The sequence below is a fragment of the Paracidovorax valerianellae genome, assembly GCF_900102625.1.
Lineage (GTDB): Bacteria > Pseudomonadota > Gammaproteobacteria > Burkholderiales > Burkholderiaceae_C > Paracidovorax > Paracidovorax valerianellae.
Map to the genome: position 1 here is coordinate 1 of NZ_FMZC01000012.1, position 55,804 is coordinate 55,804.

At 62.5% G+C, this 55,804-nt stretch carries 54 protein-coding genes and 1 tRNA gene (1 of these 55 cut by a window edge); 38 read left to right on the forward strand and 17 right to left on the reverse strand.

The annotated features are described in order from the left end of the window. The first annotated feature begins 195 nt into the window (after nucleotides 1-195). Complete coding sequence (locus BLT03_RS16975) at nucleotides 196-855, forward strand: hypothetical protein (protein ID WP_092744951.1); 660 nt, start codon at nucleotides 196-198, stop codon at nucleotides 853-855. 110 nt (nucleotides 856-965) lie between these two features. After that, nucleotides 966-1,367, forward strand: coding sequence for a hypothetical protein (locus BLT03_RS16980; protein WP_092744952.1), 402 nt, complete (start codon nucleotides 966-968; stop codon nucleotides 1,365-1,367). A gap of 338 nt (nucleotides 1,368-1,705) precedes the next feature. Here the strand turns inward: BLT03_RS16980 and BLT03_RS16985 are convergent, their stop codons facing one another. Further along, nucleotides 1,706-4,078 (reverse strand): DNA polymerase II, encoded by a 2,373-nt coding sequence (locus tag BLT03_RS16985; RefSeq protein WP_092745083.1) that lies wholly within the window; start codon nucleotides 4,076-4,078, stop codon nucleotides 1,706-1,708. Nucleotides 4,079-5,013: 935 nt separating this feature from the next. Next, complete coding sequence (ygfZ, locus tag BLT03_RS16995) at nucleotides 5,014-5,931, reverse strand: CAF17-like 4Fe-4S cluster assembly/insertion protein YgfZ (RefSeq protein WP_092744954.1); 918 nt, start codon at nucleotides 5,929-5,931, stop codon at nucleotides 5,014-5,016. A 46-nt stretch (nucleotides 5,932-5,977) separates the two neighbouring features. Here ygfZ and mltG point away from each other — a divergent pair, with 46 nt between their 5' ends. The 6 genes from mltG (at nucleotide 5,978) to BLT03_RS17025 (ending at nucleotide 10,620) form a co-directional block, all read left to right on the forward strand. Next, a complete protein-coding gene (gene mltG / locus BLT03_RS17000; RefSeq protein WP_092744955.1) occupies nucleotides 5,978-6,979 on the forward strand; it encodes an endolytic transglycosylase MltG in 1,002 nt (333 codons plus the stop codon). A 29-nt stretch (nucleotides 6,980-7,008) separates the two neighbouring features. Next, nucleotides 7,009-7,692 (forward strand): dTMP kinase, encoded by a 684-nt coding sequence (gene tmk / locus BLT03_RS17005; RefSeq protein WP_092744956.1) that lies wholly within the window; start codon nucleotides 7,009-7,011, stop codon nucleotides 7,690-7,692. Then, a complete protein-coding gene (locus BLT03_RS17010) occupies nucleotides 7,689-8,693 on the forward strand; it encodes a DNA polymerase III delta subunit-related protein (protein WP_092744957.1) in 1,005 nt (334 codons plus the stop codon). The genes tmk and BLT03_RS17010 overlap by 4 nt, the downstream gene beginning before the upstream one ends. 19 nt (nucleotides 8,694-8,712) lie before the next feature. After that, entirely contained in the window at nucleotides 8,713-9,072 is a 360-nt protein-coding gene (locus tag BLT03_RS17015; protein ID WP_092744958.1) for a PilZ domain-containing protein, read from the forward strand. 61 nt (nucleotides 9,073-9,133) lie between these two features. After that, nucleotides 9,134-9,943 (forward strand): TatD family hydrolase, encoded by an 810-nt coding sequence (locus tag BLT03_RS17020; RefSeq protein ID WP_092744959.1) that lies wholly within the window; start codon nucleotides 9,134-9,136, stop codon nucleotides 9,941-9,943. Then, nucleotides 9,940-10,620 carry an ankyrin repeat domain-containing protein gene (locus BLT03_RS17025; protein ID WP_092744960.1) on the forward strand — a complete coding sequence of 227 codons (681 nt, stop codon included), beginning with the start codon at nucleotides 9,940-9,942 and terminating at the stop codon, nucleotides 10,618-10,620. The genes BLT03_RS17020 and BLT03_RS17025 overlap by 4 nt, the downstream gene beginning before the upstream one ends. Nucleotides 10,621-10,674: 54 nt before the next feature. Here the strand turns inward: BLT03_RS17025 and msbA are convergent, their stop codons facing one another. Then, nucleotides 10,675-12,456, reverse strand: a complete 1,782-nt coding sequence (gene msbA / locus BLT03_RS17030) for a lipid A export permease/ATP-binding protein MsbA (RefSeq protein ID WP_092744961.1) — start codon at nucleotides 12,454-12,456, stop codon at nucleotides 10,675-10,677. Between the two features lie 121 nt (nucleotides 12,457-12,577). On the opposite strand from msbA, the gene tolB reads away from it, so the two are divergent. The 6 genes from tolB (at nucleotide 12,578) to BLT03_RS17065 (ending at nucleotide 18,004) form a co-directional block, all read left to right on the forward strand. Next, entirely contained in the window at nucleotides 12,578-13,897 is a 1,320-nt protein-coding gene (gene tolB / locus BLT03_RS17035; RefSeq protein WP_092744962.1) for a Tol-Pal system beta propeller repeat protein TolB, read from the forward strand. Nucleotides 13,898-13,945: 48 nt separating this feature from the next. Next, nucleotides 13,946-14,497, forward strand: coding sequence for a peptidoglycan-associated lipoprotein Pal (pal, locus tag BLT03_RS17040; RefSeq protein ID WP_092744963.1), 552 nt, complete (start codon nucleotides 13,946-13,948; stop codon nucleotides 14,495-14,497). Next, nucleotides 14,497-15,291 (forward strand): tol-pal system protein YbgF, encoded by a 795-nt coding sequence (ybgF, locus tag BLT03_RS17045; protein ID WP_092744964.1) that lies wholly within the window; start codon nucleotides 14,497-14,499, stop codon nucleotides 15,289-15,291. Before pal ends, ybgF begins: the two co-directional genes overlap by 1 nt. A gap of 7 nt (nucleotides 15,292-15,298) precedes the next feature. Next, nucleotides 15,299-16,135 (forward strand): tRNA threonylcarbamoyladenosine dehydratase, encoded by an 837-nt coding sequence (locus BLT03_RS17050; RefSeq protein WP_092744965.1) that lies wholly within the window; start codon nucleotides 15,299-15,301, stop codon nucleotides 16,133-16,135. A 44-nt stretch (nucleotides 16,136-16,179) separates the two neighbouring features. After that, nucleotides 16,180-16,255, forward strand: a tRNA-Lys gene (locus tag BLT03_RS17055). Nucleotides 16,256-17,152: 897 nt separating this feature from the next. After that, nucleotides 17,153-18,004 carry an IPTL-CTERM sorting domain-containing protein gene (locus BLT03_RS17065; RefSeq protein ID WP_217640173.1) on the forward strand — a complete coding sequence of 284 codons (852 nt, stop codon included), beginning with the start codon at nucleotides 17,153-17,155 and terminating at the stop codon, nucleotides 18,002-18,004. A gap of 97 nt (nucleotides 18,005-18,101) precedes the next feature. Here the strand turns inward: BLT03_RS17065 and BLT03_RS17070 are convergent, their stop codons facing one another. The 5 genes from BLT03_RS17070 to BLT03_RS17085 all read right to left on the reverse strand — a co-directional run bounded on the left by BLT03_RS17070 (nucleotide 18,102) and on the right by BLT03_RS17085 (nucleotide 20,893). Then, complete coding sequence (locus BLT03_RS17070) at nucleotides 18,102-19,187, reverse strand: IPTL-CTERM sorting domain-containing protein (protein WP_245711437.1); 1,086 nt, start codon at nucleotides 19,185-19,187, stop codon at nucleotides 18,102-18,104. 594 nt (nucleotides 19,188-19,781) lie between these two features. Next, complete coding sequence (locus BLT03_RS24530) at nucleotides 19,782-19,946, reverse strand: hypothetical protein (protein ID WP_175537785.1); 165 nt, start codon at nucleotides 19,944-19,946, stop codon at nucleotides 19,782-19,784. Nucleotides 19,947-19,958: 12 nt separating this feature from the next. Then, a complete protein-coding gene (locus BLT03_RS17075) occupies nucleotides 19,959-20,135 on the reverse strand; it encodes a DUF3606 domain-containing protein (RefSeq protein WP_092744968.1) in 177 nt (58 codons plus the stop codon). A 121-nt stretch (nucleotides 20,136-20,256) separates the two neighbouring features. Beyond that, nucleotides 20,257-20,538, reverse strand: a complete 282-nt coding sequence (locus tag BLT03_RS17080; RefSeq protein WP_092745085.1) for a hypothetical protein — start codon at nucleotides 20,536-20,538, stop codon at nucleotides 20,257-20,259. Between the two features lie 43 nt (nucleotides 20,539-20,581). After that, entirely contained in the window at nucleotides 20,582-20,893 is a 312-nt protein-coding gene (locus BLT03_RS17085; RefSeq protein WP_092744969.1) for a hypothetical protein, read from the reverse strand. Between the two features lie 153 nt (nucleotides 20,894-21,046). Here BLT03_RS17085 and BLT03_RS17090 point away from each other — a divergent pair, with 153 nt between their 5' ends. Next, complete coding sequence (locus BLT03_RS17090) at nucleotides 21,047-21,406, forward strand: hypothetical protein (protein WP_092744970.1); 360 nt, start codon at nucleotides 21,047-21,049, stop codon at nucleotides 21,404-21,406. A 121-nt stretch (nucleotides 21,407-21,527) separates the two neighbouring features. After that, a complete protein-coding gene (locus BLT03_RS24535; protein WP_175537786.1) occupies nucleotides 21,528-21,683 on the forward strand; it encodes a hypothetical protein in 156 nt (51 codons plus the stop codon). Between the two features lie 106 nt (nucleotides 21,684-21,789). Here the strand turns inward: BLT03_RS24535 and BLT03_RS17095 are convergent, their stop codons facing one another. Continuing rightward, entirely contained in the window at nucleotides 21,790-22,692 is a 903-nt protein-coding gene (locus BLT03_RS17095) for a LysR family transcriptional regulator (RefSeq protein WP_092744971.1), read from the reverse strand. Nucleotides 22,693-22,773: 81 nt separating this feature from the next. Here BLT03_RS17095 and BLT03_RS17100 point away from each other — a divergent pair, with 81 nt between their 5' ends. The 4 genes from BLT03_RS17100 to BLT03_RS17115 all read left to right on the forward strand — a co-directional run bounded on the left by BLT03_RS17100 (nucleotide 22,774) and on the right by BLT03_RS17115 (nucleotide 28,029). Next, nucleotides 22,774-24,135, forward strand: a complete 1,362-nt coding sequence (locus tag BLT03_RS17100) for an acyclic terpene utilization AtuA family protein (RefSeq protein ID WP_092744972.1) — start codon at nucleotides 22,774-22,776, stop codon at nucleotides 24,133-24,135. A 23-nt stretch (nucleotides 24,136-24,158) separates the two neighbouring features. Next, on the forward strand, nucleotides 24,159-24,572 hold the full coding sequence (locus BLT03_RS17105; protein ID WP_092745086.1) for an AtuA-related protein: 414 nt from the start codon (nucleotides 24,159-24,161) through the stop codon (nucleotides 24,570-24,572). A gap of 113 nt (nucleotides 24,573-24,685) precedes the next feature. Continuing rightward, the gene (locus BLT03_RS17110) at nucleotides 24,686-25,711 is read left to right on the forward strand and encodes a Bug family tripartite tricarboxylate transporter substrate binding protein (RefSeq protein WP_092744973.1); all 1,026 of its coding nucleotides are present in this window, start codon (nucleotides 24,686-24,688) and stop codon (nucleotides 25,709-25,711) included. A 134-nt stretch (nucleotides 25,712-25,845) separates the two neighbouring features. Continuing rightward, nucleotides 25,846-28,029, forward strand: a complete 2,184-nt coding sequence (locus tag BLT03_RS17115; protein ID WP_245711438.1) for an alpha/beta hydrolase domain-containing protein — start codon at nucleotides 25,846-25,848, stop codon at nucleotides 28,027-28,029. An 83-nt stretch (nucleotides 28,030-28,112) separates the two neighbouring features. Here BLT03_RS17115 and BLT03_RS17120 read toward each other — a convergent pair whose 3' ends face one another. Then, nucleotides 28,113-29,579, reverse strand: coding sequence for an aminotransferase-like domain-containing protein (locus BLT03_RS17120; RefSeq protein ID WP_092744974.1), 1,467 nt, complete (start codon nucleotides 29,577-29,579; stop codon nucleotides 28,113-28,115). Between the two features lie 175 nt (nucleotides 29,580-29,754). Here BLT03_RS17120 and BLT03_RS17125 point away from each other — a divergent pair, with 175 nt between their 5' ends. From BLT03_RS17125 to typA, 9 genes are all read left to right on the forward strand, one after another. Further along, nucleotides 29,755-30,576, forward strand: coding sequence for a c-type cytochrome (locus BLT03_RS17125; protein ID WP_175537787.1), 822 nt, complete (start codon nucleotides 29,755-29,757; stop codon nucleotides 30,574-30,576). Further along, nucleotides 30,573-31,856, forward strand: coding sequence for a c-type cytochrome (locus BLT03_RS17130; RefSeq protein ID WP_092744975.1), 1,284 nt, complete (start codon nucleotides 30,573-30,575; stop codon nucleotides 31,854-31,856). The genes BLT03_RS17125 and BLT03_RS17130 overlap by 4 nt, the downstream gene beginning before the upstream one ends. 23 nt (nucleotides 31,857-31,879) lie before the next feature. Then, nucleotides 31,880-32,278, forward strand: coding sequence for a thioredoxin family protein (locus BLT03_RS17135; RefSeq protein ID WP_092744976.1), 399 nt, complete (start codon nucleotides 31,880-31,882; stop codon nucleotides 32,276-32,278). A gap of 240 nt (nucleotides 32,279-32,518) precedes the next feature. Then, complete coding sequence (rimP, locus tag BLT03_RS17140) at nucleotides 32,519-33,109, forward strand: ribosome maturation factor RimP (protein ID WP_092744977.1); 591 nt, start codon at nucleotides 32,519-32,521, stop codon at nucleotides 33,107-33,109. Between the two features lie 74 nt (nucleotides 33,110-33,183). Beyond that, entirely contained in the window at nucleotides 33,184-34,668 is a 1,485-nt protein-coding gene (gene nusA / locus BLT03_RS17145; RefSeq protein WP_092744978.1) for a transcription termination factor NusA, read from the forward strand. A 23-nt stretch (nucleotides 34,669-34,691) separates the two neighbouring features. Next, a complete protein-coding gene (gene infB, locus BLT03_RS17150; RefSeq protein ID WP_092744979.1) occupies nucleotides 34,692-37,544 on the forward strand; it encodes a translation initiation factor IF-2 in 2,853 nt (950 codons plus the stop codon). 15 nt (nucleotides 37,545-37,559) lie between these two features. Continuing rightward, a complete protein-coding gene (gene rbfA / locus BLT03_RS17155) occupies nucleotides 37,560-37,931 on the forward strand; it encodes a 30S ribosome-binding factor RbfA (RefSeq protein ID WP_092745089.1) in 372 nt (123 codons plus the stop codon). Between the two features lie 2 nt (nucleotides 37,932-37,933). Further along, nucleotides 37,934-39,019, forward strand: coding sequence for a tRNA pseudouridine(55) synthase TruB (truB, locus tag BLT03_RS17160; protein ID WP_092744980.1), 1,086 nt, complete (start codon nucleotides 37,934-37,936; stop codon nucleotides 39,017-39,019). Further along, nucleotides 39,016-40,836, forward strand: a complete 1,821-nt coding sequence (gene typA / locus BLT03_RS17165; protein ID WP_092744981.1) for a translational GTPase TypA — start codon at nucleotides 39,016-39,018, stop codon at nucleotides 40,834-40,836. The genes truB and typA overlap by 4 nt, the downstream gene beginning before the upstream one ends. A 63-nt stretch (nucleotides 40,837-40,899) precedes the next feature. Here the strand turns inward: typA and BLT03_RS17170 are convergent, their stop codons facing one another. Next, a complete protein-coding gene (locus BLT03_RS17170) occupies nucleotides 40,900-42,654 on the reverse strand; it encodes an ABC transporter ATP-binding protein/permease (protein WP_092744982.1) in 1,755 nt (584 codons plus the stop codon). Between the two features lie 252 nt (nucleotides 42,655-42,906). Here BLT03_RS17170 and BLT03_RS17175 point away from each other — a divergent pair, with 252 nt between their 5' ends. Further along, nucleotides 42,907-44,016: an enoyl-CoA hydratase/isomerase family protein gene (locus tag BLT03_RS17175; protein ID WP_092745090.1), complete on the forward strand. Its 1,110-nt coding sequence runs from the start codon at nucleotides 42,907-42,909 to the stop codon at nucleotides 44,014-44,016. Between the two features lie 48 nt (nucleotides 44,017-44,064). Here the strand turns inward: BLT03_RS17175 and BLT03_RS17180 are convergent, their stop codons facing one another. The 4 genes from BLT03_RS17180 to smpB all read right to left on the reverse strand — a co-directional run bounded on the left by BLT03_RS17180 (nucleotide 44,065) and on the right by smpB (nucleotide 46,399). Continuing rightward, complete coding sequence (locus BLT03_RS17180; RefSeq protein ID WP_092744983.1) at nucleotides 44,065-44,892, reverse strand: anti-sigma factor family protein; 828 nt, start codon at nucleotides 44,890-44,892, stop codon at nucleotides 44,065-44,067. An 11-nt stretch (nucleotides 44,893-44,903) separates the two neighbouring features. After that, the gene (locus BLT03_RS17185; protein ID WP_092744984.1) at nucleotides 44,904-45,422 is read right to left on the reverse strand and encodes a sigma-70 family RNA polymerase sigma factor; all 519 of its coding nucleotides are present in this window, start codon (nucleotides 45,420-45,422) and stop codon (nucleotides 44,904-44,906) included. 23 nt (nucleotides 45,423-45,445) lie between these two features. Continuing rightward, nucleotides 45,446-45,829 carry a COG4315 family predicted lipoprotein gene (locus BLT03_RS17190; RefSeq protein ID WP_092744985.1) on the reverse strand — a complete coding sequence of 128 codons (384 nt, stop codon included), beginning with the start codon at nucleotides 45,827-45,829 and terminating at the stop codon, nucleotides 45,446-45,448. 96 nt (nucleotides 45,830-45,925) lie between these two features. Then, the gene (gene smpB, locus BLT03_RS17195) at nucleotides 45,926-46,399 is read right to left on the reverse strand and encodes an SsrA-binding protein SmpB (protein ID WP_092744986.1); all 474 of its coding nucleotides are present in this window, start codon (nucleotides 46,397-46,399) and stop codon (nucleotides 45,926-45,928) included. A gap of 139 nt (nucleotides 46,400-46,538) precedes the next feature. Here smpB and BLT03_RS17200 point away from each other — a divergent pair, with 139 nt between their 5' ends. Both BLT03_RS17200 and BLT03_RS17205 read left to right on the forward strand, forming a co-directional pair. Next, complete coding sequence (locus BLT03_RS17200) at nucleotides 46,539-46,979, forward strand: type II toxin-antitoxin system RatA family toxin (RefSeq protein WP_092744987.1); 441 nt, start codon at nucleotides 46,539-46,541, stop codon at nucleotides 46,977-46,979. Then, entirely contained in the window at nucleotides 46,972-47,310 is a 339-nt protein-coding gene (locus BLT03_RS17205) for an RnfH family protein (RefSeq protein WP_092744988.1), read from the forward strand. The genes BLT03_RS17200 and BLT03_RS17205 overlap by 8 nt, the downstream gene beginning before the upstream one ends. Nucleotides 47,311-47,371: 61 nt before the next feature. Here the strand turns inward: BLT03_RS17205 and BLT03_RS17210 are convergent, their stop codons facing one another. Beyond that, nucleotides 47,372-47,884, reverse strand: coding sequence for a DUF4124 domain-containing protein (locus BLT03_RS17210; protein WP_092744989.1), 513 nt, complete (start codon nucleotides 47,882-47,884; stop codon nucleotides 47,372-47,374). A 107-nt stretch (nucleotides 47,885-47,991) separates the two neighbouring features. Here BLT03_RS17210 and guaB point away from each other — a divergent pair, with 107 nt between their 5' ends. Next, nucleotides 47,992-49,467, forward strand: coding sequence for an IMP dehydrogenase (guaB, locus tag BLT03_RS17215; RefSeq protein WP_092744990.1), 1,476 nt, complete (start codon nucleotides 47,992-47,994; stop codon nucleotides 49,465-49,467). 74 nt (nucleotides 49,468-49,541) lie between these two features. Continuing rightward, nucleotides 49,542-51,161 (forward strand): glutamine-hydrolyzing GMP synthase, encoded by a 1,620-nt coding sequence (gene guaA / locus BLT03_RS17220; RefSeq protein ID WP_092745091.1) that lies wholly within the window; start codon nucleotides 49,542-49,544, stop codon nucleotides 51,159-51,161. Between the two features lie 244 nt (nucleotides 51,162-51,405). Here guaA and BLT03_RS17225 read toward each other — a convergent pair whose 3' ends face one another. Beyond that, complete coding sequence (locus tag BLT03_RS17225) at nucleotides 51,406-51,888, reverse strand: Hcp family type VI secretion system effector (protein WP_092744991.1); 483 nt, start codon at nucleotides 51,886-51,888, stop codon at nucleotides 51,406-51,408. A 626-nt stretch (nucleotides 51,889-52,514) separates the two neighbouring features. Here BLT03_RS17225 and BLT03_RS17230 point away from each other — a divergent pair. The 4 genes in view from BLT03_RS17230 to tagH are tightly spaced (at most 27 nt apart) and all read left to right on the forward strand, a layout consistent with a single transcriptional unit that may run on beyond the window. After that, entirely contained in the window at nucleotides 52,515-54,473 is a 1,959-nt protein-coding gene (locus BLT03_RS17230; protein ID WP_092744992.1) for a serine/threonine-protein kinase, read from the forward strand. Beyond that, on the forward strand, nucleotides 54,470-55,282 hold the full coding sequence (locus tag BLT03_RS17235) for a PEGA domain-containing protein (RefSeq protein ID WP_092744993.1): 813 nt from the start codon (nucleotides 54,470-54,472) through the stop codon (nucleotides 55,280-55,282). The genes BLT03_RS17230 and BLT03_RS17235 overlap by 4 nt, the downstream gene beginning before the upstream one ends. Nucleotide 55,283: 1 nt before the next feature. Continuing rightward, nucleotides 55,284-55,763 carry a TssQ family T6SS-associated lipoprotein gene (locus BLT03_RS17240; protein ID WP_092744994.1) on the forward strand — a complete coding sequence of 160 codons (480 nt, stop codon included), beginning with the start codon at nucleotides 55,284-55,286 and terminating at the stop codon, nucleotides 55,761-55,763. A gap of 27 nt (nucleotides 55,764-55,790) precedes the next feature. Next, a protein-coding gene (gene tagH / locus BLT03_RS17245; RefSeq protein WP_092744995.1) for a type VI secretion system-associated FHA domain protein TagH crosses the window boundary here: on the forward strand, nucleotides 55,791-55,804 show its 5' portion. Its footprint extends 2,182 nt past the window's final position; 14 of the gene's 2,196 nt are visible here — the first part of the coding sequence; the start codon lies at nucleotides 55,791-55,793; its stop codon lies beyond the right edge, outside the window.

A 55,804-nucleotide genomic window follows, 5' to 3' on the forward strand; every position in this document is an offset into this window, starting at 1 on the left:
TACTGGAACAACCATACCTTGCAAATCCTGCGCCCATCCATCAGCAGAACTACGTGTCAGATCAAGGGCTTGCAGATTGTTCAGGGCGGACTAAGTAGCGCTCGATTGCATGTGCGTTGAGCTTTCCTGGCCGAGCGGTAACAGACTCCGCTAGTAATCCGGAAGTGAATGCTGCCGTAACGAAGTAATAGCGAGATGTCGAACTTTCCTCAGCGGGTGCGCGACAACATCCTCCCTCTCTCGGAAAATGCGACCGTCGCAGAGGCCTTCGATGAATGGGTGTTTGCTGAAGAAACTATCGACCATGAGCAATGCATCGAAGTTTGTCAGCTGTGCGAACAAGAAGACCTGCGCTACCACTTCCTCATTGAGAACGAGCTGAACCGAAATCAACTCTGGGTGGGTTCTCAGTGCATCCTGAGGTTCGAGGTTGGTGTGCTCGAAGAAGGTAAGAGGCTTTCGCCTCAGGATGCGAAGAAGAAGCTCAGCCGTGTTTATCAAAAAATGCGTTTCGATGCTTGTATCAGGGCGTTAGAGCGTTTGGTCGCAAGAGAGAATAATGAAATTTTGACAAACGCATGGATTTACTACCGTAAAAATGGCAATCTAACTCCAAAATATGCGTTCGTGGTGTTGTGGCGATTGCAGCTTCATAAGATTGACCACAGTCCGACATTCTTTAAGGTATCTCTAAAGACCGACCGTCATAAAGCGCATTTGTCGGATATGGAGATATCTCGTGTTCACCTCATCTGGCCAGCGTTGTCCTCTAGTCAGCGTGATATGGCAAAGCGCTTTGGCCACGTTCCTCCTTCAAATTTGGATTGCGTGCTAGATAGATATGAGTCCTATTGAAATTAGCGCGCTGACAGGGGCCGCAAGCGCACTGTTCGCAGCGTTTGCATACTGGGCTAAGACATGCCATGAGCGTAGAAGGCTGACCCGAACAGTTTTGTACTACTTGCTTGAGCTCCATCAATGTTGTAAGCAGGTCCTCGCTTGCGCTTCGGGCCATCGAGAAGGGAGTCGTGCCTGAGTTGCGCAGGGCACTGGCAGAGCGCGGCGTGACGCTGGATGAAAAGTCTGCAGAGGAAGGGTTGAAGTTATTGATGCCTCAGTTTTCGCGGCTTGTCTTTGCTGAAATACAGAGGTCGATTGCTGAAAGTGCTGATGCGTATTCGAAGTCTCTTGGAGAATTGGCTCGGGAAAACCCAGTTCTAGCTTTTCGTCTTCGGGGGCGGGACAAGCTGGCTATTTTTGGCAAGAAGATGGAAGAGTTCGTCCAGGCTGATGACTCTGGTGTTGAGGAACCATCAGAGCAGGACATGTCGGTGTTGAGTCACAGCTTTTTGAAGTTGTCGGAATAAGACCTCCGAAGTGCAATCCTTCAAGCGTCTTGGGGCTGCGACGTGATAACACTTTTCAAAGTGCGTAGGTTGCTACGACCTTCTGGAGCAGTTGGACCCCTTCAAGAGCACACAGAAATCGTTCGGTCGCTCATTGATGATTTCCTTTTGCAGAGCAGTCCCCCTGCCAATAAAGGCCTGTAGCTGCAATTAATCGCCCAGCGCCTGCTCGGGGAGGCTAGGATGTCCAACTGGCAGTCACTGATGTTGTACTGGCCAGAAAGCTAGGTTGTCGGCGATTTGGCAACTGAGTGCCTACCGTCTTCGGAGAGGACCGTTGGCCGCCAAATCACATTGGTTCAGAACAGGCCGCGTTGAGACGAAGTAAGTGATGTGAAGCTCTGTCCAAACGGCTGCAAGATGGCATCAGCAATGGGTTGAAGCTGGGTGGTCAGGTAGTGCTCGTGGTCGATGCGAGACCGCCGCGCTTCCAGAGGCTCGGGACCGCTGCTGGTCATGACGTATTGAATCCACCCACCGCGCTGGTAGCGCATCGGCCGCCCGAGACGAGCGTTGTGCTCATCGGCGAGCCGCGCGGCACGGACCTGCGGAGGCACGTTGGACTGGTACTCGTCGAGCCGATGCCGCAGCCGCTTGCGGTAGATGAGCTGGTCGTCTTTGTGGCCCGCGAGCGTGTCTCGAGCGTAGTCCACAACGAACTCCCCGTACGGCTCTCCCTGAAAGATGCGAGACAGCAGCCCTTCCTGGAAACGCCGCGCAAGCAGCGTCCAGTCGCTGCGTGCCATCTCCAGCCCGCGGTACACCATCTCTTTCTTCCCATTCGCGTCGCAGCTGAGCCCTGCGTATCGCTTCTTGCTCCCAACGTCAGACCCACGGATGGTCGGCATGAAGAACTTCTTGTAGTGCGTGTCGAACTCGATTTCCAAGAAGTTCTGAAGTCCCATTTCGTCGCGCAGTTTGCTTGTCCACCAGGCGTTGATGTCTTTCACCAGCAAGCCGGCAATGGCATGCGCTTCCTCGTTAGTACAAGGACGGCCGAGCCAGATGAAGATGGAGTCGGTGTCGCCATAGATGGCGTGGTAGCCGCGCTCTTCCACCAAGCCCTTCGTGAGTTTCATCATCTCGTGCCCGCGCAAGGTCACGGCAGACACCAGCTTTGGGTTGAAGAACCGGCAATCCGAGGCGCCGAGCACGCCAGCGAACGAGTTCATCAACAGCTTCAGGGCCTGGGAGAGAGGCTCGTTCTTGACCCGCTTTGCCTCATCCCGAGCGGTAGACAGCGTGGTCACGATTTCGGGTAAGCAATGCTTCTCGCGTGAGAACAGTGTGTCTTCGGGACCTGGAACCAGCTGGGCCCTGTCGGGAGCCACGGCGGCCTCCGCGAATCCCACCGGGTCGACGAGGAACGTCCGGATGATGGAGGGGTAAAGGCTCTTGTAGTCGAGCACGACGACCGAGTCGTAGAAACCCGGCCGAGAGTCCATCACATAGCCACCAGGGTAGGCCTTGCTCGCGATATCACCCACGTTCGGAGCGACGTAGCCCTGGCGATGCATGCGAGGCAGGTAGTGGTGACTGAACGCGGCGATGGAGCCACCAAAATGGTCTGCCTGCAGACCGGTCGTCTGGGCACGCTCAAGCACGAACTCCAGCAGCTTGGCCTTCTCGAAGATGCGCAGGACCAACTCGCAATCACGGATGTTGTACGTGGCCAGGGCAGGCTTGTCATCCTGGTAGCGACGCTCAATCTCTGCCATCCTGTCGTACTCGTCACCAATGTCCTTGCCTTCGCCTAGCAGCTGTTGCGACACGTTCTCGAGGCTGAAGGATGGGAAGCTCCAAACAGCTGCTCTAAGGGCCTCGATGCCGTCAATGGCAACGCGCCCAGGCATGGGGGCGAAGAGGTAGCCCTGCTTGCCAGGGTGCGTGCGCCATTCGATAGGCTGGCGCTCGCGGCCAAGCAGCAGCGGCACACCAGCAGCCTCGGCGGCCTTCTGCAGCACTCGCATGTCGAACTGCACCACGCTCCAGCCAACGATGACGTCAGGGTCGTGTTCTTCGAACCAGTCGTTGAGGCGCTCGACCATCGCCTTGCGAGTCGCTAGATAGACCAGGTCGAAGCCCGGCGCCGAAGTGGGCTCCTGAGGCGCATCGCCCAGCATGAATACGGTGCGCGGTCCGGTTCCGTCCAATGCAATGGAGTACAGGTCCTCGTATTGGCTCGTCTCTATGTCGAGCGAGACGACCTTCAGCTTGGGACGATAGTTCGGAGCCGACCTCAGGCGAGCGTCAAACAGCGCGCTATCCTTCACGGTGCCACCTTCCACCGAGACACCCGCGGTGATGAAGCGCTCCATCAGATGGCGCTCGTGGGGCCGGACATCAGCCTCCAGCAGCGGAATCCCATGAGGCTCCAGCGCACGTGCCAGCTTGCCAAGCAGGCGGAACTTGCGAGCGTAGATGCCCAGGACGGGAGCATGCTGGAAGGTTTTCAGCTCCAGGCCCTTGAGCTGCAGGCCGGGCAGAGACACAAGATGCGATTCCACCGCTGCACGGTGGCGTGCCTCAACGAAGGCGACCGATACCTGTTCGGTCAGGACCACCTTCAGAGGGCCGGTGTCGGTGACAAGCCAGTAGATGAGCTCCGTGCCGGCGTGGGTGTCCCGCCATTGGCGAGTGAGGATGAATCCGTTCTCAGCAGAGATTGTCACGGTGGCGCGGAGAAGCAAACAAGCAGGCGAGTACCTGAAAAAAGCGTTCGGTCTTTCAACACCGGTGCGCAACAGCGAAGCAACTGATGCTATCAGGGGTTAGCGGTTGGGCTCGAACCGGAAGGTGAATCGGCGCACACAGGTCGCTTTATATGGTTGTTGATTTTGACGGGGGTGCGCTGCTGTCGGCCTATTGACGCGTTAAGGATTCGGGCATCGCGATGCTTGCGGGATTGAGGCGCACTGTATGCCGTTGCGTTTTGCTCGTGCAAAGTTTCAAATTTGATGCAGCCAATCTAACGCGTCTGTCAGGCCGCTCAACGGGCCTAATAATCGGTCGTCTGGATGGTTTTCTTGATACACTAACTGTCACACACGGCTGTGTAACAACCTCTGGAAACCCGCACCAGGCTTGGATTTGAATTTGGCTAGTGGCTCCCCATCAGCCACCCCAAAAAAGTAAACGCGCTGCAATCGAAAGATTGCAGCGCGTTTTTCATTGGGGCGAGCGCCAAAGGCAGTTTTGCCGTTTCTCCTGCATTGCATCGACGGTCGCCTACAGCCATCGATGAGCCCGTTACTCAGAATGATCCCTTTCTGAAAGGCTTTAAATGCACGAAAAGCACGCGCAAGAGACAGTGTTCGGAGTAGCTGACGGGGCCACTTACACGGCCGAGCTATGCCTCAGCAAGGCCGGGCGCTATTACTTTTCCCAGATACAAGTGGACGGACACAACTTGCCTCTGCCTGAAGGTCATTGGCCCACTCGCGATGAAGCGATGGTGGCCCTGTCCGATTTTGCGTCTGGCAGTCGCCAGCCCGAAGCTCCATAGCATCTGCCAGCTACTCAACGACTGACCTCAAGCCGAATGCTTGATGGGCGTTGGCGCATGCACTAAGGCACTAAGAAATAGTGCCGCCTGTCCCGAAGGTCTTTAGATGTCTTCCAACAGGGGGTAGGGCAAGGTATTCAGTGAAAGCGTCGCACCTTCCGCACCCCCCGCGCGCAAAGATTCTCCAGTGGATGCCACTTGCAGCGACGCCAGCGCATCTACGCCGCCAGCAGGAAACTCGGCCGTTTGGACGATCACGCCACAGGGTTGCTCGGCATCGCTCGCCGCAAATATTTCCATTCCTACGGAAAGAGGCTCGGTAGCGTGCACCAGATAAGTCCGCCGCTTCAGCGTGCCACGGAATTGGCTCCGCGCCACGACCTCTTGTCCGGGATAGCAGCCCTTCTTGAAATTCACTCCCCCTACCGACTCGTAATTCAGCATCTGGGGCACGAACAGATCCACGAGTGGAGCAGTCAATGTGGCGACGCCGCTTTGTATTTCGCTCCACTGCCACAATCCGGGCTCGAGCGAAATTCCGGAGGGTGCTGGTCCATCAAGAGGACCGACCCAGAGAGCACGCGGCTGGCCTGCAGCCGGATACAGGTGCACGACGGTGATGAGGTCCCGATCAGTCTTGGACCACGGCGTGGGCGTAGCGCCCTCGGTCAGCGCAGTTGCCGCTTCGCCTACCAGTCCGTACAACGCGAAGTCTGCAGTCGCGTCCGTCAGCCGAGCTTTGGAGCGCAACACGAACATGGATAAACGTTTGAGGGTCGGAGCGAGCAGGTCACGACTGCACACCAGAAGTACCTCAGTGGCGCTGCGTTTGAACCCGATGAAGCTCGCCTGCATCCGGCCCTTGGCAGAAAGAAAGGCCGTTAAACGCGCCTGATCCATGCCCAACAGCGCGAAGTCCTGAGTGAGTTGGCCATGCAGGAATTTGGCGGCATCTTCGCCTTCCACGCGAATCACGCCAAGGTGGGGCAGGGGGGCTATGCCATTCAATGGGTAAGTCATGGCTGAATTATGATGCCCGGTTACTTTCCTACAGGCTGCAAAGGTTGTGCGTCGTTTCCTCGCGTTGGTACTGATCATTTTTGGCTCCTTGGGGGGCGCTGCGGCTTGGTGGTTGCATCAGCCGCTGCCTGTGCGCAGCGGCATGCCCGTCGCGCAGCCACTTGAGCTGGCCATCGAACCGGGAACGACGCCCCGTGGGGTGGCACGCGATGTAATCGCAGCCGGCATCGACACCGATGCTCGCCTGCTCTATGCATGGTTTCGGCTCTCGGGTCAGGACCGTCTGATCAAGGCTGGAAATTACGAAATCCCGGCTGGGACCACTCCGCGCCAGTTGCTGCAAAAACTGGTGCGTGGCGAAGAAGCGCTGCGCGCCGTCACTCTGGTCGAAGGATGGACTTTCCGCCAGGTTCGCCAAGCATTGGCGCGTGAAGATCAACTCAAACCCGATACCAAGGGCTTGGCCGACGATGCTGTCATGGCAAAGCTCGAGCGTCCCGGCGTGCCGGCGGAGGGCAGATTTTTTCCGGATACCTACACCTATGCCAAAGGCAGCAGCGACTTGGCGGTGCTGCGCCGGGCCATGCATGCCATGGACCGGCGCCTTGAGGCCGCGTGGGCGCAGCGTTCTGCAGACACGCCGCTGCGCAGCGCCGATGAAGCCCTCGTTCTGGCCAGCATCGTCGAGAAAGAGACGGGTCGGCCTTCTGACCGCGCTCAGATCGCGGGCGTTTTCAGCAACCGCCTCAAGGCAGGCATGCTGCTCCAGACTGATCCCACCGTGATTTATGGCCTCGGCGAGAAATTTGACGGAAACCTGCGCCGTCGAGACTTGCTGGCAGACACCCCCTGGAATACCTACACCCGCGCCGGCCTGCCGCCAACGCCGATTGCCATGCCAGGCAAGGCTTCGCTCATTGCCGCCGTCCAGCCACAGCAGACCAACGCGCTGTATTTTGTTGCCAAGGGGGATGGCACGAGCCACTTCAGTCCGACCCTTGACGAGCACAACCGGGCCGTCAACCGCTACCAAAGGGGGCAACCTTGAGCACGCTTCCTGACGGCGCAGAGTCCGCCATGGATCCAGCGGCCGGCCGGTTCATCACCTTCGAAGGAATCGACGGAGCCGGAAAGTCGTCGCACATCGATACCCTGGCGTCCGCCTTTCGACGACAAGGACGGACCGTGACGGTCACCCGTGAGCCCGGCGGCACACCGCTTGCGGAAAAGCTCCGTACGCTGCTTTTGAACGACAGCATGGATCCCCTGACGGAAGCCCTGCTGGTCTTCGCTGGTCGGCGTGACCACCTGCAACGGGTGATCGAGCCGGCTTTGGCCAAGGGTGAGATCGTTCTGTGCGACCGCTTCACGGATGCCACCTTTGCGTATCAGGGGGGGGGGCGTGGTTTCGATACCAAGTTGCTATCAATATTAGAGCGCATCACCCAGGCAAATAATGCGCTGGAGCCCGAAAAGATACGTGATCCTGATTTGACGCTGTGGTTTGATCTGGCACCGGAAACCGCTGCGGCGCGCCTTGCAGACGCGCGAGCGCCCGATCGTTTCGAATCCCAACCGGTCGAGTTTTTCCGCCGTGTGCGCCAGGGGTATGCCGGGCGGGAGTTGGCCGCACCTCAGCGCTTCGTTCGGCTGGACGCTGGCCAAGCCCGCGATGTCGTGTGGTCGCAACTGGTTGGAGCACTGGTGAAGCTGGGCTGGTTGGCTCAAGAAGGCGCAGATCTGGCTGCGCAAACGCCATGAGCGGCCCTTCGTTGATCGCACCGTGGATCGCGGCGCAACGCAGGACACTGCTCGCACAACGCGGGCACGCGTGGCTATTGAGCGGCCCATCGGGCCTTGGCCAATACACGTTGGGGATGGAACTCGTTCGCGCCTGGTTGTGCGAAACGCCTTCTGCCGATGGCGCATGCGGCGACTGTGGCAGCTGCCATGCCGTGGATGTGCGAACCCATGCCGACCTGTGCGTGCTCATGCCCGAGACGCAAATGGTCGAGCTCGGATGGCCTTTGCCGGAGAAGGCGCAGGCAGAAATCGATGACAAAAAGCGAAAAGCCAGCCGGGAGATCCGCGTGGATGCCATGCGCGATGCCGTGCAGTTCGCGCAACGTACCTCTGCGCGCGGACGTGGCAAGGCCGTGCTGGTGTATCCCGCCGAGCAGATGAACCACGTGACGGCCAATGCCCTGCTCAAGACGCTGGAAGAGCCGGCAGGTGACGTGCGATTCGTGCTAGCCACGGAAGCGGCGCACCAGCTGCTTCCCACCATTCGCAGTCGTTGCCTGGGGCACACCATGCAGTGGCCTGGCGAGCCCGAAATGGCGGCATGGCTTGGAGAGCAGGGGTTGGAGCCAGAAGCCGCAACTGCTTTTCTGCGGGCTTGCGGAGGGCGCCCCGATGACGCGCTGCAGTGGGCCCGATCGGGCCGCAGCCCGCAATCGTGGTCGCAGCTTCCCAAAGCGATGGCGCGGGGCGATGTTACGGCGCTGGCCGATGCGTCACCCGCACAAGCGGTGGATGCGCTGCAGAAGGTCTGCCACGATTTGATGGCGAGCCGGGTTGGAGCGCCGCCGAGGTACTTCGCAGCGGCAGATTTGCCAGCGGCGCCAGCGATCGGTCCATTGAGCCGTTGGGCCAAAGCCCTGGCAAAGGAGGCGCGCACTGCCGATCACCCCTTCAATGCAGGCCTCATGCTGGAAGCGCTTGTTGCCCAGGCGCGAAACGCCCTACACTCGCGCCATTGAGAAAGACGCCCCGAAGACCATGAGCAGCCCCTCTACCGCGCCCCGCCCCAGCGTCATGCAGCTGGCCATCAAGGAGAAGGCGGCTTTGTATGCGGCCTACATTCCCGTGTTCGCGGAGGGTGGCATCTTTGTGCCCACGCAGCGGGAATACAAGCTGGGAGACGACGTGTATGTGCTGCTCACGCTGCCGGAAGACACGCAGCGTTATCCAGTGGCGGGTCGCGTGGCCTGGGTGACCCCCGCTCGGGCTGCCGGCAATCGCACGCAGGGCGTTGGCATTCAATTTCCAAGAGACGAAAAGTCTCGCCTCCTCAAACTCAAGATCGAAGAGTTGCTGGGCACCAGCCTGGGATCGGATCGACCGACCCAGACCCTCTGAGCGCTCCGCGCCGTAGCCATGCCGACCGTTTGCCGGTCGGCATTTTTGTTTGGATCTGCGCATGTTCACCGATTCCCACTGCCATCTGACTTTTCCCGAACTAGCGGCCCAATTGCCAGCCATTCGACAGGCCATGGCCGATGCCAGCGTCGATCGCGCGCTGTGCATCTGCACCACTCTGGAAGAGTTTTCCGATGTGCACGGCTTGGCGCTTGCCTATGACAACTTCTGGAGCAGCGTGGGGGTGCACCCTGACAACGAAGGTGTCACCGAACCCTCCGAGCAGGATTTGCTGGACCGCGCTGCCCTGCCACGGGTCATTGCCATTGGCGAGACAGGCCTCGACTATTACGGCATGGAGGACCGCAAGGGCGGCCGAAGCATCGCTGATCTGGAATGGCAGCGCGACCGGTTTCGCACCCACATCCGTGCCGCTCGCACTTGCGGCAAACCGCTGGTCATCCACACCCGAAGCGCGTCGGACGACACGCTCGCCATCCTTCGCGAAGAGGGCGAGGATGGGGCAGGCAACCGTGCCGGCGGCGTTTTCCATTGCTTCACCGAAACGGCTGAGGTGGCCCGCGCAGCACTGGATCTGGGCTACTACATTTCTTTCTCTGGCATCGTGACGTTCAAAAGCGCCCAGCATTTGCGCGACGTCGCGGCTTTCGTGCCTCTGGACCGCATGCTCATCGAAACCGATAGCCCGTATCTGGCTCCCGTCCCTTATCGAGGCAAGACCAACAATCCTTCTTACGTGCCGTTCGTTGCCCAGCAATTGGCCGATGTCAAAGGGTTACCGGTGCAAGAGGTGGCTCTTGCCACCAGCCGCAATTTCGACACGCTGTTCTTTTCTGGAGCCAAGCCATGATGGTCCGTCGCCGAATTTTGGTTTCTTTTGCGTTGGCCAGCGCAGCGCTGTGCGGCGCCTGTGCACACGCGGGCGCCTATGAGGATTTCTTCACGGCCGTGATGCGGGATGACGAGTCCGGCATTACTTCGCTCGTGCGCCGAGGTTTCGACCCCAATACACGCAATCCCAAGGGCGAGGTAGCGCTCACCCTGGCGCTGAAAGAGGGCTCCATGCGGGCCTTTTCCGCATTGATGGCAGCCAAGGGCATCAAGGTGGAGGAGCGCAACGCCAAGGATGAAAGCCCGTTGATGCTGGCGGCCATCAAAGGCAATGTCGAGGCGGCGCGCGCGCTCATCGCCAAGGACGCCGATGTCAACAAGACGGGGTGGACGCCGCTGCACTACGCGGCCTCGGGAACCACTCCACAGCAAGCCGCGATTGCTGCACTGCTGCTCGAAAACCACGCTTACATCGACGCCGCTTCGCCGAATGGCACCACGCCTTTGATGATGGCGGTGAGTTACGGGACCGATGATGTCGCCAAGCTTTTGCTGGACGAGGGCGCGGACCCCACACTGCGCAATCAGGTCGGCCTCGCTGCGGCAGACTTCGCCCGACGTGCCGATCGCAAGGATTTGGAAGAGCTGGTCTCGAATGCCGTTCGCAAGCGCCAGCCCCGCCGCGGTCAGTGGTGATAAAACCTAGACCTGCTTGCAAGCCTTGATGCCCACGCGGACGTCCTCAGGGCTTCAGTGACCGGCAGGGCGGGTTTGGAGGCGGGCGTACAGGCCGCCTCTGGCCATCAACTCGGCGTGCGTGCCTTGCTCCGCAATTCGGCCGCGTTCCATCACCACCACTCGGTCGGCATGTTCGATGGTGGAGAGCCGGTGTGCGATCACGAGCGTTGTCCGCCCCTGCATGAGTCGCTGTAGCGCGTCCTGCACCAATCGTTCTGACTCGGTGTCCAGCGCGGAAGTGGCTTCGTCCAGGATGAGGATGGGTGCGTCCTTGTAGAGGGCTCGTGCAATGGCTAGCCGTTGGCGCTGGCCTCCGGACAGTTGCGTGGCGTTGTGGCCCACTACCGTGTGCATTCCCGACGGCAGTGCCGCCACATGTTCAGCAAGATTGGCCGCAGCCAGGCAGCTTTGCACCCGTTGCTCATCCACATCGCCGCCAAGGGCCACGTTGGCTGCAATCGTGTCGTTGAACATCACCACGTCCTGGCTGACCATCGCGAACTGCGAGCGCAAGGCGTGCAAATCCCACTGCGATACAGGCTGTCCATCCAGCAGCACCTGGCCAGCGCTGGGCATCAAAAAGCGAGGCAACAAGTTCACCAGCGTAGTTTTGCCTGCGCCCGAAGGGCCCACGAGCGCTACGGTTTCGCCAGGATGTACGGTCAGGTTCACACGGTCCAGCGCGACCGCTCGTTCATCGCCGAATGCCACCGTGACGTCTTCCAGGGTGATGGCGCCTGCCGTGCGCTCGGGTGCATGGCTGCCTCCGCTTTCCGGCCGGGTGTCGCCCAGCAATGCCAGCCCGCGTTCGAGCGCAGCAACCCCTCGGGTCACCGGATTTGCCACGTCAGCCAGGCGACGGATCGGCGCAATCAGCATGAGCATGGCCGTGATGAACGCGGCGAAGCCCCCCACCGTGACGTCGCGATCGCCACTGGCGTGGCTCTGCCAGAGCGCCACGCAAATCACACCGGAGAGGGCGGCGGCTGCCAGCAACTGGGTCAGCGGAGTCATCGCAGCGGATGCGATCGTCGCCTTGATGGCCAGACGGCGGAGGCGTTGGCTCAGCACGCCGAAGCGCTGCGACTGGCTGGGCTGCGCGCCATGCAGCCGAACCATGCGGTGCGCCAGCACGTTCTCTTCCACCACGTACGCCAACTGGTCGGTCGCTTCCTGGCTGCTCTTGGTGATGTGGTACAGGCGTCGTGACAGCGTCTTCATGATCCACGCCACACCCGGCACCACCACCGCGACGATGAGCGTCAATTGCCAGTTGAGGTAGAGCAAATAGCCCAGCAGCGCCACCAGTGTGAAGCCGTCGCGGGACAGCCCCATCAAGGCTTGCACGAGCAGCGTTGCGCCGGTCTGAACCTCATACACGACCGTGTTCGATAACGTACTGGCCGATTGCCGTGTGAAAAGGGCCATTTCGGCGGCAAGAAGACGGTCGAAGAGCGCTTCGCGCAGCTTCATCATGCCTTCGTTGGCGATGCGCGCCAAAGCATATTGGCCCACGAACTGCGCCAGTCCACGGACCAGGAAAACGCCCATGATTGCCAGTGGAACCATCCACAGTTTCAGGGAGCCTTCTGTGAAACCTTGATCGAGCAGCGGCTTGAGCAACGCAGGGATGAGGGGTTCCGTGACGGCTCCCACCAGGGTTGCCAGCACCGCGAGTGTCCAGGCGGACCGCTGGTTGCCGAAGTACACCGAAAGCCGCCGTAGCCTTGCGGCGAGGGTGAGGGGAGCAGATTGCTCGGAGGTTGGCAGGGGGCGTGGGTCTTGGGCTTGCATGAGGCGCGGATTCTACGTAGGACCGCATCCAAACTTGCACAGTTTGTCACAGGGGTCTCCCACCAGTGTGTAACATCCACGGTCTGTCCACCGGCATTTGCTCGGTATCCGATGGCTGCCAATGACTATTGACCGAAATCCATCCTCCATTCTCGCTGCGGCTCTGCCGCCCCTCTCCCGCCGGCACGCTGTTGTCGCGCTCGTTACCTCCTCCGCACTGCCTGCGCTGGCCCAGTTTAGGGTCGAGATCACAGGCGTTGGGCTGACCCAACTCCCTTTCGCGGTTGCGCCCTTTCGTGGGGAAGCTCAATCCCCTCAAAAGATATCGGCCATCATCCAGGCCGACCTGGAGCGCAGTGGCCAGTTCCGCGCAGTAGACGCATCCGGCCCCGCGCTGGATGAAACGTCGCGCCCTGATGTCGCGCTGTGGAAGCAAAAGGGTGCCGAATCGCTCACCACCGGCAGCATTACCCGTTTGCCTGACGGTCGTTTCGACATCCGCTTTCGTCTGTGGGACGTGGTACGCGGTCAGGACCTGGGCGGTCAGAGCTTTGTGGTCACCCAAGGCGACCTGCGCTTGGTGGCTCACCGCATTGCGGATTTCATCTACGAAAAGCTCACGGGACAGCGGGGTGTGTTTTCAACCCGCATCGCGTACGTCACCAAGTCCGGCACTCGCTACAGCCTGTGGGTGGCCGATGCGGATGGGGAGAACGCCCAGTCTGCGCTGTCCAGTCCCGAGCCCATCATTTCACCGGCGTGGTCGCCCAGCGGTGGCCAGTTGGCATACGTGTCGTTCGAATCGCGCAAGCCCGTGGTTTATGTGCATGACGTGGCGTCGGGCCGTCGCCGGTTGATTGCCAATTTCAGAGGATCCAACAGCGCACCGGCTTGGTCTCCTGACGGTCGCACCCTTGCCGTAACGCTGAGCCGCGATGGAGGCTCGCAGCTCTACACCATCGACGCGAATGGCGGTGAGCCTCGCAGGCTTATGCAGAGCACCGGGATCGATACCGAGCCGATGTTCTCCAGCGATGGCCGGAGCATCTATTTCGTGAGCGATCGTGGCGGTGCGCCTCAGATCTATAAGGTCGGCACTTCCGGCGGAAGCGCCGAGCGAGTGACGTTCACCGGTTCTTACAACATCTCGCCCAGCATCAGTCCAGACGGTAAGTGGTTGGCATACGTGTCCCGCATCGGCGGTGCGTTCAAGCTCCACGTCATGGATCTGGCAACGGGCACGGCTACCGCGGTGACGGACACCACAGCGGATGAAAATCCAAGCTTTGCTCCCAACAGCCGATTGATCGTCTATGCCACGCAGCAGCAAGGCCGCGAAGCGCTGATGACCACCACGCTGGACGGCAAGATCAAGGCGCGTCTGGCGGGGCAGGGTGGAGACATCCGCGAGCCGGACTGGGGCCCGTTCCAAAAACAGTGAACCGTCAACCTTTCGATTTTTGATTATCTGGACTTGAGGAGTATTTCAATGAACCGCTTTCCCTTCAAACGCATTTCCGCCATCGTTATCGCCGCTGCCATCGTGGCCGGCTGCAGTTCCGGCGTGAAGCTGGAAGACGTGCCTGTCGAAGACAAGGGCGCAACCTCCACCATGCCCGGCAACGGCGGTGCCAACCCCAATGGCGCTTCGCAAAGCGGTGTGGCGCCGGTGGACCTGAGCCAGTCGGCCCGTGACGGCGCCGGCCCGGTGGGCGTGAGCCGCATCGTTTACTTCGACTACGACAGCTACGCCGTCAAGCCAGAATTCCAGTCGCTGATCGAGCAACATGCCCGCTTCATCAAGGCTGGCCAAAGCCGCAAGGTGATGATCGAAGGTCACACCGATGAGCGCGGAGGCCGCGAATACAACCTCGCGCTGGGCCAAAAGCGTGCCGAGGCCGTGCGCCGTTCGCTCGCGCTGCTGGGCGTGTCGGAAGCGCAAATGGAAGCGGTCAGCTTCGGCAAGGAAAAGCCTGCGGCACAAGGCAGCACGGAAGACGTGTACGCCCAGAACCGCCGCGTTGAGCTGTCTTACCGTTGATGAGCGCGCAGATGCTGGCTCCCCGCAAGGCCCTGGCCCTGCTGGCCTTGGCGATCTCGGCGGCGTTTGCGCCGACGAGCCACGCGGCGCTGTTCGAGGATGAGGAAGCGCGCCGCGCCATTCTCGAATTGCGCCAGCGTGTGGACACGCTTCAGCAAGCCAATCAGCGCGCTGGTGATGATCTGCGCCGCTCCGGCGACGAAACCTCGCAGATGCGCCGCAGCTTGCTTGATCTGCAGACTCAGATTGAGACCCTGCGAACCGAGCAAGCCAACCTGCGCGGGCAAAACGAGCAGTTGCTGAGGGACGTATCCGAGCTTCAGCGCCGCCAAAAAGACATCGCTCAAGGAGTGGATGAGCGGTTGCGGCAGTTTGAGCCTGCCAAGGTCGCCATGGACGGCCAGGAGTTTCAAGCCGATCCTGCCGAGAAACGCGATTTCGATGCCGCACTGGCCGTCTTTCGCACGGGTAAGTTTCCTGATGCTGTGACGGCGTTCGGCAATTTCCTGAAGCAGTATCCACGCAGCGGATACGTGCCTTCTGCCAGATTCTGGCTGGGCAATGCCCAGTACGCGACGCGCGACTACAAAGAGGCCATCAACAACTTCAAGGCCTTGTTGGCAGCAGCGCCTGACCATGCACGTGCCCCGGAAGCCGCGCTGTCGATCGCCAATTGCCAGATCGAATTGAAGGACACCCGTGCGGCCCGGAAGACGTTGGAGGATCTGATCCGCGTCTATCCCCAATCCGAAGCTGCAGGCGCGGCCAAGGAGCGCCTTTCACGCTTGAAGTGATTGGTGTGTGTTTGTGGAGTCCCATGCGATAACGCCCCCAGCTGAGGTTGATGAAATAGCCGATCTGCAGCGCCGATTCAGCGGTCTGGATCGGCTTTATGGGGTGGAAGGCGCGTCCCGCATCCGCAACGCACATGTGGCCGTGGTCGGTATTGGCGGGGTGGGTTCTTGGACCGCTGAAGCGCTGGCGCGCAGCGGTGTAAGGCGGCTGACATTGATCGATCTGGACAACGTCGCAGAGTCCAACATTAACCGCCAGATTCATGCGCTGTCCACTACCGTTGGCCAAGCCAAGGTGGACGCCATGCGGGACCGCATTGCGCTCATCAATCCTGAATGCCAAGTCACCTGCATCGAAGAGTTTGCTGATTCGGACAATTGGCCTGGCTTATTGCCGCAGGGTGTCGATGCCGTAGTGGATGCCTGTGACCAGGTCAAGACGAAGGCGGTCATGGCCGATTGGGCCGTCCGTGGAAAGCACCTACTGGTGACCGTTGGGGCTGCTGGCGGAAAACGGCTCGCGCACAAGGTAGACATCGACGATCTGTCAAACACCACGCATGACCCGTTGCTGGCCCAGGTGCGATACCGACTGCGCAAACACTATGGCGCGCCCAAGGAAGGGCGCCGAATTGGTGTCCCGTGCGTGTTCAGTCGGGAAGCCGTCGCTCCTCCGCACAGCTCTTGCGACATCAGCGGCGATGGCGACGGTTCGCTAAATTGCCACGGCTACGGTTCCGTGGTGGCGGTAACGGCTACCTTTGGCCAGTGCGCGGCGGGCTGGATACTCGATGCTTTAGCCACCAAGTCGGCAAGCCTAAATCGCTCCGAAAAGAAGCTATAATTCGAGGCTTTGCTGCAGCAGCTCTGGCTAGTGCAGTAAATGATGGGACGTTAGCTCAGTTGGTAGAGCAGCGGACTTTTAATCCGTTTGTCGTGGGTTCGACCCCCGCACGTCCCACCAAGTATTCAAAGGCGCTACAGCTATCAAGTTGTAGCGCCTTTTTTGCTTATTTCCAACGTGAGAACTTAGTCAGAGCCTTGTGTAAGGAGCGCTATTGTTCGCGCACCTGTCCATCGCTTGGCATCCTGGTGAGTCTAGGAGGCGTCCCACACTTTGTGCGGCGTGTTGGAAGACTTCCAGATGGGTATATGAGGTGAGGGTTGTCTCGGCAGCTAAGAGACCCCGGACCACATAGCTTGTAGCCCATCATTGGATGTCTGCCGGCGCATGTGAAGGCCCAGATTGTTAGGCGAGCACTTACGCACTGGCTCGTTATTTCTTCTGCTTCTTCCCTTGGTCGTGATGCCACTTGATGGCGAAAAACATACCCACGCCGAACACGAGAATCTTGAACACGATGAAAACTATAGGGACCCAATTCATCTGAGTCTTTCCTGGCTATTTATTGCTTGAAACAATCTATCTTGAAGTGCGATGCCTAAAGCGGCGCTGCTCCAGCAGTGGCATTTTTGTTCAAAACCCACTTTGAACCTTGCCTCGATTAGAGCACTTGACATAGCAAGCCAGCGTTGCGATAGGACTAGACATTTTGTCTCAGTGATCCAACCGAAGCATGCCGAATTCACGTGGTGAGACCTGATGGACGGACGTCCTTCAAGAAGTCACTAGACACAGTCCAAGCTCTGCAGTCACTGGGTCTTAGAAGGCATTCATTGCCTCGAGCCTCAAACGCTTAACAACACTAGGCGTGCATGGCTGAGCTTCCTACCACCAGTTTGGCCCTTCCCATCAAATCCTCTTGAGCCCACATTCCACAAGTCAGTAAGAAGACGGCTTGTCAGAAGATGGTGAGAAAAGCATCATCAAAGGCTTTCCGCAGATTTCTTCCGCTGACCCATGACTTTTCCCAGGCCCTTGCCCGCGCCTTTGCATCCAGCCGCCCGGCGCTTTTTTGCTCGCTTAGCCTTCTTCATCGCACTTGCCGCCTTTTCGCAAGGCGCTTGGGCCATGCAGATTTTTGTCAAAACCCTGACGGGCAAAACCATCTCGTTGGATGTCGAGCCCAGCGACTCGATTGAGAACGTGAAGGCGAAGATTCAGGACAAGGAAGGCATTCCTCCTGAACAGCAGCGTCTGATTTTTGCGGGCAAGCGTTTGGAGGATGGGCGAACGCTGTCGGACTACAACATCCAGAAAGAGTCCACGCTCCATCTCATGTTGCTACTTCCTGGTGTCGAGGATGAATTCACCGGCGCTTCTCCCTCCGGAGCAGGGCAAATCACCGCATCGTTGACAGGCGTCGCCGGTTGCACCTTCGACACCGCGCAGACAGCTTTTGAAGTGCCCGCCAACGGCCCGGCCGGCGCGCAGTTCCCCCAGGGCGTCTTTCGCTTTCGGGCCACCACCTGTGCGGGAAGGATCACGGTCACGCTGAAATATCCGCAAGCGCTGGCAGCCGGCAGTCGCTTCATGAAGTACGGCCCTCGGACTGCGGGAGCCGCGCAGTCGGAATGGTTCGAATGGCCAGGCGCGCAGATCAATGGCGATACGGTGATCTTCGAAATCGAGGACAACGGGCCCGGCGACTCAGATCCCGCAACCGGCACCCTGTCTGATCCAGGAGGTCCCGCGGTGATGGCAGCGCCTCCGGTGAGCGCAGCGGCGATTCCGACCCTGTCGCAAATGGGCCTTGCCATGCTGACCGCACTGTTCGCGCTATTTGCCTGGCGTCGGCAGCGTGTCTCTTGATTGGTAGCGCCTGACCCGCCGGCAGCCCTTCGAGATCGAAAAGCAAAAGGCCCGCAGCGTCATGCATGCGGGCCTTTTTGCTTTCAAGCTGCTTGCATCAATGCCGGCGGCGGGTACTCGCAATACCGAACAGTGCCAGCAGCCCGGACATGAAAATCAGTCCCCACTCCGACAGCGTCGGAATGGCGGCGGGCGAAGGTGCCACGACAGGGGGTGCGGCAACGCTGATCGAAACGGTCGCGCTCGAGCAGACGGGCGTCGGGTTGGATTGCGAAGCCACGGTGCAGACCGCGTAGGTGAACGAGTCGTTTCCGGTGAAGCCCGCATTGGGCGTATAGGTGACACTTCCGTCCGCATTGAAAACCACCACGCCATTCTGCGCTGACACCGCCGCCTGGCTCGGCTTGCCGAGGGCTGCGGTGGCTGGAGAGGAGGATGCATCGTTGGTCAGCACATTGATGACCACGGGCTGTCCTGGCGTCGTGGAGCCGCTGTCGTCGGTGGCATTCACGGTCGGGACCGACGTGGTGGAGCAAGGGGCAACGAGCGCCTGAGCGCCGGCTTCTTCCTGGACCGAAATATCGTCAAAGAAGAGATCGTTGCCGCTCACCACTGGGGAATTGTTGCGCAGGCTCACTGCGTACTGGCGTGTCGAACAAGCATCCGTGGTGAATGACCACGCAAGCCGCGTCCATTGGCCGGCCCCTGTGGCTCCCGTCGTCGTGAAGTTGGGGGACTGCGCCAAGCCTGCGGAGTCGTTCGGTTCCCGAAGCTCGAGAGACAGATCGGTCGGGCCGGCAACGATGTATCGCCAGACGGAGAAGGTGTAGGTCTTGCCGCCTTCCAGAGATACCACGCGGCGGTAAAGCGCATTCGCGACGTTGCCGGCGTTCACAACCAGTACCGCGCCATTGTTTCCGGTGTGGTCGCGAAGATTGGCGGCAGGGCCGGTCGCATTATTCGCCCACCACTGTCCGCCGCCGGTGGGAATCACCTGGCTGGGATTGATAACCGTGTACGTTCCGTCATCCACCAGCTTTTCTTGAGGGGTGCCGGCGGGATTGGCGAACCGATAGAAGCTCACTGCGCCTGCCGCAGTGAATTGCGGCACGTAGAGCGAGGGTTGTCGCGTTGTCGTACTGCCGAACGTTTCTGTGAACGATTGGGCTTGGGCGACTCCCAAGGACGAGAAGAGCGCGAGCGCACAAACGGTTCGAAGGCCACGGCCTGTAATCATTGGGTCACCGGATCTTTGGATTCAACAGACGCGCGATGCTAGTGACCGTGGCTGGCAAACACGCGCAGGACACAATTGTTCAAAATGCCGTTGCATTGCCGCGACTGAGGCGTGGCAGTCAGCATCAGGAATATCGATTGGTCTGGAGAGGACTGCGAACTGATTGCAGGAGCAACCGACAAAGTCTTGAGGAAGCAGCCCTTTGCATTGGGGCAAATTCAATGAACGGATGAAGCGCACTGAATATCCGGAGACAGCCGCGAAGCACAGCCGCTTGGTTAGTGCGAACGCTCTGGCCTTCATCTCGGCGTGAACGAACGCCAGAAAAAAGGCAGCCCGCACGAGGCGGGCTGAAACTTGCTCAAGAGCAAGAAAGGGAGGTGTCGACAGGGAGTGTCGACAGGGCGATCTTAGGCGCGGATGAAGGGCATCTCGTCCCGCTGAGCGGAAAGTGGCGCATTGATGACAGTGCGCCGCGCCCGCAAGAGCCGGCGCTTTCAACGCGCGGCATCAACCCTTCGGCCCACGTGTTCGTTGGACTCAGGAGACCTGTCGAGCCGGCGCATCGGAATGGCTCAGCTGAACCCGGGCTTCGTCCGCTTGCTGCCATTGCAATGTCGGCTTGTGGTCCGCCACTTCGTCGAGCGGCTCGGGCATGCAGACTTGGCGCAGGTCCGCCATTTTTCCGATCGGTTCTTCCCACATGCTCATCTCCGCCTAACGGTTTGCGAGGTACGAACGCACGGCCTGGGCCGAGTTGCCGACCGCTTTCACGGCAGCGCGCAACTCTTCCTCGGTGCAATTCAGGGACCGCATCCAGTCGCGTATTTCGTAGTCTTCGGAGAGGCTGATGAGCCTGCGGTCTTCGGCGGTTTTCGTGGCGTCGTCCGGCATCGCTTGCTCCTGGTAAAAAATTGAGAGCGCCCATCCTAGGACTGGCGTGTGACGCACCTGCGTAGGACGATTGCGGCAGGACAGCCGTGGACGCAATGCCACACGGTGCCCTGCATCGTGCTCAGGGTCGGCGCTGCGGTGTCAACTGGATGGTGCCGATGCCTTGTGGCGGCGTTTGTGGAGTCAGCCAATGGATCCACAGGCCGCGAAGCCACGCGCCCATGTACAGAACGCTCACGGCGAAGATGCCCCATTGCCCGGCCTTCCAGCTGGCGTAGAACCAGAATGGCTGGCCCAGCAGGCCGAAAACGCACGCCCAGCGGCGCCGTTCTTCGTGCCGCGACTGCGAGAGCCAGGCAGCCGCGGCCCCCAGCAAGGCGATGGCGATTTGATCGAGGCCCATGGGCGGGACGGCGTCTGTGAAGAGGTCGGGCAGCAACGACGATTCACCCAACCAGGTGCACGTCGAAATACGCGCCCTCGGCTTCGCCCAAACCCTGGAACGCCGCCTGGCGCGCCGTGGTGCTGGCCTTTCCCCAATGCCGGAGCAGCGCAAGGTCTGCGGGCGGAACGACCTCGGGCGGGGATTCTTCCAGGCTGCGCAAGGTGTCGAGTGCCGCGGCGACCTGGGCGGCGGAGCCGAACGCTTTGTCCAGTGCCTTGGCGTAACGCCGTTCCGCCCCGGCGCGCTCGCGTTCGGGCAGGGCTTCGGGGTAGTCGCGCAGGGTGACGGTGTAGGTGAGTTCTTCCGTTTCCATCGAGTGCTCCGTTGGTTGATGCTGTATGAATTTACAGTATTTTTGCACCAAGTCCATCAGGGTTTTCGGCGTTTAAGGTTCCAAAGCACTGGTCCTACACCCATGATGTGATGCTGAGCCTAGGCTGACAGCTTCCTTTTCAGGAGCGAAAAAATGGCACACGACAAATTGACGCCCGAGCAGGATCGCCAGCGCGACCAGGGCCACTTCAACATTTATGGAATGCGGAACGATCCACGCGACAGCGGCGTGGTGGACGGTGAAAACCGTGGCGATGGCGGCAGTGCCCGGCGTTTCGGATCGAGTGGCGACGAATCCACCTACGCCAACCGTGCTCCGGAAGATCCGGTGCACGAACATCCCACCGGCCCGATTGCCGCTGTGGATGCTTCGGGTTCCGCGCGCGGCCTCGGCCTGGATTACGGCGGCGACGCCCACAAGGAGCCCCGGCTGTCATCGCGCCAGGGCGCCGAAGTGATCGGCGAACTCGACAACCGGAAAAAGACGGAATAGGCATCGGGCCACGCCATCCGGGAGTCATCTCAATGGCCGTGCTCGGTGTGCATCTGTGTCAGGTGCTCCGCGACGATTGCCCGATTCCACTGATCCCAAAGTTTCAACCAAAGGTCCATCGATGCTCGCATCTTCCGTCCCCGTTCCCAATCCGACCAACCCGCAGCTTCCCTCAGACACGCCGCCCCAGCCTGCGTGGCTGCCTGTGCCTCCGGTGGAAGAGCCGCCGCCGGGCGATGGTGACCGGCCGGTACAAGAGCCGCCACCGCACCACTGAGCGATCGATCGTTCCAAGCGAAATAGGCCGCCACCGCAGTATCCATGGCATTGTTTGCTATTAATAATATAGCAATGCTTTTAGCCCACGGGGTGGCTGTGTGGCCTCAGGGGCGGTGTTCCATCACCAGTGCGTACATGGCCTGGGCCGCCACCGAAAGGCTGCGGTCCCGGCGCCGCACGAGGTAGATCTGCCGCGTCAGCCCCGGTAGCGACAACGGGCGCGTGACCAGGCCGGGCTGGTCGAAGTGAAAGAGCGTGAGCGTCGGCACCACGCTGATGCCCAGGCCGGCACGCACCATTCCCATCACCGTGGCGAGTTGCTCCACCTCCATGAGCGTGTTCATCGCCTGCGGATGCAATGCGGCCTCCAGGTACTGCCGGACGCTGCTGGTGCGCGCCAGATGCACGAACGGGTAGGCGGCCAGATCGGCAGGCTGCAGGCCGGCCGTTTTCGTGCCGCCGCGCCGGCGACGCGCCAGCGGATGGTCAGCACGGCACACCAGGTGAAAGCCATCGCTGCTGAAGGGCTCCGCCTGCAGTTCCGGCGTGTCGGCGCGGATGGCGGCCAGTGCGAAGTCGGCCTTGCCAGTGGCCACGCGTTCGATGCACGGTTCCGACAACACGTCGGCAATGTCGAGCTCGATGCCTGGGTGTGCCGCCCGGTACGCGGCCAGCACGCCGGGCAGCCAGCCTGCGGCCAGGGAGGGCAGCAGCGCAATCGCCACACGGCCCCGTCGCAACGTGGCCGTGTCGTGAACGGCGGCGAAGGCGCTGTCGATCTCGGCGCGTATCCGCCGGGCGGACTCCAGAAAATTCTCGCCATCGGCGGTCAGGTCCACGTGGCGGGTGCTGCGGTCGAAAAGCCGCAGACCGATCGCGTCTTCCAGCGTTCGGATGAGGGCGCTGAAGGCGGGCTGCGACAGGTGGCAGTGCGCAGCCGCCCGCGTAAAGCTGCGCTGTCCGGCGAGCGCCAGAAAAGCATCGAGTTGGCGGGTCGATATATTCATTGAAGATTTGGATGAATTGATCCTGATTATCTATTTCACAGAATAACGCGTGCGCCCTACATTGGCCGGCAGGAGACAAACATGGCCCCCCATAAAAACCTGCTGGTCGGCTGTGCCGCCGGCTTTTCGGGCGACCGCACCGATGCCGCCGCGCCCGTGGTACAGGCGCTGATCGCCAGCGGCCAGCCGTCGGTGCTGATTTTCGAGACACTGGCCGAGCGCACGTTGGCGCTGGCCCAACTGGCCCGGCGCGCCGATCCCGACGCGGGCTACGAGCCGCTGCTGGACGACCTGCTTCGCCCCGTGCTGGCGCAATGCCTGCAACACCGCGTCCGCATCGTGAGCAATTTCGGCGCGGCCAATCCGCTCGGTGCCGCGCGCCGCATCCACCAGTTGGCCGAATCGCTGGGCGCCCGCCGGCCGCGCATCGCCGTGGTGCAGGGCGACGACCTGAGCGGAGCGGAGCACCGCGCCGTGCTTGCGGGCGCGCTGGGCGCCGCCATGCCGACCGACCCCATCGTGAGCGCCAATGCCTACATCGGCGCGCAGCCGATTGCCGAGGCGCTGCGTGCGGGCGCCGACATCGTGGTGTGCGGCCGCGTGGCCGATCCGTCGCTGGTACTCGGGCCTGCGCTCGCGCACTTCGGCTGGGCGCTGGACGACTGGGACCGCCTGGCCCGCGCGACCATGGCCGGGCACCTGCTCGAATGCGGCGCACACGTCACGGGCGGGTATTTCGCCGACCCGGGCTACAAGGATGTGCCGGGCATGGCGCAGTTGGGCTATCCCATCGCGGAGATCGACGCGGACGGCCATTGCACCATCGGCAAGCCCGCAGGCACCGGCGGGCGCATCGACGAGCGCACGGTGAAAGAGCAATTGCTGTACGAGTTGCACGACCCGGCCGCTTACCTCACGCCTGACGTGGTGGCCGACATCACCACCGCCTGCGTGCTGCCTGCGGGCACCGACCGCGTTCGGCTGGAGGGGGTGAGCGGGCACGCGCGCCCGCCGTCGCTCAAGGTGAACGTGTGCTTCGAATCCGGTTGGTTCGCCGAAGGCGAAATCTCCTACGCCGGTGCGCGGGCCGGGGCCCGCGCGCGGCTGGCGGGCGAGGTGCTGCGCGAGCGGCTGGCCGGCATCGCGCCGTTGCGCATTGACCTGATCGGCGTGACCAGCGTGTTCGGCGACGACGCCGGTCGCTGGCTAGACGTGCCGTCGGCATTCGACGCCGCCGAAGCGCGCGATGTGCGCCTTCGCGTGGCGCTGCAGCACCGCGACCACGCGAGCGCCCAGCGCCTGGTGCGCGAAGTGACGGCGCTGTACTGCTGCGGCCCGGCTGGCGGCGGCGGCGTGCGCACCGCGATGCGGCCGCGCCTGGGCACCGTGTCGTGCCTGGTGCCGCGCGAGGCCGTGGCCGTGCGCCACGTGATGCTGGATTGATGCCCGAGCGCGAGGAACCCGCCATGACCACCGATTTTTCTTCTGCCGTACCCTCCGCACCCTCCGTACCCGCTGCCGGCTCGCTGACCGTGCCCCTGTACCGCCTGGCGCACAGCCGCACGGGCGACAAGGGCAACCGCTCCAACATCAGCGTGATCGCCTGGCACCCCGCGCTGTGGGAGGTGTTGACCGCCCAGGTCACCGAGGCTGCCGTGGCGCGCCAGTTCGTGCTGCGCCGGCCCAGCCGTGTGGCGCGCTACCTGCTGCCGAATCTGCATGCGATGAACTTCGTCATCGACGACGTGCTGGACGGGGGCGTGAACGATGCCCTCAACCTGGACAGCCACGGCAAGGCGCTGTCGTTCCTGCTGCTCGATCTGCCCGTTGAAGTGCCTGCTGCGCTGGCAGAGCACCTGGCGGGGCCGCGTCACGGATAACGCCGCCTCGCCATTCATTGCCTGTCATCACCTGTCATCGCCTGTCAGGCGTGCCGAGACAGCCCCTGCAGGTCCTTTCGATTCCCTATTTTCATAACCACACAGGAGACAACATGAACCGATTCTTTTCCCTTGCAGCCCGTCCCGCATCGAAGCGGCCTGCCTCGCGCCGCCACGCGCTGGCCGCAACGGCAGCGGCGGTGCTGGGCCTGGCCGTGGCGTGGCCCGCAGCAGCGCAGTCACCCGCCTATCCCTCCAAGCCCATCACTTTCGTCGTGCCGTTCGCGGCCGGCAGCGCGACCGACCAGCTTGCTCGTGCCCTGGGCCAATCCGTCACCACCGACACCAAGCAGGCCGTGGTGGTGGACAACAAGGCCGGCGCCAGCGGCATGATCGCCGCGCAGGGCGTGGCAAAGGCAGCGCCGGACGGCTACACGGTGCTCATCACCACCAACACCACGCACGCCGCCAACGAGCATCTGTACAAGAAGCTGTCTTATGACCCGGTGAAGGATTTCGTGCCCGTCACCGGTCTGGGCAAAGGCGGACAGGTGCTGGTGGTGAACGCTTCTGCGCCCTACAAGAACGTGGGCGACCTGATCGCCGCCGCCAAGAAAAGCCCCGGCAAGCTCAGCTTCGGCAGCGGCAGTTCATCGAGCCGCGTGGCGGGCGAAATGCTCAAGCAGCTCGCGGGCGTGGACATCCTGCACGTGCCCTATAAGAGCAACCCCCTGGCCATCACCGATCTGCTGGGCGGGCAGATCGATCTGATGATCACCGACACCTCCACGGGCGTGCCGCAGATCAAGGCGGGCAAGCTGCGCGCGCTGGGCTATTCGACCAAGAAGCGGGGCGCTCAACTGCCCGACGTGCCCACCATCGAAGAAGCCGGCGTGAAGGGCTACGACATGGGCTACTGGTTCGCGGCCTATGTGCCCGCCGGCACACCGGCGCCTGTGGTGGCCCGGCTGAACGAACTGCTGGGCCAGGCGACCAAGAGTGCTGCCGCCCAGTCGTTCTACGACATGGCAGGCTCCGAAGCGTGGACCACGACGTCCGATGAGCTGGCCAAATTCCAGGCCGCCGAAACCCAGAAATGGGGCCAGGTCATCAAGGCTGCCGGCATCCAGCCCGAATAGTTTTTCTACCGCCGCCTGGCTTGGCTGCCAGGCGCGGTCCCCCCGGGCTCGCACACACCCGCCGCAGCGTACGGCGGGATGGGCGCAGCCTTGCCTTTCTGCGATGACGCCAACAGAGAACCGGAGACAAGACAATGACTTTTCCGCTGCTTTCGATTCCACCCATTTCCCTCGTTGCGCCGCCGCTGCGACGCTCCAGAGCGCTTCGCGCCAGGCTGCACACGGCACTGCCCGTGCTGGCCGCGACGCTGCTGGCCGCCTGCGGGGGGAGCGATTCGCCCCTCGCGGCCACCACGCCGCAGATGCGCCTGTCCATCACCGCCACCGAGGATGTGGCCGGCACCTACGGCAGCGTGGGTGCGTATGAAAAGCTCACCGGCACTTTGCGGGGTGAGGTCGATCCGGCCGACCCGCGCAACGCGGTGATCCAGGACCTGCAGCTCGCGCCGGTGAATGCGCGCGGCATGGTCGAGTACAGCGCCGACTTCGTGATGCTGAAACCCAAGGACATGGCCCGCGCCAGCGGCGTGCTGCGCTACGACGCGCCCAACCGCGGCAACATCCTCACGCAGCCCAACCCCGCGACGACGCCCGGGGATGCGGTGTACTTCGAGCGTGGCTACGTGATGCTTTACTCCGCCTGGCAGGGCGATGTTCCCAAGACCACGCCGGCCCGCCTGACCGTGACGGTGCCGGTCGCCAGGAACAAGGACGGCAGCACCATCACCGGCCCGTACCGCACCGAACTCGTGCCCACCTCTGCCGTGCCCGCCATGGCGCTGCCTGGCGGCGTGTTCAACGGCACGATGATTCCGTACGAGCCCGCCAGCCTGGACAACACGCAGCCGGGCTATTCGCTCACCCGCCGGCGCAACGAGACCGACACGCGCGAACCGGTGCCCGCGGGGCAGTGGAAGTTCGCCACCTGCGACGCGGCCGCCAATCCCTTCCCTGGCACCCCCAGCCCGGCCAGCGTGTGCCTGCAGGGCGGGTTCGATCCGCAGTACCTGTACGAACTGGTGTACGTGGCCAAGGACCCGAAGGTCATGGGCGTCGGCCTGGCCGCGCTGCGCGACACGGTGAGCTTCTTCCGCAGCGCTGCGGCCGATGCCGAAGGCAGGGCCAACCCGGTGGCTGGCCGCATCCAGTCCACGCTGGGGCAGGGCACATCGCAGTCGGGCAACGCGATGAAGACCTTCCTGCACCTGGGCTTCAACCAGTCGCTGCGGGGCGGCAAGGTGTTCGACGGCATGTTCGCCCACGTGGCCGCGCGCCAGACCAACATCAATACGCGCTTTGCCGTACCGGGCGGTGGCGGCGGCCTGCGCACCGACCACACGGCCTTCGGCCAGACGGCGCCGCGCGGCCTGGACAAGGATTACAACGACGAGGTCAGCGGCCGCCAGGGCGGGGTGATGAAGCGCTGCGCCGCCACCGACACCTGCCCCAAGTTCTTCCTGGGCCTGTCGGGCACGGAGTTCTGGCAACTGCAGGGCTCGCCGGTGCTGACCGATGCCGACGGCCTGCGCGACATCGCCCAGCCCGCCAATGCGCGCATCTACTACTACGCCAGCACCCAGCACGGCGGCACCGGTGGAACCGAGAGCATCAGCTACGCGCCCACGCGCAACGTGTACCCGGCCGGCACGGTGGTGCACTTCACCGACACCTTCCGCGCGCTGTTCATCGCGCTGGAAGACTGGGTGGTTCGCGGCACCGAGCCGCCGGCCAGCCAGGTGCCCAAGGTGGCCGACGGCACGCTCGTGCCGCCCGCCAAGCTGGTGTATCCGGCCATGCGGGGGTTGAGCTGGAACGTGGGCGGCACGCCGACCGCGATCCCGGCGTTCAACTACCTCGCGCGCTACAACGGCTTCTCGCTGCTCGACTTCGGGCCGCAGTACATCCCGCAGGATGAAGCCGGCATCGCCACGCTGCAGCCACCGCGCGCGGTTGGCCGCGACTACGCCATCCTCGTGCCGCAGGTGGACCCGTCCACGGGCCTGGCCCGCGCCGGCATCCATAGCGTGGAGGCACGTGCGCCGCTGGGCACGAGCATCGAGTTCAACTACGTGGCCACGCCGGGCATTACCGACCTGTCGAACCTCACGGGCAGCTTCATTCCGTTCCACAAGACGCGCGCAGCGCGGCTGGCGGCGGGCGATGTGCGGCCTTCCCTGGAAGAGCTGTACGGCACCCAGGCCGGCTATGTGGCGGCGGTCACCCAGGCTGCGGACTCGCTGGTGGCGGCGCGCCTGCTGTTGCGGCGCGATGCGGATGCGCTGGTGGCCAAGGCCAAAACGGCTGCGGTGCTTCCCTGAGGGTTAAGCGGGAAGAGAAACGCTGCGGCAACGGTTTGGATCGAAATAGGCCGCCACCGCAGTGTTCATTGGCTATGTAGCTATTAATTCGATAGCATGCGGTCTTCTTGACTGTTTTGGCTGTCGTGGCCCAGGGCGCAGGCCAGCGCCCCGACGGTGCGCAAGGCCTCGTCGAACCGCGCTGCGGCCGGGTGGCCGTAGTTGATGCGAACGCAGTGCGAAAAGCGCCGGTCGGTGGAAAACACCTGGCCCGGCGCCAGGCTGATGCCCTGGCCTTGCGCCGCGCGGTGCAGTGCGAGCGCGTCCACCGGCGGCGGCAATTCCACCCACAGAAAGTACCCGCCCTCGGGCCGCGATACGCGCGTGCCGTGTGGAAAGTGCTGCGCGATCAACGCGAGGGCCCGTGCCTGCTGTTGCGCCAGCGTGCCGCGCAGTTGGCGCAGGTGCCGGTCGTAGCCGCCCTGGTCCAGATACTCCGACAGCGCCTGCTGCGACGGCGTGGCGGTCGAGAGCGTGGTCATCAGTTTCAGCCGCTGCACCGCCCCGGCGAAGCGGCCCGCGGCCACCCAGCCCACGCGATAGCCGGGTGCCAGGCATTTGCTGAACGAGCTGCAGTGCAGCACCAGGCCTTGCGCATCGAACGCCTTGGCCGGTGGCGGGCGGCGCGGGGCGAAGTGCAGTTCGCCGTACACATCGTCTTCGATCAGCGGCACGCCGTGGCGGGCCAGCAGCGCCACCAGCGCCTGTTTGCGCTCTTCGGGCATGGTGCTGCCCAGCGGGTTCTGGAAGGTGGGCATCAGCCAGCAGGCCTTGACCGGGTGCGTGTGCAGCGCGCGCTCCAACGCGGCCAGATCGATGCCTTCGCGCGGATGCGTGGTGATTTCCACGGCGCGCAGCCGCAGCCGCTCCAGCGCCTGCAGTGCGGCATAGAAAGTGGGCGACTCCAGCACCACGATGTCGCCCGGCTGCGTGATGGCTTCCAGGCACAGGTTGAGGGCCTCCATCGCGCCATTGGTGGTCACGATCTCGGCGGCGTCCACCGCCATGCCGTGCAGCCGGTAGCGCAGGGCGATCTGCTGGCGCAGCCGCTCGTCGCCCGGCGCCAGGCTTTGCACGATGGCGGCCGGGTCCAATCGCCGCATGCCGCTGGACAGGCAACGCGCCAGCCGCGCCAGGGGGAAAAGCTCGGGCCCCGGAAAGGCCGACCCCAGCGGCACGAGGTACGGGTCGCGCGCCGAACCCAGCACTTCGAAGACCAGATCGCTGATCTCCACCCCGCTGGAGCCATCGCGCGGCGCGGAGGGCTGTGGCTCGGCCGGAACGCGGTCCGTGGCGGACGTTTGCCGGTTGCTCACGTAATAGCCGGAGCGCGGCCGTGCGTGGACCAGGCCCTGGGCTTCCAGCAGGTCATAGGCTGCAAACACGGTGGAGGGGCTGATGCCGCGCGCCCGGCTGGTTTCCCGCACCGACGGCATGCGGTCGCCCGCACGCAGGGCGCCGCTGTGGATCAGTTGGGCGAGGGCGTCGGCATGCAGTTCGTAGCGTTTCATGGCAGGGCAGGGCAGTCGGGGAATCAGCCACGGCCCACGCGTGGGCACATGTGGCCATGGGTTGGCAGGATGCAACTGATCCGTATTTTTACGGGCGAACTGAATCTGTACTGTTTTGATGCAGGTGCGTAGAGTCTCGCCATGGCACAAAAAAACGAATCCGAGGCCTGACCCGATGAAACACCTTGCACGCGCAGTCCTGCGCCTTGCCTTGCCAGCATTGTTGTTGGCCACGGCGGTATTCGCCGCGCCAGCCGCCACCGCAGCGCCGGCCGACGGGCGTTTGCCCGGTGAGCAGCCCGCTGGCGGGCTGGGCGACCGCGTGCTGGCCTGCACGGCCTGCCACGGCAGGGAAGGGCGCGCGACGCAAGAGGGCTACTTTCCGCGCATCGCTGGCAAGCCCGCAGGGTACCTGTACCACCAGTTGCTCAATTTCCGCGATGGCCGCCGCAGCTATCCGCAGATGTCGTACCTGCTCGAGCACATGACGGACGACTACCTGCGCGAAATCGCGGCGCATTTCGCAGCGCTGGACTTGCCATATCCACCGCCGCTGGCGCCCCAGGCACCGCCTTCCGCGCTGGAACGGGGGCGGGCGCTGGTGCTGCAGGGCGACGCGGCGCGCGGCATTCCGGCCTGCGTGCAGTGCCACGGTGCGGCCATGACGGGTGTTGCGCCAGCCATTCCGGGCCTGCTGGGATTGCCGCGCGACTATCTCAACAGCCAGATCGGTGCCTGGCAAACCGGGCAGCGGCGCGCGCAAGCACCAGACTGCATGGCCCACGTGGCGCGGCAGCTCACGCCGGAAGACGTCAGCGCGGTCACCGCCTGGCTGTCGGCGCAGCCGGTGCAGGGCACGGCCAAGCCTGCCACCGCACTGCCTGCCGGGCTGCCGATGGCCTGCGGGGGCGTCACGGACGGGGTGGCGGCAATGCCCGTCTCTGCGTCCGGCGATCGGGATCGGGCCCCCGGCACAAACGCGGGAGCAACGCGATGAGCCGCCTGTTGAAAGGGTTGGTGGTGCTGGTGCTGCTCGCCGCCGCGGCCTGTGCGGCGGTGGTGTTTCTCAACCTGCGGGGCGAAGCGCCCCTGTCGCCACAGGACAGCCCGCTGACGCAGGCTGCTCCGGAACTGGTACAGCGGGGCGAATACCTGGCACGTGCCGGCAACTGCATGTCGTGCCACACGGCGCAGGGCGGGGCGCCTTTTGCGGGCGGCCGCGGCGTGGAGACGCCTTTCGGCGTGGTCTTCGCCAGCAATCTCACGCCCGACGCCGCCACCGGCCTTGGCCAGTGGACCGCCGCGGAGTTCTGGCGCGCCATGCACAACGGGCGTTCCCGAGACGGCCGCCTGCTGTACCCGGCCTTTCCGTACCCCAACTACACCCACGTCACGCGCGAGGATTCCGACGCGATCTACGCCTATCTTCGTAGCCTGCCGCCCGTGCAGCGGGCCAATACGCCGCATGCCTTGGCTTTCCCGTTCAGCACGCAGGCGGCGCTGGCCGGCTGGCGTGCGCTGTTCTTCCGGCCGGGCGCGCTTGAACCGGACGCGCAGCAGTCGGCCGACTGGAATCGCGGGGCGTACCTGGTCCAGGGGCTGGGTCACTGCGCTGCTTGCCACAGCCCGCGCAACGCCTTCGGCGCCACGAGCGAATCGCGCGCGTTTCGCGGAGGGCTCATCCCGGTGCAGAACTGGTATGCGCCGGCACTCAATGCCGCCTCCGAAGCGGGCGTGGCGGATTGGCCGCAAGAGGACGTGATGACACTGCTGCGCACCGGCGTGGCGCCGCGCGGATCGGTCATCGGGCCCATGGCGGAAGTCGTGTTTCGCAGCACGCAGTACCTGAACGACGCCGACCTGCGGGCCATGGCGGTCTATCTGCGGGCGCTGCCTGCGCACGAGCGCCAGGCTCCAGCGGCTGTGGCGCCCTCGCCGTCGTCCATGGCGCGCGGCGGCACGGTGTATGCCCAGCAGTGCGCGCAATGCCACGGCGAAAAGGGCGAGGGGCGGGCGGGTGCGTTTCCCGCGCTGGCCGGCAACCGGGCCGTCACGATGGAAAGCCCGACCAATCTGATCAGGATGGTGCTGCTGGGCGGGTACCCGCCCACCACGGCCGGCAACCCGCGTCCCTTCGGCATGCCGCCATTTCGCCAGGTGCTGAGCGACGAAGAGGTGGCCGCCGTATCGACCTACGTGCGCAACACCTGGGGCAATCAGGCGGCCAGTGTGGGTACGATGGACGTCTACCGCGCCCGCGAAGGACGCAGTCCTTGAGACCTCCTCATCTCATCCACTCCATGCAAGACCCGGCTTCTCCCGTTTCTCTCGCCCCTCCAATCCGTGACGCCACCGCCGCCGATTGGTGGGTCGTCTGCCTGTGCGCTGGCTGGTGCGGCGTGTGCCGCGATTACCAGGCCGTATTCGACACGATTGCCAAGGCCCATCCGCAGGTCCGTTTCCTGTGGGTGGACATCGAGGACGAAGAAGATCTGGCCGGCGATCTGGATGTGGAAACCTTCCCCACCCTGCTCATTGCCGACGCTGGCGGCGCGCGTTTTCTCGGCCCCTTGCTGCCTCAGCCGGGCGTGCTGACTCGGCTGCTGGACAGCCTGGCGTCCCAGCCTTCCCCGCCGGCAGGCGCGCGCGATCCGCAGGCCCAGGCGTTGATCGAGCGGATTCGAGAGGCTCGGCCATAGCCTCCGCCACAGGGCCCATCCTCTCGGCAGCGCGGCAGACCGTGGCGCCAATGCAAATTGCATGCCGCCGCCTTTGCAAAGCAGCGCGCGACAGGCTACAATCCGGGCTTCACGGCCAAACGGGCGGGTACCCACCGCCCGTTTTTTTTGGCCGTTCGCTTTTGGAGCTCGAAGCTGCCCTGGAAGGTCCTAGGTGGTTATCGGGTTTTTTGTACTTCTGGATACTGAACAGAACAACACGTGGCATTGCAGCAGATCGTCGAACAAACCGTGACCGGGCTGGGCTATGACCTGGTGGAGATTGAACGCTCCGCCGGCGGCCTGCTGCGCATCACCATCGATTTGCCTTGGCAGGCGCCCGTGGAGGGCGAGCCTGCGCTGCCCGAGCAGTTCATCACCGTCGAAGATTGCGAAAAAGTCACGCGCCAGTTGCAGTTCGCGCTGGAAGTCGATGGCGCCGAATACAAGCGGCTGGAAGTTTCATCGCCCGGTATCGATCGGCCGCTGCGCCACGAGCAGGACTTCATCCGTTTCACCGGCCACATGGTCGACCTCACGCTCAAGGCCCCCATCGGCGAAGCCGGGGGTGGGCAGGTCAACGCCAACCGCAAGAAATTCCGAGGCACGCTGGAGCGTACCGAAGCCGGTGGCTGGCAGGTCGTGTGGAGCGAAGAACCGCCCGTGAAGCCCGGGCAGAGAGTGAGCAAAAAACGCGTTCCTGCACCGTTGCAGGCGATGGGCTTCACGCTGGACGAACTGCGCGATGCGCGCCTGGCGTCCATCGTCGATTTCAAGGGGCGGGGATCGAAAGACGAGCCCGCCCAGGCCTGACACACCGAACAAATGCAAAGGTTGACGCGCTCTGCGCGGGGGCCTTCAAGAGATTGAAATAGGAGAGTCGTCGCATGAATCGCGAACTGTTGATGTTGGTTGAAGCCATTTCGCGTGAAAAGAACGTGGAACGCGATGTGGTCTTTGGCGCCGTGGAATTGGCCCTCGCCCAGGCCACGAAGAAGCTGTACCAGGGCGAAGTGGACATCCGTGTCGCCATCGACCGTGACAGCGGCAACTACGAGACTTTCCGTCGCTGGCTCGTCGTGCCCGACGATGCCGGCCTGCAGAATCCGGAAGCCGAAGAGCTCCTGATGGACGCCAAGGAACGCATCGCCGACATCGAGGTGGGCGAATACATCGAGGAAGGCGTCGACTCCGTGCCGATCGGCCGCATCGGTGCTATGGCCGCCAAGCAGGTCATCCTGCAAAAGATCCGCGATGCGGAGCGCGAAATGCTGCTGAACGACTTCATGTCGCGCGGCGAAAAAATCTTCACCGGCACCGTGAAACGCATGGACAAGGGCGACATCATCGTCGAGTCCGGCCGTGTGGAAGGCCGCCTGCGCCGCTCCGAAATGATCCCCAAGGAAAACCTGCGCAACGGCGACCGCGTGCGGGCCATGATCATGGAAGTCGACCTCACGCTGCGCGGCGCGCCCATCATCCTCTCGCGCTCCGCGCCCGAGTTCATGATCGAGCTTTTCCGCAACGAAGTGCCTGAGATCGAGCAGGGCCTGCTGGAAATCAAAAGCTGCGCACGCGACTCCGGCAGCCGCGCCAAGATCGCGGTGCTGTCGCACGACAAGCGTGTGGACCCCATCGGCACCTGCGTGGGCGTGCGCGGCACGCGTGTCAATGCGGTCACCAACGAACTGGCTGGCGAGCGTGTGGACATCGTGCTGTGGTCGGAAGACCCCGCACAGTTCGTGATCGGCGCCCTCGCCCCGGCCAACGTGTCGTCCATCGTGGTGGATGAAGAAAAACATGCCATGGACGTGGTGGTGGACGAGGAAAACCTTGCCATCGCCATCGGCCGCGGCGGACAGAACGTGCGCTTGGCTTCCGACCTCACGGGTTGGAAAATCAACATCATGGACGCCGCTGAAAGCGCGCAAAAGCAAGCCAACGAGACCGACACGGCTCGCAAGCTGTTCATGGAAAAGCTCGATGTGGACGAAGAAATCGCCAACATCCTGATCGAGGAAGGCTTTGCCAGCCTCGAAGAAGTGGCCTATGTGCCGCTGCAGGAAATGCTGGAGATCGAAAGCTTCGACGAGGAAACCGTGAATGAACTGCGTGCCCGTGCCAAGGATGCGCTGCTCACCATGGAAATTGCCCGAGAGGAAAGCGTGGACGGCGTTTCGCAGAACCTGCGCGATCTCGAGGGCCTCACGCCCGAGTTGATCGGCAAGCTCGCCGAAGGCGGCGTGAACACCCGGGATGATCTGGCCGACTTAGGCCTTGACGAACTGACCGCCCTGACCGGCCAGTCTGAAGAAGAAGCCAAAGCCTTGATCATGAAGGCGCGCGAACATTGGTTCGCGGGGCAAGAGTAGGTCAGGGGAGGTACGAACCAAATATGTCCAGTAATACAGTCGCCGAGTTCGCCAACGAACTCAAGAAATCGCCGGAAACCCTGCTCGACCAGTTGAAGTCTGCCGGAGTGGCCAAGGCCGCCCCGACCGATGCTCTGACCGAGTCAGACAAGCAAAAGCTGCTGGCTTTCCTGCAGGCCAGCCACGGCACTGCCTCGGCCGATCGCAAGAAGATCACCTTGACGAAAAAATCCACGAGCGAAATCAAGCAAGCCGATGCCACCGGCAAGGCACGCACGATCCAGGTGGAAGTGCGTAAGAAGCGCACCTTCATCAAACGCGACGAAGGCAGCGATGGCGTCTCCGACGCAGGAGCTGACGAAGCCTCTGAAGCCGCTGAGAGCGCGATCTCCGCCGAGTCGCAAGACCTCGTGCGCCGCGAAGAAGAAGCGCGCCGCCAGGCCGAGCTGATTGGCCACCAGGAGGCCGAGCTGAACGAAAAGCGCCGCGAGCGGGAAGCCCGCGAGCAGCGCGATCGGGAAGCGGAAGAGCGGGCTGCCGCCTACGCTGCGCAAGAGCAAAACCGCAAGGCGCAGGTGCAGGCTGAAAAGCAGGAAGCCTCTCGCGAGCAGGCGGCGGAAGCCGTTGCACGCCAGACAGCACAGGCCGAAGCCCGTGCCAAGGCCGAAGCCGAATCCAAGGCCCGCGTGGCCGAGGAAACCGCACGCGCTGCCGACCTGGACGAACGCCGCCGCAAGGCTCTGGCCGAAGCCGAGGCGATCCGCGCCATGATGGCTGCGCCCAAGAAGGTGCTCGTTGCCAAGAAGCCCGACGAGCCGAAGCCAGCCGCTGCTGCGGTGGCCAAGCCTGCTGGCGATGCCAAGAAGGGCACGCTGCACAAGCCGGCCGCTGCGCCAGGTGCCCGTGCACCGGCTGCGCCCGTCGGCGGCAACAAGGAAGTCAAGTCCGCCAAGCTGTCCTCCAGCTGGGCCGGCGATCCTGCCAAGAAGAAGGAAATCAAGACGCGCGGCGACAGCAGTGGCGGCGTGGGTCGCAACAACTGGCGCGGCGGTCCCCGTGGACGCCGCAACGAGCGCGACGACCACCACCATCACCAGCAGTCCGCGCCGGTGGAAGCCCGCATCATCGAAGTGCACGTTCCGGAAACCATTACGGTGTCCGAGCTCGCGCACAAGATGTCGATCAAGGCGTCCGAGGTCATCAAGGCGCTGATGAAGATGGGCCAGATGGTCACCATCAACCAGCCGCTGGACCAGGACACCGCGATGATCGTGGTGGAAGAAATGGGCCACAAGGCCGTGGTGGCGGCGCTGGACGATCCGGAAGCCTTCACCAACGACGATGTCTCCGGCGCACAGGCCGAGTCGGTCTGGCGTGCTCCTGTGGTGACCGTCATGGGCCACGTGGACCATGGCAAGACCTCGCTGCTGGATTACATCCGCCGTGCCAAGGTGGCTGCGGGCGAAGCCGGCGGCATCACGCAGCACATCGGTGCCTACCACGTGGAAACGCCACGCGGCATGATCTCGTTCCTGGACACCCCAGGCCACGAGGCATTCACCGCCATGCGGGCCCGCGGTGCGCAGGCCACCGACATCGTCATCCTGGTGGTGGCGGCGGACGACGGCGTCATGCCCCAGACCAAGGAAGCCATCAAGCACGCGAAAGCGGCGGGTGTGCCGATCGTGGTTGCGATCACCAAGGCCGACAAGCCCGATGCCAACCCCGACCGCGTCAAGCAGGAACTGGTGGCCGAGCAGGTGGTGCCTGAAGAATACGGCGGCGAGTCGCCATTCGTGCCCGTCTCCTCCAAGACCGGCATGGGCATCGACGACCTGCTCGAACAGGTGCTGCTGCAGGCCGAAGTGCTGGAGCTGCGTGCTCCGGTCGACGCGATGGCCAAGGGTCTCGTGATCGAAGCCGAGCTGGACAAGGGCCGCGGCCCGGTGGCCACGGTGCTGGTGCAGTCCGGTACGCTGAAGGTGGGCGATGTGGTGCTGGCAGGCCAGACCTACGGCCGCGTTCGCGCCATGCTGGACGAAAACGGCAAGGTCGCGAAGTCGGCAGGCCCATCGATTCCGGTCGAAATCCAGGGCTTGACGGAAGTGCCGCAGGCCGGCGATGAATTCATGGTGCTGGGCGACGAACGCCGGGCCCGCGAAATCGCCACCTACCGCGCTGGCAAGTTCCGCAACACCAAGCTGGCCAAGCAACAGGCCGCCAAGCTGGAGAACATGTTCGCCGACATGACGGCGGGCGAGGTCAAGTACCTGCCCATCATCGTCAAGGCCGACGTGCAGGGTTCCCAGGAAGCGCTGTCGCAATCGCTGCTCAAGCTGTCCACGGACGAGATCAAGGTCCAGCTCGTGTATGCGGGCGTGGGCGGTATCAGCGAATCCGACATCAACCTGGCGATCGCCTCCAAGGCCATCGTGATCGGCTTCAACGTGCGTGCCGATGCCGGCGCGCGCAAGACGGCCGAGAACAACGGCGTCGACCTGCACTACTACAGCATCATCTATGACGCTGTGGACGAGCTCAAGGTCGCCATGTCCGGCATGCTGGCCCCCGAGCAGCGCGAGGAAGTCATCGGCACGGCCGAGATCCGCACGGTGTTCGTGGCCACGAAGATCGGCACCATCGCCGGTTCGTACATCACCTCGGGCATGGTCCATCGCAATGCACGCTTCCGCCTGCTGCGCGAAAACGTGGTGGTCTACACGGGCGAAGTCGACTCGGTCAAGCGCCTCAAGGACGATGTCAAGGAAGTCAAGGAAGGCTTCGAGTGCGGTATCAAGCTCAAGAACTACAACGACATCAAAGAAGGTGATCAGCTGGAGTTCTTCGACATCAAGGAAATCGCGCGGACGCTGTAAGGCTTGGGCGATCACATGGCTGCGAAGAAATCCTCCACTCCCAACCGCGGCTTCAAGGTCGCCGATCAGATCCAGCGCGATCTGACGGAGCTGATCGCGCGCGAATTGAAAGATCCGCGCGTGGGCATGGTGACGCTGCAGGCCGTGGAGGTGACTCCCGACTATGCGCACGCCAAGGTCTTTTTCAGCGTACTGATCGGTGACCCGGAGGCCACGCAGGTGGCCTTGAACCAGGCCGCCGGCTTCCTGCGCAACGGCCTGTTCAAGCGGCTGCATATCCACACGGTGCCGACGCTGCACTTCCTGTTCGACCGCACGACCGAACGTGCGGCCGACATGAACGCCTTGATCGCCAAGGCGGTTTCTTCGCGGGCCCAAGAAGACTGAACATGCACATCGACGGGCCGCCCCAGGGAGCGAGTGCCCCCTTGGGGGCCAGCGATTTGCACGCAGCGTCAGCGCCGCGTGACGCGGAAGTGCGTGCGCCCCGCGCACCCCGCGTCAGGATTCAGCGCCGCCCGGTGCATGGCGTGCTGTTGCTGGACAAGCCCCTGGGCCTGTCGAGCAACGATGCCCTTCAGAAAGCGAAATGGCTGCTGCGCGCGGAGAAGGCGGGCCACACCGGCACGCTCGATCCGCTGGCGACTGGCGTGTTGCCGTTGTGCTTCGGCGCGGCGACCAAGTTCAGCCAGTTGCAGCTCGACGCACCCAAGACCTACGAAGCCATCGCCCTGCTGGGCACCACGACCACGACCGGCGATGCCGAAGGCGAAGTGCTGGCGCAGCGCGAGATCGATCCCGCGCAGCTCACGCCCGAGCGCCTGGCCGAAGTGCAAAGGCAGTTCACGGGCCCGATCCGGCAGGTGCCGCCGATGCACAGCGCGCTCAAGAAGGATGGCAAGGCGCTGTACGAATATGCACGCGCCGGCATTTCCATCGAACGCGAAGCGCGCGACGTAACGATTCATGCATTGAAGCTGGCTCTAGCGCAAGAAACAATAGGGCAGTGTGCTATCAAAATAATAGTGGCCTGCAGCAAGGGCACGTACATTCGCACGTTGGGCGAAGACATTGGCGCCGCGCTCGGCTGCGGTGCGCACCTCACCTTCCTGCGGCGCATCGATACCGGCGGGCTGGGTGTGGAGCGCTGCGTCACGCTGGCGGCGCTGGAGGCCATGGACGACAGCGAACGCATGGCCTGCGTGCACCCCGCCGAGATCCTGCTGGCACAGCATGTGCGTGTCACGCTGGACAGCGAGAATGCCGGGCGGTTCCTGTCCGGCGTGCGCCGTCGCGGCCCCTGGCCGGACGCGCCCGCCGTGGCGGTGTTCGGAGACGATCCCCGTGCCCTTCTGGGCGTGGGCCACACCATGGCGGGTGAACTGGTGCCCGACCGGCTCCTCAGCCCCTTGGAAATTCAACAGATTCTGGAAAGCACGCCGCAGGTAGAGCGCGGCATATTGGAAGCACTATGAGCAAACAAATCCGCAACATCGCCATCATCGCGCACGTTGACCACGGCAAAACCACCATGGTGGACCAGCTGCTGCGCCAGTCGGGCACCTTCGCCGATCACGAAAAAGTGGTCGACACCGTCATGGACAACAACGCGATCGAAAAAGAGCGCGGCATCACCATCCTGGCCAAGAACTGCGCCGTGAGCTGGGAAGGCACCCACATCAACATCGTCGACACCCCGGGCCACGCGGACTTCGGCGGTGAAGTGGAGCGCGCACTGTCCATGGTGGACAGCGTGGTGCTGCTGATCGATGCGCAAGAGGGCCCCATGCCCCAGACGCGCTTCGTGACCAAGAAGGCTCTGGCTCTGGGCCTGCGCCCGATCCTGGTCGTGAACAAGGTGGACAAGCCAGGCGCCAACCCCGACAAGGTCGTGAACGCCGCGTTCGACCTGTTCGACAAGCTGGGTGCCACCGACGAGCAACTCGACTTCCCCGTGGTGTATGCCTCGGGCATCAACGGCTGGTCGTCGCTGGAAGAGGGTGCTCCTGGCGAACAGTGGGGCCCCGACATGTCGGCCCTGTTCAACACCATCCTGAAGCACGTTCCCCCGAACTCGGGCGATCCGACCGCTCCGCTGCAACTGCAGATCTCGGCGCTGGACTTCTCCACCTTCGTGGGTCGCATCGGCGTGGGCCGCATCAGCCAGGGCACCATCAAGCCCATGATGGACGTGGTCGTCATGGAAGGCCCCGATGGCAAGGCCGTCAAAGGCCGCGTCAACCAGGTGCTGACCTTCCAGGGCCTGGATCGCATGCAGACGCCGGAAGCCGGCCCTGGCGACATCGTGCTGATCAACGGCATCGAAAACATCGGCATCGGCGTGACAGTGACCGACCCGGCCAATCCTTCGCCGCTGCCCATGCTGAAGGTGGACGAGCCCACGCTGACGATGAACTTCTGCGTGAACACCAGCCCTCTGGCCGGCCGCGAAGGCAAGTTCGTGACCAGCCGCCAGATCTGGGACCGCCTGCAAAAGGAACTGCAGCACAACGTGGCCCTGCGCGTGAAGGAAACCGACGAAGAAGGCATCTTCGAAGTGATGGGCCGTGGCGAACTGCACCTGACCATCCTGCTGGAAAACATGCGCCGCGAAGGCTATGAACTGGCCGTGTCCAAGCCCCGCGTCGTGTTCCGCGACGTGAACGGCGAAAAGCACGAGCCGATCGAACTGGTGACGGCCGACATCGAAGAAGGCCACCAGGGCGGCGTGATGCAAGCCCTGGGCGAGCGCAAGGGCGAGCTGGTGAACATGGAGCCGGACGGCCGTGGCCGTGTGCGCCTGGAGTACCGCATTCCTGCGCGGGGCCTGATCGGCTTCACGAACGAATTCCTGAACCTGACGCGTGGCTCGGGCCTCATCAGCAACATCTTCGACAGCTACGAGCCACACAAGGGCGAGATAGGTGGCCGCAAGAACGGCGTGCTGATTTCCATGGACGACGGTGAAATCTTCACCTACGCCCTGGGCAAGCTGGACGACCGCGGCCGCATGTTCGTGAAGGCGAACGATCCGGTGTACGAAGGCATGATCGTCGGCATCCACAGCCGCGACAACGACCTGGTCGTGAACGCCACGCGCACCAAGCAGCTAACCAACTTCCGCGTGTCCGGCAAGGAAGACGCGATCAAGATCACGCCTCCGATCGACCTCACGCTGGAATATGGTGTGGAGTTCATCGAGGACGACGAGCTGGTCGAGATCACCCCCAAGTCGGTGCGCCTGCGCAAGCGCCACCTGAAGGAAAGCGACCGCAAGCGCGCGGGCCGTTGATCGGCTCAGGGACTCGAATCCCCTGAAGAAAAGGCACCGCAAGGTGCCTTTTCTGCGTCTGCGCTAAGCGGGTTGCGCCAGCCCTGCGGCTGCCGAACCCGAGCCTTCCGGAGGCGCGTGCGTGGGCGAGGCTTCGGCCTGCCCCAGCACCAACTGCTGCGCATGAAAGTCGGCCAGCGCATCCCGATGGCCCACGCTGATGACTGCCGTGGCGGGCAGACGGTCGGCCAGCAGCGTGTACAGCAGGCGTTCGGCTGCCGGGTCCAGCGCGCTGGTGGCTTCATCGAGCAACAGCCATTCGGGCTTTTGCAGCAGCACGCGCGCAAAAGCCAGCCGTTGCTGCTCGCCCGGCGACAGCCGCTGCGCCCAGGGCGCCACATCGCCGAGCTGATCGCCGAAGGATTGCAGGCCTACGGCCTCGAGGGCTTCACGCACTTGGGCCTCCGTGTGTTCGCCGGGGGTGTCGGGATAGGCCAGCGCATCGCCCAGGCTTCCAAGCGGAAGGTAGCTGCGCTGCGGCACGAAGAGCGTCTTGGCTTTCGGCCGGCCGACGGTGCCGCTGCCGAAATCCCACAGCCCTGCCAGTGCGCGCAGCAGGGTGCTTTTGCCCGCGCCGGACGGGCCGCGCAGCAGCCAGCGTTCGCCCGGCGCAATGCGCAGGTCGGGCACGGTCAACAGCACCCCGCCGCCTGGCAGCGCCAATTGCAGCCCGTGCGTGGCCAGCGCGGTGCCATCGCCTGTTTGCAGCCGGATGCCGCGGGCTGTCGAGGCCGGTACGCTGGCCAGCACGTCGCCCAGTTCCGTCAGCCGGTTGACCGTGGCGCGCCATTCCGCCAGCGTTCCATAGCTGTTGATGAACCAGGACATCGCCCCGCTCACGGTGTCGAAAGCTCGGCTGATCTGCATCAGCACGCCGAAGCTGTACGCCCCGGCGAAGTAACGCGGCGCGGCCAGCGCCAGCGGCAGCACGACGGCGATCTGCGAATACAGCGAGTTCACCAGCGTGAGGCGCTTGGTGTAGCGCATCACCAGGCGCCAGTTGTCCTGGATGCGGCCGAACAGCGTGGCCGAATGGGCCGCTTCGGCCCGTGCGCCGTCATAGAGGGCAATGGGCTCCGCGTTCTCGCGCAGCCGCACGAGGCCGAACCGGAAATGCGCTTCCACCTGCTGCTGGCGGTAGTTCACGGCCACCAGGCGGTGCCCGAAGGCCTGCATGGCGACGGAACCCACCAGGGCATATGCAGCCGCCGCCCAGACCATGTAGCCCGGAATGGTGGCGCTGTAGCCCGCCACATGGACGAGTAGCGGCCCTCCCACCGACCAGAGGATGAAGATGAACGAACCCAGCGTGACGACGGTGGACAGCAGGTCCAGGGTCAGCGCCAGCGTGGTGGTCGCCAGACTGTTCAGGTCCTCGGCAATGCGCTGGTCCGGGTTGTCGGCCAGTCGGTCGCGCTCGATGCGGTAGAAGGCGTTGCCGTGCAGCCAGCGCTGCAGGTACTCGGTCGTGAGCCAGCGGCGCCAGCGAAAGCCCAGCATCTGCTTGAAGTACAGCGCATACACGGCCAGCACGATATAGGCCAGCGCCAGGCCGGTGAAGAGCATCAGCAACGGGCCGAACTCGGCCGTGTTGCGGGCTTCCAGGGCATTGAAGAAATCTGCACTCCAGGCGTTGATGCGCACGTTGATGTGGACGATGCCGAGGTTCATCGCGACGATCAATGCCAGCAGGCCGCGCGCTGACCATCGCTCCTGCGAGAACCAGTAGGGGCGTATCAGCGACCAGGAAGAGGTCTTGGCGGCGGTGGGGTGGGGCATCGATCTGCTTTCGGTCGTGGCTGGGTTGGCCAGTGTGCCGCGCGGCTTTGGTGGTTGGCTTAGCCGGGCCTTAAACGCGGGCCTGCGCTGGACGGGCATGCGTGTTTGCGGCTTTCAGGGGGGCGCGGCGTTCACCTGTCCGAGCCCTGACAGGTCTTGCGTGCAGGAGGCTCTAAGATTCCGGGCGGTCCACTGCAACGTGTGGCCGGGCCGATGTGGCGCGAATCGATTGTTAAGAAAAAAGGAATGGCGATGACGGAGACGACGACGGCAGCAGTAGCAACCGCAGAGGTTTTGTCCGAGGTGCGGGGGCAGGTGGGTTTCATCACCCTCAACCGGCCCCGGGCGCTGAACGCCCTGTCGCTGGGCATGGTGCGCGCACTCATGCAGACACTGCTGGCCTGGCAGCACGACGAGCGCATTGCCGCGGTGGCCATCCGCGGCAGCAACAAGGAAGGGCCTTTCGGCGCGTTCTGCGCGGGGGGCGACATTCGATTCCTGCACCAGGCGGGCAGCCAGGGGGATCCACGGTTGGAAGACTTCTTCACCGAGGAATATGCGCTCAATCACCTGATCCACCACTACGGCAAGCCCTACATCGCTTTCATGGACGGGATCGTGATGGGAGGCGGCATGGGCATCAGCCAGGGCGCCAGCCTGCGCATCGTGACCGAGCGCACGAAGATGGCCATGCCCGAGACGGCGATCGGCCTGTTTCCCGATGTGGGAGGTGGCTACTTCCTGTCGCGTTGCCCGGGGTATGCCGGCGAGTGGCTGGGACTGACCGGCGACACCATCGGTGCCGGTGAGGCCGTCGCGCTGGGCCTGGCCGACGGCTGCATGCCATCGGATCAGCAGGCTGCCGTCTGGGAAGCACTTGGCAGCGGATCGTTTGTCGACGGAAAAGCGGTTGAAAACCTCATTGCTACTAAATTCATAGCTAAAGAGGCATTGGATACTGCGGTGGTGGCCGAAATCGATCAATGCTTTTCGCTGGGCAGCGTGCAGGCCATCATTTCGGCGCTGGAGGCTGCAGGCAGCGAGTGGGCGCGCGCCGCGGCGGCCACCTTGCGCAAACGCTCACCGCTCATGCTGCACGTCGTGCTGGAACAGATCCGCCGCGCCCGTGGAATGGATCTGGCAGCCGACTTGCGCATGGAGCGCGACATGGTTCGCCATTGTTTCTACCTGCGCCCCGGCCAAAGCGAAACGGTGGAAGGCATTCGTGCGTTGGCGGTCGACAAGGACCATGCGCCGCGTTGGAACCCGGCCCGCATCGAGGACGTGACACCGGAGATGGTCGCGCCGTTCTTCGACAGCCCCTGGCCGGCCCATGCCCATCCGCTGGCTGTGCTGGCCTGACCTGGTCGCTCGGCACCGAAGGCATCGGATTTGCCCGGTGCCGATTCTTCACAGTTGCGGGTGGACCGCGGTGGCCAGGCCCAGCAGGGCGGCGCGCGGCAGGGCGCCGCTGAGCGCATAGCCGAAGCCGCCGTCCGTCCAGTAAAAGCATGGCACCGGCCCGTCCGCATCGAAGCGGAACGCGGTGTCGGCAGCGCCTTCCTGGTCTGACCGCAGGGCGCCGAGGTACAGCGTGACCCGTTCACCGGCTGCGTTCTGGTACATGAACTGGGCGCGTGCGCCGGTGTCGCCGGGCAGCAGTCGGCCTCCTACCAGTTCGTATCCCTGTGCCGCCAGCACGGGCACCTTGAGCGGTCGCCCCAGCCGTTTGGACAGCCACTGCACGAGATGGTCCTGCTGGGCCGCCGCCACCTCCACGGGGTGCCGCTGTTCCGGCTGATAGACCGCATGCGCCAGCGCCGCCTGTTGGGCGAAGCGGCGTGCGTCCGGAACCGCGCTGGCCATTCGGGTGGACGCAGTATCTGTTTCACCGTTCGGCCATTGCCCATGCACGGTCCAGCCCAGTCCGAACGCCAAGGCGAGCGACGCCGCCATGCCGCCCAGCCGCCACCAGCGGGCTTCGCGCTCGCGCAGCGCTTGCAATCGGTCCGCCGCGCGGCGTATGCCCTCGGGGACCGGGGCGGTGTTCCAGGCAGCGTGGAGGGTCTGCAGATGCTCGCGCTGGCTCTGCCAGGCCGCCAGTGTGGCATCCGTGTCGCTGTCAGTGTGGCGTGCCAGGCGGGCACGCAATGCGTCGGCCTCTGCACTCGGAAGGCGCCCATCCACCAAGGCGTGGAGTTCTTCCTCGGAAAGCGGGGTGTTGTCGTCGGTCGCCATGTGCTGCGTTCTCACTTCATCCGGCGCAGCGATGGAGGCCCGTTATCAGGGGCAGAGCGCGCTGTGTTGGCGGGCGCGTGCATCAGTTCGCGCAGCCGCGCCCGTGCGCGCGATAGCCGCGACATCACCGTGCCGACAGGAATCTGCAGCACGCGCGCCGTTTGCGCATAGTCCATGTCTTCGAGCGTGACGAGCAGCAAGACGGCACGCTGGTCTGAGGGAAGGCGCTGCAGGCACCGGTCGAGGTCGATGGCATCGTCCGACGCCGGGGCTGGGGCCTGAAGGCTGTCCTGCACGGCCTCGATGTCCAGCAAGGGCAGGGACGAGGCCGATCGCTGCTGGTTGAGGTACAGGTGGTGCATGAGGGTGAAAAGCCAGGCCCGCAAGTCGCTGCCGGCACGCCAGAGCAGCCATTTGCGGCAAGCGCGCTCCAGCGTGTCCTGTACCAGATCGTCGGCTGCCCACGCGTTGCCCGTCAGTGCCCGCGCATAGCGGCGCAGGCTGGGCAGGTGCTCGACGATCTGGTCCATGGCACCGGTGCCGGTTGACCCGTTCAGGGCTTGGCGGTGTGCCAGACTTGGTTGACGCCGTCGCCCGTGCGGTCGCCTGGTTTTGCGTCCTTGGCCCAGTAATAAAGCGGCTTGCCCTTGTAGGCCAGTTGGCTGCTGCCATCGTCGCGGCGGACCACGCTGTAGTCGCCGGTCGGGCTGGAATTGCCGGCCATCAGCGGAGGCCAATTGGTGGCGCAAGGTCCGTTGCAGACCGACTTGCCGCTACCGGTCGTGTCGCGATCGAATGTGTACAGCGTCATGCCGTTGGGACCGGTCAAGGCGCCGTCCTTGGCCTGGACGCCGGCGGGTGCCGCCATCATGGAAGAGCAGCCGGCCAGGGCCAGTGCAAATGCGGCCGTGGCCACAGAGGATGCGATGCGGATCATGGTGTCTCCAGTTCTGGTGCGAGCGACGCGAAATGCGGCCCTGCACAGGGATGAACACCACAGCATGCGCCTTTATTCCCGGACGCCGCTAAAAAATCAACGGTTTCGGCCCTTCATGGCGCGCTCCACTTCGCGCTTGCCTTCCCGGTCCTTGATGGTGTCGCGCTTGTCGTGCTCAGCCTTGCCCTTGGCCAGGGCGAAATCGCACTTCACCAAGCCGTCTTTCCAATGCAGGTTCAGCGGCACGAGGGTGTAGCCCTTTTGCTCGACCTTGTTGATCAGCCGGTCGATTTCCTGGCGGTGCAGCAGGAGCTTCTTGGTGCGCGCCGCTTCGGGGCTGACGTGCGTGGAGGCGGTCTTGAGCGCGTTGATCTGGCAACCGATCAGGAACAGCTCGCCTTCGCGGATCACCACATAACCGTCGGTCAGCTGCACTTTGCCTTCGCGCAGCGCCTTCACCTCCCAGCCGTGCAGCACCATGCCGGCTTCGTAGCGTTCCTCGAAGAAATAGTTGTAGGCTGCCTTTTTGTTATCGGCGATGCGGGACTGTGTTTCGGGTTTCTTGGCCATGGGTATTAGATGCGGCGCAAACCGGGAGATGAAAGCCCTCCCTACAATCGTTGTCGTCTCGCTCTCAAGATTTTAGGCTCACAGGCCAAAGCCCTTCATCGGACCCTCGGCCCTGCGGTCGAAGGCGCCTTCCTCCTCCATGAAAAAAGTCAACAAGTCCGTCCTGATCTGGTACAGCCCCGAGGAAATGTTCGCGCTGGTCACCGACGTGGCCAAGTACCCGGAGTTTCTGCCCTGGTGCGATCACGCGGCCGTGCTCGACCAGGACGAGCAAGGCATGACGGCCGAAGTCGGCATTGCGCTGGGTGGCTTGCGCAAGACATTCGTCACGCGCAACACGCAGGAGGCCGGGCGCCGCGTTCAGATGCGGCTGGTCAAAGGGCCGTTTTCCCAACTGGATGGAGACTGGTGCTTTCACCCGGTAGGCGATGGCTCGCAACGGGCCTGCAAGGTGGAGTTGACGTTGAATTACGGCTTCGACAGCATGGCGTTGGCCGCCTTGGTCGGTCCGGTTTTCGATCGCATCGCCAGCACCATGGTGGATGCGTTCATCCAAAGGGCCGAGCAGGTGTATGGCTGAGCCATCGAACCAGGGGCGTTGGCTGACCGTCACCGTAGTGGACTCTGCAGCGCCACGCACGACCCGCGAGCGTGAAGTACGGTTGCAGCACGGCTCCACGTTGGCCGATGCATTGAACGCCTGTGCAATCAGCGCAGAAGGCGTGGCGTGCGGGATCTGGGGGAGACTGACGACGCCTGAGCAATTGCTCCAGGACCAGGACCGGGTTGAGCTTTACAGGCCATTGGTCGTCGATCCCAAGGTCGCCAGGCGCAAGCGTTTTGTACGCCAGGGTGCGCGATCGACCGGCCTGTTTGCACAGCGCCGGCCTGGGGCGAAAGCCGGCTATTGAAAATCTGCGGATCGAAGGGGGCGTTCGCAGCATTTTCTTTAAGACGAACGCGTGAAGAGCATCAGCGCGAGGTGCATTCCGAGGCGATGACGTTGTCGGCCCGTCGGGCTTCAGCCGCCTTGGCCGTCTCATCCATGAAAACGCGTTCTCCCTGGGCATTGTTCTGGCTGAACAATTGGCCAGAAGTCATCGCTGCCTTGGCTTGGCGGGCTCGCTCGCAATTTTCGGCGCGCACCTTTGCCTGTCTTTCATCGTCCGCCTTTTTCTTGGCGGCCTCTGCAGCCTCTGCTTGCGCTTTGCGTTCTTCCAGTTCCTTGTCCTTGCCAGTGGGGCGAGGTGCGCTGGCAGCAATGCCCGGTGCGTAGGCTCCCTCGGCCGCAGGCACTACGGCAACGGGTCGCGCCGAGATGGAGTTGCCCGGCTGCTTCAGGATGCTCTTTTGTGGAATCTCTGCCGGCGGCGGACGGTCGCTGAAGACCTTGCGGCCGTCTTTGTCGATCCATTGCCATTGCGCCGCAGCGCCCATGGCCCACGTGCAGGCGAGGGCGGCCAAAAGAAGCTGGGAGGTTTTCATGCGGTGCAAGTTTAGCGGCCGGAGTGCGCTGACGCCATGGTGGATGCACCACAACCGCGGGCGCGCCGGCAGCCTCGCGGGTACAATCCTTTTTTTGGAGCTTTCTCATGCGCCTTCTTGGAAAAGCGCTCACCTTCGACGATGTGTTGCTGGTGCCAGCGTACTCCCAGGTCCTCCCCAAGGACACGTCCCTCGCGACGCGACTTTCCCGCAATATTTCCCTGAATCTGCCGCTCGTGTCTGCCGCAATGGACACGGTGACCGAAGCGCGACTGGCCATTGCCATCGCGCAAGAAGGTGGCATGGGGATCGTGCACAAAAACCTCACGCCGCAAGAGCAAGCTGCTCACGTTGCCAAGGTCAAGCGCTACGAATCCGGCGTGGTCCGCGACCCTGTGGTCATCACGCCTGAGCACACGGTGTTGCAGGTATCGCAGTTGTCTGAGCAGTTGGGCATTTCGGGTTTCCCGGTCTGCGACGGTGGCAAGGTCGTCGGTATCGTTACCGGGCGCGATTTGCGCTTCGAGACGCGGTACGACGTCAAGGTGCATGAAATCATGACGCCGCGCGACAAGCTGATCACGGTGAACGAGAAAGAAGGCACTTCGCCTGCCGAGGCCAAGGCATTGCTCAACAAGCACAAGCTGGAACGGCTGCTCGTTGTCAATGATGCCTTCGAACTCAAGGGCCTCATTACCGTCAAGGACATCACCAAGCAAACGAGTTTTCCCAATGCAGCACGCGATGCTGCAGGGCGCTTGCGCGTTGGTGCAGCTGTCGGTGTCGGCGAGGGTACTGAAGAACGCGTCGAAGCATTGGTCAAGGCTGGTGTCGATGCAATCGTGGTCGATACCGCCCACGGACACAGCAAAGGCGTGATTGACCGCGTGCGCTGGGTCAAGCAGAACTACCCGCAAATCGATGTGATCGGCGGCAACATTGCCACCGGCGCTGCTGCGCTGGCGCTGGTGGAAGCTGGCGCTGACGGCGTCAAGGTGGGTATCGGCCCGGGTTCCATCTGCACGACCCGCATCGTTGCGGGCGTGGGCGTGCCGCAGATCATGGCCATCGACAACGTGGCCACTGCCCTTCGAGGCACTGGTGTGCCGCTCATCGCTGACGGTGGCATTCGCTACTCGGGCGATATTGCCAAAGCCCTGGCCGCTGGCGCCAGCGCGGTGATGATGGGTGGCATGTTTGCCGGTACGGAAGAGGCACCTGGAGAGGTGATCCTGTTTCAAGGTCGTAGCTACAAGAGCTATCGCGGCATGGGCAGCATCGGTGCCATGCAGCAGGGCAGTGCGGACCGCTACTTCCAGGAATCCAGCACGGGCAATCCCAATGCCGACAAGCTGGTTCCGGAAGGCATTGAAGGTCGTGTGCCTTACAAGGGATCGATGGTCTCCATCGTGTTCCAGATGGCGGGTGGAGTGCGCGCTGCTATGGGCTACTGTGGATGCGCCACGATCGAAGAGATGAACAACAAGGCCGAGTTCGTCGAGATCACCACTGCAGGCATTCGTGAGAGTCACGTCCACGACGTGCAGATCACGAAGGAAGCGCCCAACTACCGCGCCGATTGATCCTTCAGCCACCACAGGCCCGAACCCTCCCAGCAGTGTTCGGGCCTTTGTCTTTCCTGTTTCCGTCGCCTGCCATGCAACATCAGAAAATCCTCATCCTCGATTTCGGCTCTCAGGTCACCCAGCTCATCGCACGCCGCGTTCGTGAAGCCCACGTGCTCAGCGAAGTGCATCCTTGTGACGTTACGGACGAGTGGATTCGCGACTATGCCAAAGACGGTTCCGTCAAAGGCGTGATTCTGTCCGGGAGCCACGCCAGTGTCTATGAAGACACCACCGACAAGGCCCCTCAGGCAGTGTTCGAACTGGGTGTACCGGTGCTGGGCATTTGCTACGGAATGCAGACCATGGCGCACCAACTGGGCGGCAAGGTCGAGGGCGGCCACAAGCGTGAGTTCGGCTTCGCCGCCGTGCGCGCGCGCGGCCATACGGAATTGCTTCGCGATATTGCCGACTTCACCACCGAAGAAGGCCATGGCATGCTCAATGTGTGGATGAGCCACGGCGACAAGGTGACTGAATTGCCGCCCGGCTTCAAGCTGATGGCCAGCACCGAAAGTTGCCCCATCGCTGGCATGGCAGATGAAGAACGCAAGTTCTATGCGGTTCAGTTCCATCCGGAAGTCACCCACACCGTCCAAGGCAAGGCGATGCTGGAGCGTTTCGTCCTCGGCATTTGCGGCGTGCGCCCTGACTGGATCATGGGAGATTACATCTCCGAAGCGGTGCAGAAAATCCGCGACCAGGTGGGTGATGAAGAAGTGATTCTGGGGTTGTCCGGCGGAGTCGATTCTTCCGTGGCAGCCGCACTGATCCATCGCGCCATCGGAGACCAGTTGACCTGTGTGTTCGTCGATCACGGCCTGCTGCGCCTGAACGAGGGCGACGTGGTCATGGAAATGTTCCAGGGCAAGCTTCACGCGAAAGTCATTCGCGTCGATGCGAGCGAGCTGTTCCTCGGAAAATTGGCGGGCGTGAGTGATCCTGAAGCAAAGCGCAAGATCATTGGCGGCGAGTTCGTGACAGTGTTCAAGCAGGAAGCCGCCAAACTCAAAGCGGGCGATGGAGGCCACAAAGGCGCAACGTTCTTGGCGCAAGGCACGATCTATCCTGATGTGATCGAGTCAGGCGGTGCGAAGAGCAAGAAGGCAGTCACCATCAAGAGCCACCACAACGTCGGGGGGTTGCCGGAGCAGTTGGGACTGAAGTTGCTGGAACCGCTGCGCGATCTGTTCAAGGACGAGGTCCGTGAACTTGGCGTGGCTTTGGGGCTGCCACCTGAAATGGTGTATCGCCATCCCTTCCCAGGCCCTGGTCTCGGTGTCCGCATTCTTGGCGAAGTGAAGAAGGAATACGCCGATCTGCTGCGGCGGGCGGACGACATCTTCATTCAGGAACTGCGCAATTTCATCGACCCTGGAACAGGCAAGAGCTGGTACGACTTGACCAGCCAGGCATTTACCGTGTTCTTGCCGGTGAAGAGCGTAGGAGTGATGGGCGACGGGAGAACATACGACTATGTCGTAGCGCTGCGCGCCGTTCAGACCAGCGACTTCATGACGGCAGATTGGGCGGAGTTGCCTTATGCCCTGCTGAAGAAAGTGTCTGGCCGGATCATCAATGAAGTGCGTGGCATCAACCGCGTGACCTACGACGTTTCAAGCAAGCCGCCTGCCACCATTGAGTGGGAATGATCCAGACCTACTTGACCCGTGCTTAAGCCCCACCGGGAGGCATTGATTTTCAGTTGAGTCGTAGTTTGCTCTTTTTGATTGAAATGCTATTAGTGCAGGCTTGTACTCTGCATTTATGGGTGTTGCAGTAGACCTAAGCGTTTGGCGCTGACAGTCAGTTCGTACCCACGCGCCTATCTTTAATAGGCTAATTTCCATAAAAAAAGCCACACATGTGTGGCTTTTTCTTTGGCAAAAAAGCTGATCAGGCTTCTTTGTTTTCCTTGATGTTGAAGCCCATTTGGCTTTCTGCACCCTTGCCGCCTTGGTTGGTTTGTTCCCAGTATTGGGTCTTTACCTTGGCTGCTTGGAACGCATAATTCACCAGCACCGAATCGCTACCATCCGTGCCGCTGACGGTAACGCTGGTCACCATCACGTCGGTCAAAGTGATTTTGCCGAATTCGATTTGCGTGCCGCCTGCCTTGCACAGGGAAATTTCCACTTGCCCCAAATGCTTGCCGGTAGCGCAGTGCTTGAGAACTGCTGGGTAGCACTTGTCGATGGAAGCGACGATGTTCAGGTCATGAAAGGTGACCTTGCCAGCACCTGCGCCGCCGCCACTCGCCATCGAGTTGGGCTGGGTAGCGCCCCATGTGAAAGAGTTGATGTCAGTCCAGCCCTTGTGGTTGGAGTCTTGTGACTCGCCGCTGGCGCCTTCGACCTTCATGAACATATCGACTGACATTATTGCTTCTCCTATAGTTGCGATTTGGTACGCAAAGTCAATGAAAAGTCAGCGAATTCCCTCAAGCCGAAGGAATTCGCTGACCTGAGAAAACAGTCACCAATGAAGGGCTGTAAAGGGAAAAATTAATGCCCGTTGGGGTTATTTATTCCTCCCGTGGAACTGCGTCTTACAGCGCCAACTGTGATCTGTTTATCTGCCGGCGATCATAAGAGTTGAGCATGTCATTTCAATGATGCAAGTTGGGTCTAATTGGCGCCGCCGAGAAACAGAAGAAACAATTTGTTTTGCTTGGGCAAGTGGCATCAATAGGTAACTGTTTCAGCGGATGTGAAGGTAGACTCGCCTGTTTCGAAAATGGCGGGCTGGCCGATGGCAAGGGGCCCACCCGCATGCTGCGCAGCGAGAGGCCGGGCACAGAAGGTATCGCCCTTCGGCTGTTCTATGATGCGGCGGCGGCGCTCGGAGATTGCCGAGGGACTCTGAAAGTCCCGCAATTCGCGCTGGCCTGCTCGCGCTGATGCGCCATTCTCCAATTCGCCGAGGAGGCGAAGGAGGGGCGCCAAGAGTTAGCTTGACTCGTTCTCATACAACCTCCAAGACATAGATGCGCAAAGCGTGAAAACATGCACAAGGAAATAAGTGGTTCGGCGAACTGCCTGGCTCCCGGTGTCCAGGTTGGTGAATACCGGCTGAGCGATGTCATTGGAGAGGGCGGGTTCGGTATCGTGTACCGGGCCAGGGATCTCAGCCTTGACCGCATCGTGGCGATCAAGGAATACATGCCATCGACGCTGGCAGGCCGCAAGGAGTCCAATCAGATCCATGTGCGGTCTCAGCACCGTGGTGCTTTTGATGCGGGCCTGCGCAGCTTCATCAATGAGGCGCGCTTGCTGGCTAAGTTCTCGCATCCGGCGTTGGTGCATGTCTATCGTTTCTTCGAGGCAAACGGCACTGCATACATGGTCATGCAGTATTACGAAGGGCAGACATTTCGCACCTTCCTGAACCAGCAGCCCAAGGCGATGGATGAGCAATGGCTGTCAGCCATCATCGCTCCCATTCTTGATGTGCTGGAGATGCTGCACGCCGCAGACTGTTACCACCGGGATATCGCCCCGGACAACATATTCCTGCAGTCCTCCGGCATGCCAGTGCTTCTGGATTTCGGCGCAGCCAGACGCATCATCGGGGACATGACCCAGGCTTTGACGATGGTGCTGAAGCCGGGCTTTGCACCCATCGAGCAATACGTGGACGACGGCGCGATGCCGCAAGGTGCCTGGACGGATATCTACCAACTGGGCGCATTGCTTTATCTATCGATCACGGGCCGTCCGCCAGCGACATCGGTTGCCCGGATGATCAACGATCCGGTTTCTACTCTCGTTCCTGAAACTTGCCCGGGCTTCAGTGCCAGATTTCTCAGCGGCGTACACCATGCCTTGGCGATCAAGCCTCAAGACCGGCCGCAATCCATTGGCGAGTTGCGCCATCTTCTGGGACTCAAGACAGTAACGCTGTCCTGGCCCAGTTCGGGAATGATGGGTCTTGGTCCTGCTGAGGCGCCTTTTCCGACACAGGAATTCGATACTCCTGGAAACGTGCCGGCGATCCCAGCCATTGCTCCGGCAGCCTCGTATGCGGAGGCGGTACCAACGGCTCTATTGCCTAAGCCCGAGCCGGAGCGTGGTGCTCCACAACGTGAGAACTTGCCGCCTGCCCCTGTCGCGCCCGCTTACCAGCAGGATCGCGTTGCCCCAGAGGCCCGCGTTGCAAAGGATGTCCAATCCGCAGTGCCTTCACAGCCATCGACTTCCTCGGTACCCCGTCCGGAAAGTCGTCCTCGAAAAGCCAAAACCGCTCCGGTAAAACGGGAGGGAGCAGCGCAACCGGCGCCTTTGAAGCGCCCTGCATGGGTCATTCCAGCACTCGGTCTCGCTGCATTCGTACTGATTGCAGGAGGCGGCTGGTGGTTCGTTAGCGGAAAAGACGCAGCGAAGCCAGAGGCGGTGATTCCCAATTCGCAGGAGCTTGACCAATGGGCTTTGGCCTCCCGTATCAACACACCTGATTCACTGCGGACCTACCTCACTCTTTTCCCCAACGGCGCGCATCGCGCTGAGGCCGAAGGGCGGCTTGCAGGTTTGACGTCTCCCGCCGTGCCGGCGTCGGTTCCGCTTGCGCAGCAGGCGCCAGCCTCTGTGCCGTTGGTAGTCGCCTCTGCACCTGCCGTCATGGCGGATGTGGCGCCCGCGAAGGTACCTGTGGTGCCTGCGCTTCCTGCGTCAACACCTGGGTTGCCGATGGCGGTACCCCCCGCTGAAGAGCCTGCGCGTGCGCTTGCTCAAGCGGCGCGCGCTGCAGATGCCGAGAACAAAGGCAAGATCATTTTGCGGGTCATGCCTTGGGGAAATGTTTCGGTCGACAGAGTTCCTGCCGGCACCACGCCTCCACTGACTCAGCTGACTTTGACCGAGGGCCTTCATCGGATCGACATCTCCAATCCCGTCGCGCCTACCGTGACGCAGATGGTGCTGGTGAAAAAGGGCGAGTCGGTCGTACTGACGCATAAGTTCGAATGATGCGCCCTTGGTCGTTTTCGAAGCTCAGATACGCCGCATGTGCCGTTGCGCTGGCCCATGCGCCTTTGATCCATGCCGCTTCCGATTGTGATGAAAAGCCGATGTCCGCGAAACCAGATGCTGCGTCGGCCAACACAGGCCGACAGTACCTTGGCCAAGGGATCGCACTGTTTGACGCCAAGGATTTTCAGACCGCTGAACGCGCATTTCAATCCGCGTTATTTGCCGGTTTACCTGACACGCAAGAGCGCGCTTCCGCGCACAAATATTTGGCGTTCATTTATTGCTCCAACGGAGAAGGCAAGCGATGCGAAGCGGAGTTCGACGCGGCCTTTTCTGTGCGTCCGTCGTTCAAGATCGACGGTTACGAGCTCAACAACACCCCTTGGCGGAGTGCGTATTTTCGATCCCAAGCGCGATGGGCAACGCGTTGCGGCAGACCTGTGCTCGACGCCTCGGCAGATTCCGCTCCTTCTGGCGCTGCAGCCCGATTGCCCGATCCGGCGCTTGTTTCGCCAACGCCCCGCGCTCCCACCGTGCAGGCCTCCGGTTCGGTACCAGTCAGCGCACTTTTCAAAACTCCAGACCGAGACGCGGCATTCAACGTCCGGATCCGGTTGTCCCCCTGGGGCAATGTGCAAGTGGACGGTAAGCCTTTAGGGGTCAGTCCTCCGCTGACCCAATTGAAGTTGTCCGCTGGTACCCATTCCCTGGAATTGTCTAATCCAGGCTTTGAAACTCTGAAAAAAGTGATCACGGTCATCGATGGCGAAACTTTCACCGTCGAACATGATTTTGATGCGAGGTAGCATGAAAAACAGGATTCCATCTTTAATTAGCTATTGCATGTTGGGCTTGGTGCTGACTGCGTGCCAGACGGCGCCGGATGCTCCCGCAACGCCTGCCACCGATGCGGCAGCACAGCAGCCAGCCACCCCCGAGCCCGCGAAGCTCGACCCCGTGGCGGCCAAGGAGCAGGCATTGACCCGCGCCCTGGACATCTATGCTGATGGTCGTTATGACGATGCGATCGCTGCATTGACTCCATTGATCGGCGCCACTGAACTCCCGCTCGCCTCCCAGGTGAAAGTGCTCAAGTTCATCGCCTTCAGCCACTGTGCCATGGGGCGTTTGAGGCAATGCCGCCAGCATTTCGATTTTGCGCTTGAGCAGGATCCGACGTTCCAGTTGACGGAAGCAGAAAAGGGCCACCCCGTCTGGGGCCGTGAGTTCAATGCGGCGCGCGCAGCCGCTGCCCGGGCGAAGCGCACCAACAGAAAAGCCTCTTGAGCATCACGGAACAGTCAGGCACTTCCCATGGATAAAGTCGA

Bases quoted from the DNA above. Each gene is read 5' to 3' on its own strand.
- BLT03_RS16975 (WP_092744951.1), top strand. From the start codon at position 196: ATGTCGAACTTTCCTCAGCGGGTGCGCGACAACATCCTCCCTCTCTCG.
- ygfZ (WP_092744954.1), bottom strand. From the start codon at position 5,931: ATGACTTACCCATTGAATGGCATAGCCCCCCTGCCCCACCTTGGCGTG.
- tmk (WP_092744956.1), top strand. From the start codon at position 7,009: ATGGATCCAGCGGCCGGCCGGTTCATCACCTTCGAAGGAATCGACGGA.
- BLT03_RS17010 (WP_092744957.1), top strand. From the start codon at position 7,689: ATGAGCGGCCCTTCGTTGATCGCACCGTGGATCGCGGCGCAACGCAGG.
- BLT03_RS17015 (WP_092744958.1), top strand. From the start codon at position 8,713: ATGAGCAGCCCCTCTACCGCGCCCCGCCCCAGCGTCATGCAGCTGGCC.
- BLT03_RS17020 (WP_092744959.1), top strand. From the start codon at position 9,134: ATGTTCACCGATTCCCACTGCCATCTGACTTTTCCCGAACTAGCGGCC.
- BLT03_RS17025 (WP_092744960.1), top strand. From the start codon at position 9,940: ATGATGGTCCGTCGCCGAATTTTGGTTTCTTTTGCGTTGGCCAGCGCA.
- msbA (WP_092744961.1), bottom strand. From the start codon at position 12,456: ATGCAAGCCCAAGACCCACGCCCCCTGCCAACCTCCGAGCAATCTGCT.
- tolB (WP_092744962.1), top strand. From the start codon at position 12,578: ATGACTATTGACCGAAATCCATCCTCCATTCTCGCTGCGGCTCTGCCG.
- pal (WP_092744963.1), top strand. From the start codon at position 13,946: ATGAACCGCTTTCCCTTCAAACGCATTTCCGCCATCGTTATCGCCGCT.
- ybgF (WP_092744964.1), top strand. From the start codon at position 14,497: ATGAGCGCGCAGATGCTGGCTCCCCGCAAGGCCCTGGCCCTGCTGGCC.
- BLT03_RS17065 (WP_217640173.1), top strand. From the start codon at position 17,153: ATGACTTTTCCCAGGCCCTTGCCCGCGCCTTTGCATCCAGCCGCCCGG.
- BLT03_RS24530 (WP_175537785.1), bottom strand. From the start codon at position 19,946: ATGTGGGAAGAACCGATCGGAAAAATGGCGGACCTGCGCCAAGTCTGC.
- BLT03_RS17075 (WP_092744968.1), bottom strand. From the start codon at position 20,135: ATGCCGGACGACGCCACGAAAACCGCCGAAGACCGCAGGCTCATCAGC.
- BLT03_RS17080 (WP_092745085.1), bottom strand. From the start codon at position 20,538: ATGGGCCTCGATCAAATCGCCATCGCCTTGCTGGGGGCCGCGGCTGCC.
- BLT03_RS17085 (WP_092744969.1), bottom strand. From the start codon at position 20,893: ATGGAAACGGAAGAACTCACCTACACCGTCACCCTGCGCGACTACCCC.
- BLT03_RS17090 (WP_092744970.1), top strand. From the start codon at position 21,047: ATGGCACACGACAAATTGACGCCCGAGCAGGATCGCCAGCGCGACCAG.
- BLT03_RS24535 (WP_175537786.1), top strand. From the start codon at position 21,528: ATGCTCGCATCTTCCGTCCCCGTTCCCAATCCGACCAACCCGCAGCTT.
- BLT03_RS17095 (WP_092744971.1), bottom strand. From the start codon at position 22,692: ATGAATATATCGACCCGCCAACTCGATGCTTTTCTGGCGCTCGCCGGA.
- BLT03_RS17100 (WP_092744972.1), top strand. From the start codon at position 22,774: ATGGCCCCCCATAAAAACCTGCTGGTCGGCTGTGCCGCCGGCTTTTCG.
- BLT03_RS17105 (WP_092745086.1), top strand. From the start codon at position 24,159: ATGACCACCGATTTTTCTTCTGCCGTACCCTCCGCACCCTCCGTACCC.
- BLT03_RS17110 (WP_092744973.1), top strand. From the start codon at position 24,686: ATGAACCGATTCTTTTCCCTTGCAGCCCGTCCCGCATCGAAGCGGCCT.
- BLT03_RS17115 (WP_245711438.1), top strand. From the start codon at position 25,846: ATGACTTTTCCGCTGCTTTCGATTCCACCCATTTCCCTCGTTGCGCCG.
- BLT03_RS17120 (WP_092744974.1), bottom strand. From the start codon at position 29,579: ATGAAACGCTACGAACTGCATGCCGACGCCCTCGCCCAACTGATCCAC.
- BLT03_RS17125 (WP_175537787.1), top strand. From the start codon at position 29,755: ATGAAACACCTTGCACGCGCAGTCCTGCGCCTTGCCTTGCCAGCATTG.
- BLT03_RS17130 (WP_092744975.1), top strand. From the start codon at position 30,573: ATGAGCCGCCTGTTGAAAGGGTTGGTGGTGCTGGTGCTGCTCGCCGCC.
- BLT03_RS17135 (WP_092744976.1), top strand. From the start codon at position 31,880: ATGCAAGACCCGGCTTCTCCCGTTTCTCTCGCCCCTCCAATCCGTGAC.
- nusA (WP_092744978.1), top strand. From the start codon at position 33,184: ATGAATCGCGAACTGTTGATGTTGGTTGAAGCCATTTCGCGTGAAAAG.
- infB (WP_092744979.1), top strand. From the start codon at position 34,692: ATGTCCAGTAATACAGTCGCCGAGTTCGCCAACGAACTCAAGAAATCG.
- rbfA (WP_092745089.1), top strand. From the start codon at position 37,560: ATGGCTGCGAAGAAATCCTCCACTCCCAACCGCGGCTTCAAGGTCGCC.
- truB (WP_092744980.1), top strand. From the start codon at position 37,934: ATGCACATCGACGGGCCGCCCCAGGGAGCGAGTGCCCCCTTGGGGGCC.
- typA (WP_092744981.1), top strand. From the start codon at position 39,016: ATGAGCAAACAAATCCGCAACATCGCCATCATCGCGCACGTTGACCAC.
- BLT03_RS17170 (WP_092744982.1), bottom strand. From the start codon at position 42,654: ATGCCCCACCCCACCGCCGCCAAGACCTCTTCCTGGTCGCTGATACGC.
- BLT03_RS17175 (WP_092745090.1), top strand. From the start codon at position 42,907: ATGACGGAGACGACGACGGCAGCAGTAGCAACCGCAGAGGTTTTGTCC.
- BLT03_RS17180 (WP_092744983.1), bottom strand. From the start codon at position 44,892: ATGGCGACCGACGACAACACCCCGCTTTCCGAGGAAGAACTCCACGCC.
- BLT03_RS17185 (WP_092744984.1), bottom strand. From the start codon at position 45,422: ATGGACCAGATCGTCGAGCACCTGCCCAGCCTGCGCCGCTATGCGCGG.
- BLT03_RS17190 (WP_092744985.1), bottom strand. From the start codon at position 45,829: ATGATCCGCATCGCATCCTCTGTGGCCACGGCCGCATTTGCACTGGCC.
- smpB (WP_092744986.1), bottom strand. From the start codon at position 46,399: ATGGCCAAGAAACCCGAAACACAGTCCCGCATCGCCGATAACAAAAAG.
- BLT03_RS17200 (WP_092744987.1), top strand. From the start codon at position 46,539: ATGAAAAAAGTCAACAAGTCCGTCCTGATCTGGTACAGCCCCGAGGAA.
- BLT03_RS17205 (WP_092744988.1), top strand. From the start codon at position 46,972: ATGGCTGAGCCATCGAACCAGGGGCGTTGGCTGACCGTCACCGTAGTG.
- BLT03_RS17210 (WP_092744989.1), bottom strand. From the start codon at position 47,884: ATGAAAACCTCCCAGCTTCTTTTGGCCGCCCTCGCCTGCACGTGGGCC.
- guaB (WP_092744990.1), top strand. From the start codon at position 47,992: ATGCGCCTTCTTGGAAAAGCGCTCACCTTCGACGATGTGTTGCTGGTG.
- guaA (WP_092745091.1), top strand. From the start codon at position 49,542: ATGCAACATCAGAAAATCCTCATCCTCGATTTCGGCTCTCAGGTCACC.
- BLT03_RS17225 (WP_092744991.1), bottom strand. From the start codon at position 51,888: ATGTCAGTCGATATGTTCATGAAGGTCGAAGGCGCCAGCGGCGAGTCA.
- BLT03_RS17230 (WP_092744992.1), top strand. From the start codon at position 52,515: ATGCACAAGGAAATAAGTGGTTCGGCGAACTGCCTGGCTCCCGGTGTC.
- BLT03_RS17235 (WP_092744993.1), top strand. From the start codon at position 54,470: ATGATGCGCCCTTGGTCGTTTTCGAAGCTCAGATACGCCGCATGTGCC.
- BLT03_RS17240 (WP_092744994.1), top strand. From the start codon at position 55,284: ATGAAAAACAGGATTCCATCTTTAATTAGCTATTGCATGTTGGGCTTG.